Origin of the sequence: Streptomyces sp. NPDC051569 (assembly GCF_044454085.1) — a bacterium.
Classification (GTDB): Bacteria; Actinomycetota; Actinomycetes; order Streptomycetales; family Streptomycetaceae; genus Streptomyces.
The window spans coordinates 111,698-169,368 of sequence record NZ_JBITDJ010000008.1 but is presented as its reverse complement, the minus strand read 5'-3'; the positions used below and the strand labels follow the sequence as shown (position 1 = coordinate 169,368).

At 71.4% G+C, this 57,671-nt stretch carries 43 protein-coding genes (2 of these 43 running past the window's edge); 17 read left to right on the top strand and 26 right to left on the bottom strand.

The annotated features are described in order from the left end of the window. Positions 1-116, bottom strand: partial view of a diguanylate cyclase CdgB gene (gene cdgB / locus ACIBAE_RS15495; protein ID WP_399285287.1) — the start only. 1,627 nt of this gene lie to the left of the window's left edge; only the first 116 of its 1,743 coding nucleotides appear in the window; the start codon lies at positions 114-116; the stop codon falls past the left edge of the window. 362 nt (positions 117-478) lie between these two features. Here cdgB and ACIBAE_RS15490 point away from each other — a divergent pair, with 362 nt between their 5' ends. Further along, a complete protein-coding gene (locus ACIBAE_RS15490) occupies positions 479-1,045 on the top strand; it encodes a flavin reductase family protein (RefSeq protein ID WP_399285286.1) in 567 nt (188 codons plus the stop codon). Positions 1,046-1,231: 186 nt separating this feature from the next. Here the strand turns inward: ACIBAE_RS15490 and arfB are convergent, their stop codons facing one another. Continuing rightward, positions 1,232-1,663 (bottom strand): alternative ribosome rescue aminoacyl-tRNA hydrolase ArfB, encoded by a 432-nt coding sequence (gene arfB / locus ACIBAE_RS15485; RefSeq protein WP_399285285.1) that lies wholly within the window; start codon positions 1,661-1,663, stop codon positions 1,232-1,234. Positions 1,664-1,854: 191 nt separating this feature from the next. Between arfB and ACIBAE_RS15480 the strand changes: the two genes are divergently transcribed. Further along, on the top strand, positions 1,855-2,430 hold the full coding sequence (locus ACIBAE_RS15480; protein ID WP_399285283.1) for a TerD family protein: 576 nt from the start codon (positions 1,855-1,857) through the stop codon (positions 2,428-2,430). A gap of 88 nt (positions 2,431-2,518) precedes the next feature. On the opposite strand, the gene ACIBAE_RS15475 is transcribed toward ACIBAE_RS15480, so the two are convergent. After that, a complete protein-coding gene (locus ACIBAE_RS15475; RefSeq protein WP_399285282.1) occupies positions 2,519-3,907 on the bottom strand; it encodes a M1 family metallopeptidase in 1,389 nt (462 codons plus the stop codon). Positions 3,908-4,095: 188 nt separating this feature from the next. Between ACIBAE_RS15475 and ACIBAE_RS15470 the strand changes: the two genes are divergently transcribed. Continuing rightward, positions 4,096-4,593 (top strand): hypothetical protein, encoded by a 498-nt coding sequence (locus tag ACIBAE_RS15470; RefSeq protein ID WP_399285281.1) that lies wholly within the window; start codon positions 4,096-4,098, stop codon positions 4,591-4,593. A 362-nt stretch (positions 4,594-4,955) separates the two neighbouring features. Here ACIBAE_RS15470 and ACIBAE_RS15465 read toward each other — a convergent pair whose 3' ends face one another. Beyond that, positions 4,956-5,627, bottom strand: coding sequence for a pentapeptide repeat-containing protein (locus tag ACIBAE_RS15465; RefSeq protein ID WP_399285280.1), 672 nt, complete (start codon positions 5,625-5,627; stop codon positions 4,956-4,958). 264 nt (positions 5,628-5,891) lie between these two features. On the opposite strand from ACIBAE_RS15465, the gene ACIBAE_RS15460 reads away from it, so the two are divergent. Next, the gene (locus ACIBAE_RS15460; RefSeq protein ID WP_399285278.1) at positions 5,892-7,439 is read left to right on the top strand and encodes an MFS transporter; all 1,548 of its coding nucleotides are present in this window, start codon (positions 5,892-5,894) and stop codon (positions 7,437-7,439) included. 4 nt (positions 7,440-7,443) lie between these two features. Here the strand turns inward: ACIBAE_RS15460 and ACIBAE_RS15455 are convergent, their stop codons facing one another. After that, positions 7,444-7,926 carry a GNAT family N-acetyltransferase gene (locus tag ACIBAE_RS15455; RefSeq protein ID WP_399285276.1) on the bottom strand — a complete coding sequence of 161 codons (483 nt, stop codon included), beginning with the start codon at positions 7,924-7,926 and terminating at the stop codon, positions 7,444-7,446. Positions 7,927-8,170: 244 nt separating this feature from the next. Between ACIBAE_RS15455 and ACIBAE_RS15450 the strand changes: the two genes are divergently transcribed. After that, positions 8,171-9,574, top strand: a complete 1,404-nt coding sequence (locus ACIBAE_RS15450) for an NAD(P)/FAD-dependent oxidoreductase (protein WP_399285274.1) — start codon at positions 8,171-8,173, stop codon at positions 9,572-9,574. Between the two features lie 100 nt (positions 9,575-9,674). Next, positions 9,675-13,211 (top strand): S8 family serine peptidase, encoded by a 3,537-nt coding sequence (locus ACIBAE_RS15445; protein ID WP_399285272.1) that lies wholly within the window; start codon positions 9,675-9,677, stop codon positions 13,209-13,211. 160 nt (positions 13,212-13,371) lie between these two features. Here ACIBAE_RS15445 and ACIBAE_RS15440 read toward each other — a convergent pair whose 3' ends face one another. Next, a complete protein-coding gene (locus ACIBAE_RS15440; RefSeq protein ID WP_399285271.1) occupies positions 13,372-13,971 on the bottom strand; it encodes a hypothetical protein in 600 nt (199 codons plus the stop codon). A gap of 206 nt (positions 13,972-14,177) precedes the next feature. On the opposite strand from ACIBAE_RS15440, the gene ACIBAE_RS15435 reads away from it, so the two are divergent. Then, positions 14,178-15,590 carry a sensor histidine kinase gene (locus ACIBAE_RS15435; RefSeq protein WP_399285269.1) on the top strand — a complete coding sequence of 471 codons (1,413 nt, stop codon included), beginning with the start codon at positions 14,178-14,180 and terminating at the stop codon, positions 15,588-15,590. Then, positions 15,583-16,215, top strand: a complete 633-nt coding sequence (locus tag ACIBAE_RS15430; RefSeq protein WP_399285267.1) for a response regulator — start codon at positions 15,583-15,585, stop codon at positions 16,213-16,215. The genes ACIBAE_RS15435 and ACIBAE_RS15430 overlap by 8 nt, the downstream gene beginning before the upstream one ends. A 14-nt stretch (positions 16,216-16,229) precedes the next feature. On the opposite strand, the gene ACIBAE_RS15425 is transcribed toward ACIBAE_RS15430, so the two are convergent. Beyond that, positions 16,230-17,939: a sensor histidine kinase gene (locus tag ACIBAE_RS15425; RefSeq protein WP_399285266.1), complete on the bottom strand. Its 1,710-nt coding sequence runs from the start codon at positions 17,937-17,939 to the stop codon at positions 16,230-16,232. Beyond that, entirely contained in the window at positions 17,932-18,633 is a 702-nt protein-coding gene (locus ACIBAE_RS15420; RefSeq protein WP_399285365.1) for a response regulator transcription factor, read from the bottom strand. The genes ACIBAE_RS15425 and ACIBAE_RS15420 overlap by 8 nt, the downstream gene beginning before the upstream one ends. A 227-nt stretch (positions 18,634-18,860) precedes the next feature. Between ACIBAE_RS15420 and ACIBAE_RS15415 the strand changes: the two genes are divergently transcribed. The 6 genes from ACIBAE_RS15415 (at position 18,861) to ACIBAE_RS15390 (ending at position 25,627) form a co-directional block, all read left to right on the top strand. Further along, positions 18,861-19,529, top strand: a complete 669-nt coding sequence (locus tag ACIBAE_RS15415) for a hypothetical protein (protein ID WP_399285265.1) — start codon at positions 18,861-18,863, stop codon at positions 19,527-19,529. Between the two features lie 136 nt (positions 19,530-19,665). After that, complete coding sequence (locus ACIBAE_RS15410) at positions 19,666-21,069, top strand: peptidoglycan-binding protein (protein WP_399285264.1); 1,404 nt, start codon at positions 19,666-19,668, stop codon at positions 21,067-21,069. 101 nt (positions 21,070-21,170) lie between these two features. Further along, on the top strand, positions 21,171-21,905 hold the full coding sequence (locus ACIBAE_RS15405; protein ID WP_399285364.1) for an ABC transporter ATP-binding protein: 735 nt from the start codon (positions 21,171-21,173) through the stop codon (positions 21,903-21,905). 38 nt (positions 21,906-21,943) lie between these two features. Continuing rightward, positions 21,944-23,155: an ABC transporter permease gene (locus ACIBAE_RS15400; RefSeq protein WP_399285262.1), complete on the top strand. Its 1,212-nt coding sequence runs from the start codon at positions 21,944-21,946 to the stop codon at positions 23,153-23,155. Beyond that, positions 23,152-23,853 (top strand): hypothetical protein, encoded by a 702-nt coding sequence (locus ACIBAE_RS15395; protein WP_399285261.1) that lies wholly within the window; start codon positions 23,152-23,154, stop codon positions 23,851-23,853. Before ACIBAE_RS15400 ends, ACIBAE_RS15395 begins: the two co-directional genes overlap by 4 nt. Before the next feature lie 367 nt (positions 23,854-24,220). After that, the gene (locus ACIBAE_RS15390; RefSeq protein ID WP_399285260.1) at positions 24,221-25,627 is read left to right on the top strand and encodes a helix-turn-helix domain-containing protein; all 1,407 of its coding nucleotides are present in this window, start codon (positions 24,221-24,223) and stop codon (positions 25,625-25,627) included. A 210-nt stretch (positions 25,628-25,837) separates the two neighbouring features. Here ACIBAE_RS15390 and ACIBAE_RS15385 read toward each other — a convergent pair whose 3' ends face one another. From ACIBAE_RS15385 to ACIBAE_RS15330, 12 genes are all read right to left on the bottom strand, one after another. Then, the gene (locus ACIBAE_RS15385; RefSeq protein ID WP_399285259.1) at positions 25,838-26,623 is read right to left on the bottom strand and encodes a class I SAM-dependent methyltransferase; all 786 of its coding nucleotides are present in this window, start codon (positions 26,621-26,623) and stop codon (positions 25,838-25,840) included. A 182-nt stretch (positions 26,624-26,805) separates the two neighbouring features. Then, positions 26,806-27,018: an MbtH family protein gene (locus tag ACIBAE_RS15380; RefSeq protein WP_399285258.1), complete on the bottom strand. Its 213-nt coding sequence runs from the start codon at positions 27,016-27,018 to the stop codon at positions 26,806-26,808. 165 nt (positions 27,019-27,183) lie between these two features. Next, complete coding sequence (locus tag ACIBAE_RS15375; protein WP_399285257.1) at positions 27,184-28,284, bottom strand: GntG family PLP-dependent aldolase; 1,101 nt, start codon at positions 28,282-28,284, stop codon at positions 27,184-27,186. Further along, positions 28,277-29,788, bottom strand: coding sequence for an argininosuccinate lyase (gene argH / locus ACIBAE_RS15370; RefSeq protein WP_399285255.1), 1,512 nt, complete (start codon positions 29,786-29,788; stop codon positions 28,277-28,279). Before argH ends, ACIBAE_RS15375 begins: the two co-directional genes overlap by 8 nt. Further along, complete coding sequence (locus tag ACIBAE_RS15365) at positions 29,785-31,029, bottom strand: ATP-grasp domain-containing protein (protein WP_399285253.1); 1,245 nt, start codon at positions 31,027-31,029, stop codon at positions 29,785-29,787. The genes argH and ACIBAE_RS15365 overlap by 4 nt, the downstream gene beginning before the upstream one ends. Beyond that, entirely contained in the window at positions 31,026-32,087 is a 1,062-nt protein-coding gene (locus ACIBAE_RS15360) for a pyridoxal-phosphate dependent enzyme (RefSeq protein ID WP_399285252.1), read from the bottom strand. The genes ACIBAE_RS15365 and ACIBAE_RS15360 overlap by 4 nt, the downstream gene beginning before the upstream one ends. Next, positions 32,062-33,066: a GHMP kinase gene (locus ACIBAE_RS15355; RefSeq protein ID WP_399285251.1), complete on the bottom strand. Its 1,005-nt coding sequence runs from the start codon at positions 33,064-33,066 to the stop codon at positions 32,062-32,064. The genes ACIBAE_RS15360 and ACIBAE_RS15355 overlap by 26 nt, the downstream gene beginning before the upstream one ends. Beyond that, complete coding sequence (locus tag ACIBAE_RS15350) at positions 33,067-40,383, bottom strand: amino acid adenylation domain-containing protein (protein WP_399285250.1); 7,317 nt, start codon at positions 40,381-40,383, stop codon at positions 33,067-33,069. Then, positions 40,380-45,416, bottom strand: coding sequence for an amino acid adenylation domain-containing protein (locus ACIBAE_RS15345; protein WP_399285248.1), 5,037 nt, complete (start codon positions 45,414-45,416; stop codon positions 40,380-40,382). Before ACIBAE_RS15345 ends, ACIBAE_RS15350 begins: the two co-directional genes overlap by 4 nt. Before the next feature lie 199 nt (positions 45,417-45,615). Further along, positions 45,616-47,148, bottom strand: a complete 1,533-nt coding sequence (locus ACIBAE_RS15340) for an MFS transporter (protein WP_399285247.1) — start codon at positions 47,146-47,148, stop codon at positions 45,616-45,618. A gap of 492 nt (positions 47,149-47,640) precedes the next feature. Beyond that, positions 47,641-48,177: a hypothetical protein gene (locus ACIBAE_RS15335; RefSeq protein ID WP_399285245.1), complete on the bottom strand. Its 537-nt coding sequence runs from the start codon at positions 48,175-48,177 to the stop codon at positions 47,641-47,643. 169 nt (positions 48,178-48,346) lie between these two features. Further along, positions 48,347-49,321 carry a LuxR C-terminal-related transcriptional regulator gene (locus tag ACIBAE_RS15330; RefSeq protein WP_399285243.1) on the bottom strand — a complete coding sequence of 325 codons (975 nt, stop codon included), beginning with the start codon at positions 49,319-49,321 and terminating at the stop codon, positions 48,347-48,349. Between the two features lie 199 nt (positions 49,322-49,520). Between ACIBAE_RS15330 and ACIBAE_RS15325 the strand changes: the two genes are divergently transcribed. Further along, positions 49,521-49,712, top strand: coding sequence for a hypothetical protein (locus ACIBAE_RS15325; protein WP_399285242.1), 192 nt, complete (start codon positions 49,521-49,523; stop codon positions 49,710-49,712). 78 nt (positions 49,713-49,790) lie between these two features. Further along, the gene (locus ACIBAE_RS15320) at positions 49,791-50,006 is read left to right on the top strand and encodes a response regulator transcription factor (RefSeq protein ID WP_399285241.1); all 216 of its coding nucleotides are present in this window, start codon (positions 49,791-49,793) and stop codon (positions 50,004-50,006) included. Positions 50,007-50,452: 446 nt separating this feature from the next. On the opposite strand, the gene gap is transcribed toward ACIBAE_RS15320, so the two are convergent. From gap to ACIBAE_RS15305, 3 genes are all read right to left on the bottom strand, one after another. Beyond that, complete coding sequence (gap, locus tag ACIBAE_RS15315) at positions 50,453-51,451, bottom strand: type I glyceraldehyde-3-phosphate dehydrogenase (protein ID WP_399285240.1); 999 nt, start codon at positions 51,449-51,451, stop codon at positions 50,453-50,455. 163 nt (positions 51,452-51,614) lie between these two features. Beyond that, complete coding sequence (locus tag ACIBAE_RS15310) at positions 51,615-52,571, bottom strand: GlxA family transcriptional regulator (RefSeq protein WP_399285238.1); 957 nt, start codon at positions 52,569-52,571, stop codon at positions 51,615-51,617. A gap of 158 nt (positions 52,572-52,729) precedes the next feature. Further along, positions 52,730-53,599, bottom strand: coding sequence for a helix-turn-helix transcriptional regulator (locus ACIBAE_RS15305; RefSeq protein WP_399285236.1), 870 nt, complete (start codon positions 53,597-53,599; stop codon positions 52,730-52,732). A 145-nt stretch (positions 53,600-53,744) separates the two neighbouring features. Between ACIBAE_RS15305 and ACIBAE_RS15300 the strand changes: the two genes are divergently transcribed. Continuing rightward, complete coding sequence (locus ACIBAE_RS15300) at positions 53,745-54,608, top strand: NAD-dependent epimerase/dehydratase family protein (RefSeq protein ID WP_399285234.1); 864 nt, start codon at positions 53,745-53,747, stop codon at positions 54,606-54,608. A 344-nt stretch (positions 54,609-54,952) separates the two neighbouring features. Here ACIBAE_RS15300 and ACIBAE_RS15295 read toward each other — a convergent pair whose 3' ends face one another. The 3 genes in view from ACIBAE_RS15295 to ACIBAE_RS15285 are tightly spaced (at most 46 nt apart) and all read right to left on the bottom strand, a layout consistent with a single transcriptional unit that may run on beyond the window. Next, on the bottom strand, positions 54,953-55,939 hold the full coding sequence (locus ACIBAE_RS15295; RefSeq protein WP_399285232.1) for an aldo/keto reductase: 987 nt from the start codon (positions 55,937-55,939) through the stop codon (positions 54,953-54,955). A 46-nt stretch (positions 55,940-55,985) separates the two neighbouring features. Next, complete coding sequence (locus ACIBAE_RS15290) at positions 55,986-56,756, bottom strand: thioesterase II family protein (protein WP_399285230.1); 771 nt, start codon at positions 56,754-56,756, stop codon at positions 55,986-55,988. Positions 56,757-56,763: 7 nt separating this feature from the next. After that, on the bottom strand, positions 56,764-57,671 hold the 3' portion of the coding sequence (locus tag ACIBAE_RS15285; RefSeq protein ID WP_399285228.1) for a cytochrome P450. The gene runs 322 nt beyond the window's last position; only the last 908 of its 1,230 coding nucleotides appear in the window; its start codon lies beyond the right edge, outside the window; the stop codon is at positions 56,764-56,766.

Here is a 57,671-nt window from a genome sequence, read left to right as displayed (position 1 = left end):
TCGGCGACGGTCTGCAAGGTGTCCGCCAGGCTTCTGGCCGTGTTGAGTTCGGCGACGGCGTCATGCAGCTGTCGCAGGGTCGCAAGACGGACATACGGCTCCGACTCGGTCTCCATCGCTCGCTCTCCCCGAGACCTCGACAGCAACTCCAGGATTCTCATCGGCTCTCGTGTGGCACTGTCCCCGCCACTGAATCACAGCGAGCTGTCTGCCCGGTACACAGGGTCAACAAATACTGCACACTGTGAGTCAAGTCACATGAGCTGATGAACGGGACAGAGCGCCTGATGAGGGCCACTCCATACCTTTCAGGGACGCACATTTTGACTGCTCCTGGGGGCGCTCACCGGCGTGTTGCTGATAGGGCGACGCGCTGACCTGCGGAGTGCGCCCCGGGCCGGAACGAGGCAGGTCCTAGGACCAGCCTGGTCCCCTGGCCCGATGCGGTGGGCCGGCGGCCGGGGTTAGCGTCTCTCCCGTGCCCCAGACGACTTCCGCGACCCGTCCCCAGGCCATCCCCCATCCTGAGGGGGTGAGCGATGATGAGTTCCGCGCCGCCCTGTCCCGACTGGCCGCGGGTGTCGTGCTGGTGACAGCGCACGAGCCCGCCTTCAGCGCGGACGGCCCGCGCGGCGAGGACGCCGGCATGACCGCGACCGCCTTCCTGTCGGTCTCGCTGGACCCGCCCCTGGTGCTGGTCAGCGTGCGCAACGGCTCCCGGATGGACGACCTGCTCGCCGAGCAGCCGCTGTGGGCGGCCTCGCTGCTGACGGAGCGCCAGCGGCACATCGCGGGCCGGTTCTCCATGAAGGGCCGGATGAGCGACCGGCTGCTCTTCGAGGACATCCCGTCCCGGCGGGGAGAGGTGAGCGGCGCACTGCTGGTCGAGGGGTCGCTGGCGGCGCTGGAGTGCCGTACGGAACAGCGGGTCGAGGCGGGCGATCACACGCTGGTCATCGGCCGGGTGCTGGCGGCGGAACTGCCGAGCGGGGAGGACGGGCCACTGACGTACTTCAAGGGGAAGTACCGGAAGCTGGGGGCCTGAGCGGTCCTGGGCCTGGCGGGCCGGGCCCGGCGATTCCGGGGCCCGGCGGTCCTGGGGGCCCGGTCCGGAATGCCTGGCGGTCCCCGGTCCGTCGCGGCGTACGACCCGTCGCGGCGTACGGCCCGGTCGTGGCGTACGACCCGTCGCGGCGTACGGCCCGGTCGCGGCGTACGGCCCGGTCGTGCCCTACGACCAGTCGCGGCCCGTGCGGCCGCGCTTCGTCTCGCCGCGCTGCTTCTTCTCGCGCAGCCTGCGCTCGTTGATGCCGCGCGGGACCTTCGACTTACGGCGGGCACGCGGCGGTGGTGCCGTCGCCTCGGCGAGCAGGGACGCGAGCCGGACCAGCGCCGTCTCCCGGTTGCGCCACTGAGAGCGGTGCTCCGACGCGCGTACGGCGATCACCCCGCCCACCAGCCGGGTCGCCAGCCGCTCCAGCGCCCGCTCCTTCCACACCGGTGGAAGGGCCTCCGTCTTCGCGACGTCGAACCGGAGTTCCACCTGCGAGTCGCTGGTGTTGACGTGCTGGCCGCCGGGCCCGGACGACCTGGAGAAACGCCACATCAGTTCGGCCTCCGGCAGGGAGACCGAACCGCGGATGACATACGGGGGTCCGGACATGTCCCTATGATCTCGCGTCCGCGCCGCCACCGTCACCCGCTTTTCCGCGCCGCCGGGCCCGCCGTGATCCCGCAATCGGGTAAAGAAAGTAAAGCCGAACGGAACTACCCGGACCTCTGCCCGCGTTATGCCGGGTGACGGTAGCTTCGGGACGGTTCGAAGCCCGCACACGACAACGAAAGGGACATCCCATGGCTGTAAGCCTGTCCAAGGGTGGCAACGTTTCGCTCACCAAGGAGGCGCCGGGTCTGACCGCCGTGACCGTCGGCCTCGGCTGGGACGTCCGCACCACCACCGGCACCGACTTCGACCTGGACGCGTCCGCCATCGCGGTGACCGCGGTCGGAAAGGTCGTCTCCGACAGCCACTTCGTCTTCTTCAACAACAAGTCGACGCCGGATCAGACGATCGTCCACACCGGCGACAACCGCACCGGCCAGGGCGAGGGCGACGACGAGGCGATCAACGTCAACCTGGCGGGCCTGCCGGCCGACGTCGACAAGATCGTCTTCCCGGTCTCCATCTACGACGCCGAGACCCGCAGCCAGAACTTCGGCCAGGTGCGCAACGCGTACATCCGCATCGTCAACCAGGCCGGCGGCACCGAGATCGCCCGCTACGACCTGAGCGAGGACGCCGCCACCGAGACCGCCATGGTCTTCGGCGAGCTGTACCGCAACGGCGCGGACTGGAAGTTCCGCGCGGTCGGCCAGGGTTACGCCTCGGGCCTGGTGGGCATCGCCACCGACTTCGGCGTCAACCTCTGACACCGAAGGAAGCGATGAACCGGGTGGGCGTCAGCCCTGGCTGACGCCCACCCGCACCGTCCCCTCCCCACACAGCGTGCCTTCGCGGTCAGTCGCGCGCCGGCCTGCCGTCGCCGTACAGCCAGGTGTCCCACACCCCGCCGAGATCACAGCCCGCCTCCTGCTCCGCGTACGCCGTGAAGTCGCCCGTGCTCGCGTTGCCATGACGGTGCGTCCGTGCCCAGCCCCGGAGGATGCGGCGGAAGGTCCCGTCGCCGACGGTCTCCCGTACCCGGTGCAGGACCATCGCGCCGCGCCCGTACACCGGCGGCCGTGAGATGTCGGCCGCCGTGGGGGGCTCGGCCGGAGGGAACGCCCAGTTCCTGTCGTCGCCGTACGCCTCGTCGAAGCTCCGCCGGACCGGCACCCCCCGCGTGTCCGCCTGCCAGAGCCACTCCGCGTACTGGGCGAAGCCCTCGCTCAGCCACATGTCCTGCCAGGAGGCGGGCGTCACCGAATTGCCGAACCACTGGTGGGCCAGCTCGTGGACCAGTGTCCCGGCATCGACAGGACCGGGGAGGAAGGGCCTGGTCTGGGTCTCCAGGGCATACCCGGAGTCGTTCCGGCGGCCGATGATCACACCGGTGGAGGAGAAGGGGTACGGCCCGAAGGTCTTCTCCGCCCACGTCATGATCCCGGGAAGCGCGGCGAGCAGCTCCGCGCTGTCCCCGGCCACGGACGGATCGACCGCCGTGTACGAGGCCGTGTGCCCCTCGCCGCCCGGCGTCTCTTCCGTGTCGTACGGCCCGATGGCGACCGTGGCGAGGTAACTGGCCATCGGCTCCGCGCAGTGCCAGACGAACGTGGTCCTGCCGCCCCGTGTGCGCGAGCCGCGCGGCTCGCCGTTGGAGACGGCCTTCAGCCCGGCGGGCACGGTGATCCGGACGTCGTACGCCGCCTTGTCACTCGGATGGTGGTTCCCCGGGAACCACGCCATCGACCCGGCCGGCTCGCCGAGCGCGACCGCCCGCTCCCCTCCGCCGGGCCTCAGCCACCCCTCCTCCGACGCGTCGGGGTCGGTGACCGGCCGGGGCGTGCCGGAGTAGCGGACGACGGTACGGAAGACGTCGTCCCGGCCGAGGCCGGTGCGGGGGCGCAGCGTGAGTTCCGTGCCGGCCCGGCGGGTGGTGGCCGGCGCGCCGTCCACGGTCACGGAGTCGACCGTCATCCCCGCGAGGTCGAGGTTGAACGCGCTGAGGTCCCGTGTGGCGCGGGCGGTGATCTCGGCGGTGCCCGTGAGCCGCCCGGTGGCGGGAGTGTAGTCGAGGGTCAGCCCGTAGTGCTGGACGTCGTAACCGCCGTTGCCGAGCCCGGGGAAGTACGGGTCCCCCACCCCCACGGCCCCCGGCCGGCCGCGCACCCCGCCATCGGCGGCGCACCCGCCGAGGACGAGCAGGGCGAAGGCTGTCGCGGCGGCCAGGGAGGAGCGGTGGTTCACCCGACGATCGTAGGTCCCGGTGCCGGAGCGTGCCGGTACCGAGGCAGGGGCCCAGGCGGGCGCGCCCAGGCGGGTGCCGAGGCAGACACCCAGGCAGACACCCAGGCAGGCGCCCAGGCGGGCGCGCCGAGGCCGGGGCCGGAAGACCGCGGCTCGCCCGGGGGCGCCGTCGTGACACCATCGAGTCCGTGCTCGACATCGGCTACTCCCTCTCCCGGCGCTTTCCCGACCCCCCGCAGACCGACTACCGCCTCGCGGACGTCCGGGCGCTGCGTCATGACCTCTTCTGCGGGGACGTCTACCTCGCGGACACCAGCGCGGACCGCGAGGTGTCCACCTCCTGGGGGTGGGTGCCGGTGCTCGACTTCGCGTGGGCGCTGTGCGACATCGTCGAGCAGATCGACCGCGACCCGCGCGGCAGCCGCTCCTCCAAGCCGCAGTTCGCCGAGCTGGACTTCACCGAGTCGGCGGACCGGATGCTCTTCCAGCGGCGCTTCGGCTGGGTGGACGTGGAGGCGGACTGGATGCCCGGCGACGAGCCGCCGATCACCTTCAGCCACCGGCTGCTGCGCCGTGAGTCCCGCGACTTCCTGCACGATCTGATCGCCGACCTCGCCGACATGCACGAGGGTCTGACCGACAATCCGATCGTCTGGGACCTCCAGTCCCGCTTCCCTCGCGTCTGACCAGGGACGATGTAGGGCCCACGCAGCTCCCCCACGCCCTGGTCACAGGGTCCACCCACCGGATTCCGCATCGGCAGGCGTACAACGCGCGGCGCCGGGCACACGAGGTTGTGCCGGGACACGGCCGGGAAGCGGGCGACCGCTTCCTCCCCCCACCGAGGCTGTGTCTTTGGAGCTCCACGAAGGCCCCGACCCATCCCCCCAGGTCGGGGCCTTCGGAATGCCCGGCCCCCGTCACCGGCCCTCACCCGGCCACCTCACCGCATCACGCCCGGCATCCCGCCCGCGCCAGGACCCGCCCCGGCCCGGCACCGCCCGTCCCGGCACCGCCCGTCCCGCCCGTCCCGCCCGGCCGTCCCGGCTCAGTCCTCCACCCGCACGCCGATCTGCGCCGCGAACGCCGGTGCCAGCTGGAGCAGCTGGGCCGAATTGATCACCGCGCCCGCCAGCCGGTCGAGGCCGCGTGCGATGTCCAGCTCGGCGACCGACCGCAGATCGACGTCCTTCATCCGCGCGCCGCTGAGGTCCGCCCGCCTGAGCGCGCAGTCCCGGAACTCGACCCGCTCCAGCTCCGCTCCCCCGAAGTCCGCTTCCGACAGGACGCAGCCCTCGAACACCACGTCCTTCAGCCGGGCCGTGCGCAGATTCAGATAATCGATCTTCCCGCCCCGGAACAGCACCCGCTCCAGCACCGCCCCGTGCATCTGCGCCCCGCCGAGCCGGGCGTCGACCACCTCCACATCGCGCAGCGACACGCCCGCCAGATCCGTACCCACACCGCGCACGCCGCTGAGCACGCAGTCGATGAACCGCGCGCGTCCCAGCACCGTCCCGTCCAGCCCGACCCCCCGGAGCGCGCAGTCGATGAACCGCGCGCCCCGCCCCACCTGCCCGGCCAGGTCGACGTTCTCGAACTCCAGCCCGTCGTAGTCACCGTCCGGCTCCAGGCCGCCGCCGTACGGACTCAGCGGCGGCAGGCGCACCTCGGCGCGCCTCGCCGCGGAAACCCCGCTCTTCGTCGTCTTCCGTGCCATGTCCCCATGGTGGCCTACGCCACTGACAACACGCCCATGCCACGGCTCACTCATGTCACCGAGGCGCCACGCTCCGGGAAAGGCCGTCCCGGAGCACGGGAGAGGCCGTCCTGGAGCAGGGGAGCGACCGTGGGCGATCGGTCGTGACGCGGAGACCGCGAGGGGCGAAGAAGTCCGATTCATGGTGTTCTGTGCACAGACGTGGCGCAGCACCCGCCCCGTCACCACCGCCCCGGCAGAGATCCACTGCGAAGGAAGATCTCGATGAGCGATCCGGCGACCCCCGGCCCCCAGAGCGGCGCCCCGTCCGGCACCCCCGGTCCACCGGCCGACGCCCCCGACCCCCACCGCTGGTGGGCCCTGGCCGTCATCGCGACGGCACAGCTCATGGTCGTGCTCGACGCCACCATCGTGAACATCGCCCTGCCCTCGGCCCAGCGCGAACTCCACCTCACCAACGGCAACCGGCAGTGGGTGATCACCGCCTACACCCTGGCCTTCGGCGGCCTCCTGCTGCTCGGCGGTCGCATCGCCGACCTCGTCGGCCGTAAACGCACCTTCATCATCGGGCTCATCGGCTTCGCCGGGGCCTCCGCGATCGGCGGCGCGTCCGGCAGCCCCGAGATGCTCTTCGCCGCCCGCGCGCTCCAGGGCATCTTCGCCGCCCTGCTCGCACCGTCGGCGCTCTCCCTGCTCACCACCACCTTCACCAGCGGCAACGAGCGTGCCAAGGCCTTCGGTATCTTCAGCGCCATCGCGGGCGGCGGATCCGCCATCGGCCTGCTCCTGGGCGGCATCCTCACCGAGTACCTCTCCTGGCGCTGGTGCCTCTACGTCAACGTCCCCATCGCCGCGCTCGCCGTCATCGGCGCGTTCGCCCTGCTCAGCGACCGGGCCGGCACCAGGGGCGCGCACCTGGACATCCCCGGGGTCATCCTCGGCTGCGGCGGCCTCGTCGCCATCGTGTACGGGTTCAGCCAGGCCGAATCCGACGGCTGGACGTCCGTCCTGGTCCTGACCGTGCTCAGCGCCGGTGTCGCGCTCCTCGCCGCCTTCACCTGGTGGCAGACCCGCTCCCCGGGCCCGCTGCTGCCCCTGCACATCGTCCGCGAGCGCAACCGGGGCGGCTCCATCATCGTCATGGGCCTGACGACCATCGGCCTGTTCGGCGCGTTCCTGTTCATGACGTTCTTCCTGCAGAACATCCTGGGCTACTCCCCGCTCAGGACCGGCCTGGCCTTCCTGCCGCTGTCCGCCGCGATCGTCATCGGGTCGACGCAGATCTCCGCCCGGCTGCTGCCCCACGTAGCGCCGCGCTGGCTGCTGGTCCCCGGGCTGCTGCTCAGTACGGGCGGGCTCTACTCGCTGACCTTCCTCGACACCCACTCCAACTACCCGGAGCACATCCTGCCGGGCACCCTGCTGCTCGGTTTCGGCCTCGGGCTCACCTTCATGCCCGCCATCGCGACGGGCACCTCAGGAGTCGCCCCGGCGGACGCCGGCGTCACCTCCGCGACGGTCAACACCGCTCAGCAGGTCGGCGGTTCCATCGGCACGTCCCTGCTGAACACGATCGCGACGACCACCACGGCCACCTACCTGACCAGCCACCTCGCCGCCGCGGCCCGTACGGGCACCCTCACGGCGGCGAAGAAGCACTCCATCGTGGACACCGGTACGGTCCACGGCTTCACGGTGGCCATCAGCTGGGCGGCCATCATCCTGCTGGCCGCGGCGGTCATCGCCTTCTTCATGGTCACCGCCAAGTCCCCCGGCAAAGGCGCGGGCGGAGCGGCGGCGGCCGCCGCCTGACCGGCTACCGCCCGGCCGGTGCCCCGAGCGTCCCCAGCGCCCCGTCCGTCAGCCGGAACACCGTCCACTCGTCCTGGGCCACGGCACCCAGCGCCCGGTAGAACGCGATCGACGGCTCGTTCCAGTCCAGTACGGACCACTCAAGGCGCTCGTAGCCGCGCTCCACGCAGATCCGCGCCAGCTCCGTCAGCAGTGCCTTGCCGTACCCGCCGCCGCGCCGTTCCGGACGGACGTACAGGTCCTCCAGATAAATGCCGTGGACCCCACGCCAGGTGGAGAAATTCAAGAACCACAGCGCGAAGCCCACCACCTCGCCGTCGTCCGTCTCCGCGACATGCGCGAACGCGGCGGGCCGCTCGCCGAACAGCGCCTCACGCAGTTGCTCCTCGGTCGCGCGCGCCTCGTGCGGGGCCTTCTCGTAGGCGGCCAGCTCCCGGACCATGGCGTGGATCACCGGGACATCAGCAGCCGTAGCGTTGCGAATCATGACCGCAGCCTGCCTCTTTCCCGCCCGGCGTGCCAACAGCGACCGGGCGAGGTCCCCCCGGGATGTCGATCACGCCCCGGATCCCGTGTGACCGTGCGGGCACCGGACCTGTGCGCCGCCTCCGCCGCTCGCCCGTTCCCCCTCGTCCGGGGCCGCACGCTGTGCGAACCCCGCGCCAAACCCAGCGTCAAACCCCACGCCAAACCCTGGACAGCTGTGCGAACGGCGGTGTACGAACACCCTCATGAGCAGCACGGACAACGGCGGCATCTCCTTCTGGTACGCGCGGGACGGCATCCCCACCCCACGGGAGCCCCTCCCCGGTGACACGACAGCCGACGTCTGCGTCGTCGGCGGCGGCTACACCGGCCTCTGGACCGCCTACTACCTCAAAAAAGCCGTCCCCTTCCTCAACATCACCGTCCTGGAAGGCGAGTTCTGTGGTTACGGAGCCTCAGGACGCAACGGCGGCTGGCTCTACAACGGCATCGCGGGCCGCGACCGCTACGCCCGGCTGCACGGCCACGACGCCGCCGTACGCCTCCAGCAGGCCATGAACGACACGGTCGCCGAAGTCATCCGCGCCGCCGAAGAGGAGAAGATCGACGCCGACATCCACCGGGGCGGGGTCCTGGAAGTCGCCCGCTCCCCCGCCCAACTCGCCCGTCTGCGGGCGTTCCACGCCGTGGAAACGGCCTTCGGCGAAACCGGCCGCACCCTCCATGGCGCCCGCGAGACCGCCGAGCGTATCCGCGTCTCCGGAGCCGTCGGCTCCACCTGGACCCCGCACGGCGCCCGGCTCCACCCCGCCAAACTCGTCACGGGCCTCGCCGCCGCCGTCGAGGCGCTCGGCGTCACCATCCACGAGTCGACGCCCGTCACCGAGATCAAGCCCAAACACGCCGTCACCCCGTACGGCACCGTCCGCGCGCCGTACATCCTGCGCTGCACCGAGGGCTACACCGCGGCCCTCAAGGGCGCCCGCCGGACCTGGCTCCCCATGAACTCCTCGATGATCGCCACCGAGCCGCTTCCCGCCCACGTCTGGGACACCATCGGCTGGGAGGGCCGGGAAACCCTCGGCGACATGGCCCACACCTATATGTACGCCCAGCGCACCGCCGACGACCGGATCGCGCTCGGCGGCCGGGGCTACCCGTACCGCTACGGCTCGAAGGCCGCGCACCTCGGAGACACCGCCCGCACCGAGGCGGCCACCGTCGAAGCCCTGCGCGAGATCCTCGTCCGCTTCTTCCCCACGGCCGCGGACGCCCGCGTCGACCACGCCTGGTCGGGCGTCCTCGGCGTCCCGCGCGACTGGTGCGCCACCGTGACCCTGGACCGCACCACCGGGCTCGGCTGGGCCGGCGGATACGTCGGCTCCGGCGTCGCCACCAGCAACCTCGCCGCCCGGACCCTGCGCGACCTGATCCAGCAGGACTCCGGTCAGGCGGGACCCACCGAACTGACCACGCTGCCCTGGGTCAACCACAAGGTCCGCAAGTGGGAACCGGAGCCGTTCCGCTGGCTGGGTGTGCACGGCATGTACGCCGCCTACCGCACCGCCGACCAGCGGGAAGCCCGGGCGCTGACCACCGCGACCCACCCCGTGGCCCGTACCGCCGACCGCATATCCGGCCGCCACTGACGAATGTCCGCCATCGGACATCCGCACCTATCGGCGTGCAACCTTATGCCCCGGTCCCTGGTCATTCGGTGCGGAACACAGGGACCATGTGGGGGGAACGTTGCACACAAGCAGAACCAGGGCGGGGGCCGCCGTACTGGCCGCCGCGCTCGGCGCCGGGCTGATGACGGGGGCCGCCTCGGCGGCCTCACCGCTCGCCGCGGCCGACGCGCGGGCCACGGTGCCGGAAGCCCTCGGAGGCGGCGCCGTCGTCACCCTGATCACCGGCGACCGGGTCCATCTGAACGCCCGGGGCCGGGTCACCCGGATCGCCCACGGCAAGGGCCGCGAGCACATACGCGTCGTCACCCAGACGGTGGGCGGCAGCACCTACGTCATACCGGACGACGCGTGGAATCTCATCGTCCGGGGCACGCTCGACCGCCGGCTGTTCAACGTCACCGAGCTGGTCACGTCCGGCTACGACGACGCGCACCGCGCCTCCCTGCCGCTGATCGTCTCGTACGCCGGTATGTCGGCGGCCCGGGCCAGGTCGGCTGTCACCGCCACTCCCGCCTCGGTACGGCGCACCCTGCCGACCATCGACGGAGCCGCGCTCGACGCGCCCAAGCACGCCGCGACGGACATCTGGGCCGCCCTGACCGAGCCCGCCGCGACCGGGCGGTCCGCCGGCGCCACCGCGCGCACCACCGCTCCCGGCATCGCCCATGTGTGGCTCGACGGCCGCCGCAAGGCCGCCCTCGACACGAGCGTTCCGCAGATCGGCGCGCCGGCCGCGTGGGAGGCCGGGTACACCGGCAAGGGCGTGAAGATCGCCGTCCTGGACACGGGCGTCGACAGCTCCCACCCGGACCTCACCGGCCGGATCGTGGCGCAGAAGAACTTCTCGGAGGCGAGGGACACGGTCGACCGGGTCGGCCACGGCACGCATGTCGCCTCGATCGCGGCCGGGTCCGGCGCGAAGTCGGGTGGCAGGTACAAGGGTGTGGCGCCGGGCGCCACGATCATCTCCGCCAAGGTGCTCGACGACGACGGCTGGGGCGAGGACTCCGGGATCATCGCGGCCATGCAGTGGGCCGCCGACCAGGGGGCGAAGGTCGCCAACCTGAGCCTGGGCGGCCCGGACAGCCCCGGTGACGACCCGGTCGAGCAGGCGGTGAACTCGATCTCCCGGTGGACGGGCATGCTCTTCGTCGTCGCCGCCGGGAACGAGGGCCCCGGGAAGGGGACCATCGGTTCGCCGGGCAGCGCCGCCGCGGCACTCACCGTCGGCGCGGTCGACCGGAAGGACAAGATCGCGCCGTTCTCCAGCCGGGGCCCGGCGGCTGACGGCTCGCTCAAGCCGGACCTCACGGCCCCCGGCGTGGACATCGTCGCGGCGAAGGCGGCCCGTGGGGTCATCGGGAGCCCGGCCGCCAGCGGTTACGTCTCCCTGTCAGGTACGTCGATGGCCACCCCGCACGTCGCGGGCGCGGCGGCGATCCTCGCCCAGGAGCACCCGGACTGGACCGGCGCCCGGATCAAGCAGGCGCTCACCGCGTCCGCCAAGCCGACCGCCGGGCTCGACGCGTACGCCCAGGGCACGGGCCGTACCGATGTCGCCCGCGCCGTCAGGCAGACCGTCGTCACCGAGCAGACCTCGGTGGGCTTCGGTCTGCAGAAGTGGCCGCACGCCGACGACAAGGTCATCAGCCGGACCGTCACCTACCGCAACACCGGCGCGGCGCCGGTCACGCTGGACCTGTCGCTGACGGCTACCGGCCCGAAGGGCGGGGCCGCCCCGGCCGGCATGTTCGCCGTCGCCGTACCCGCGACCCCCGATCCCGGAACTCCTGACCCCGGCACCCCCGACCCCGAGATTCCCGAGCCCGGCACCCCTGAGCCCGGCACCCCTGAGCCCGGGACTCCCGACCCCGGAACCCCTGACCCCGAGATCCCCGAGCCCGGGAACCCTGAGCCCGAGACCTCGGAGCCCGGGAGCGCCGACTCCCGTATCGCCGGCTCCCGCATCACCGTCCCGGCCGGCGGGACCACCGAGGTCACCCTGACCGCCGACACCCGCCTCGGCACCCTGGACGGCGTCTTCAGCGGGGCGCTCGTCGCCTCTTCCGAGGACGGCCAGGTCGTGCGTACGTCCTTCGCCGCCGAGCGCGAGGTGGAGTCGTACGACCTGACGCTCAAGCACCTCGACACCCAGGGCAAGGGGACCGAGCCGGTCTTCAGCACGGTCTACGCGGCCGGCACCGGCCGGGTGCTGTACCCCGACGTCCCGCCCAGCGGGACGGTCAGCCTCCGGCTGCCCAAGGGTGAGTACTTCCTCAGCGCGGACCTGTATGTGAGGAAGTCGGGAGGCGGCTCGGGATTCAGCACGCTGGTGCAGCCGAAGCTGCTGCTGACGGCGAAGTCCACGGTGACCTTCGACGCCCGTAAGGCCAAGCCGGTCAAGATCACCGCACCGGCGTCGGCCAAGCTCCGCGAGGCGAGCCTCGTCTACCACGCGGACGGCCCGCTCGGCGGATACACGGGGGGATACGCCGTTTCCTCCGGCATGAGCATCGATGTCGCCCAGGTCGGCCCCGCCACCACCGCCAAGAAATTCGAGGCGTACACGGGCGGCCTGTGGGTCAAGGGCTCCACCCACTACAACCTGCTCTACAAGCGGACCGGCTCCCTGTGGACCGGCTTCACCCACAAAACGGCCGCCGGTGAGCTGGCCCGGGTCAACGTGCGGGTCGGCGCATCCGTCAAGAAGAAGCGGGCGTCGGTCCTCCCGGTGTGGGAGTCGGCGACCGCGAGCCTGGACTCCGAGACGCCGGTCTTCGCCGTCCCCGGCGGCGCGACGGAGTACGTGACCACGCCCGCCGGAGTGAAGTGGCGCTTCGGGGCGAGCCAGTACAGCGCTTCCGGGTACGAGGAGTGGTACGGCATCGGCGGCGCGGCCGCCTACCAGGCGAAGAAGACGTACAGCCGCACCCTGAACACCGGTGTCTTCGGACCGAAGGTCTCCGGCATGGACAGCGGCGTCCACTCGTGGGCCGACGCGGCCCTCATGTGTGTGTCGATGTTCACCGACGGCTCCGGCGGCCTCGGTGCCTCCCAGGTCAGCAAGGCCCGCACCGTGGTCACCGTCGGCGGCAAGAAGGTCTACGACCAGCCCGCCGCGCCCTGCGACGTCGTCGAATCGCTCGGTCTCGGCACCAAGAAGGTCGCGATCAGCACGGACGTCTCCCGCAGCACCGCGGTCGCGGCGGTGAGCACCCGGGTCACCTCGGCCTGGACGGTCACCACCGCACTCGCCGACAACGGCAGATTCGTGACCATGCCGCTGTCGACCGTGACCTTCCACCCGAAGCTCACGACCGCCGGCACCGCCAAGAAGGGCGGCAAGCTCACCGTGCCGCTCGCCATCCAGGGCCCGGCGGCCGGCAAGGGCCTGCGGGCCCTCGCCGTGCAGGTCTCGTACGACGGTGGCAAGACGTGGAAGAAGACCACGGTCGCCAAGGACAAGGCCGGCAAGCGGAGTCTGACGCTCACCCACCCGAAGAGCGCGACCTCGGTGTCCTTCAGGACCAGCCTCACGGACACCAAGGGCAACACGTTCGCCTCGACCGTCATCAAGGCGTATCTGCTGAAGTGACGGAGTCCGGGCCCCGGCCCGGACGGAAACGGCCGCGCCCGAGCCCCCCGGCCCGGGCATGAACAGCCACGCCCGGGCCCCCCGGCTCGGGCGTGGCCGGCCACGGAAGCGCCGGTCGAACGCCGGGGTTTCCGCAGCAGGCCTAGCTTCTGATGCTCCGTCAGTCCACCGTGACATCGGTGGGTGCGGGCCGCCCGGAACCGCCCGGCAGGGCGTCGGCCGACACCGCCCCTGCCGCCTCTCCCGCGCCTGCCGCCTCTGCCGCACGCAGGTGGCGCACCTTGGCCAGCAGGACGCCGGTGCGAGCCAGCACCATGGCCAGCGACATGAAGACGAAGGCGTTCGCGTAGACGTCCTGGCCGCTCAGCTCGTGCTCCACGCTGAAGCGCACGATTCCCTCGGCGAACCAGTGCTCGGTGCCGTAGGCGAAGAGGACGCGGGCGCCGGAGAGCACGATCCAGACCAGCGCGTACCCGACACCGCCGACCGTGCGGAACTCCCCGTCCTCGTCCCGGTAGGCGGGCAGGAGACCGCCGGCGAGCAGCCCGCAGACCACGCCCACGCCGACACCGGCGAGTTGGAGCGACAGGTCGTTGCCCGCTGTCGGGAAGGAGCGCACGAAGAGCGCGAGGACGACGGCGACCGCGAGCACGGAGCGCAGCATCCGCATCGTGGTGATACGCCGGCGTCCGAGGTCGGTCGCCAGGACGATGGTCAAAATCGTCGCGCCGGCGATCAGCGCGGTCAAAAACGGGCTCATGACAGGCTCCAGACCTTCCGCGGTTTTCCCTCGTTCCTCGCGGCGCTCTCGCCGCTCCGTACCGCTGTGAAAACGCTATGCCGGACCCAACCCCGGGGGTACGACCGAACGTTGGGATCGGTGTCCACCGATCGGTGGACACCGAGGACCGCGTGGTAGGACTTCGATGGTGCGTGGTCGTCCACGGTGGGAGGGAGCAGGGGCACGTGGTGCGGGAGAACGCGGTACGGGAGGACACAGCGCGGGCCGACACGGCAGGGCCTGACACGGCACGGCCTGACTCAGCGCGGACCGGAGCGGAGTACGGCCCCGCGACCGGGAGCCGCTGGTTCGGCCTGTGGGACGGCTACTTCGCGGTCTCCTACCTCGTCACGACGGCCCTGCTGTTCACCTCCGCCGGGGGCCGGACCGCGAGCGCGGTCGCGATCGGCGCGCTCACCCTGATCGTCGTCTGGTACGCGAGCCTCGGCCGGGGCGTGATGCTCCGCGACACCCGTGGGCACGGGCGCGCGAACATCGTCTTCTCGGCCGGACTCCTGGTGCTCTTCACCGTGGCGGCGGCGTCCGACCTGGTCAGCGCGTTCGCGCTGTTCGCCGTGGTCCCGATGCTGATGATGAGCCTGCCCTCACCGGCGTCCGTCGTGCTCGCCACACTCGCCAACCTCCTGCCGGTGACGGTGCTGTGGATCCGCGACGGCGCGCTCACGCCCGGTGTCCTCACCGTCCTGCCCACGTCGCTGCTCGGCATCGCGCTGTCGGTGCTTCTCGGGTCGTGGATCAAGCGGGTGGTGGGCCAGAGCAAGGACCGCGCCCAGCTGATCGACGAACTGCGCCGCAGCCGCGAGAGTGTGGCCCGGCTGTCCCGTGAGGCGGGTGTCTCCGCCGAGCGCGAGCGGCTGGCCCGGGAGATCCACGACACCCTGGCACAGGGCCTGACCAGCATCATCAGTCTGCTCCAGGCCGCCGAACCCGAGGTCGAGGACGCCCCGGACCTCGCGCGCAGGCACCTCGGTCTGGCCGGCCGCGTGGCCAGGGAGAGCCTGGCGGAGGCGCGTGACTTCGTCGCCGCGCTCACGCCGCCGGGGCTGCGGGAGAGTTCCCTGGTGCAGGCGATCCGCCGGCTGGCGGAGGGCCTGGCCGCGGAGACCGGGCTGACCGTACGGTGTTCCGTCGAAGGCGCGGAGAGACCGCTGCCGGTGCAGGTCGGTGTCGTACTGCTGCGATCCGCGCAGGAGGCGATCGCGAACGTACGCAAGCACGCCACGCGGGCCTCCGAGGTGGACGTGACCGTGGCGTACGACGCGCCCGGCGAGAGCGGCGAGAGCGGCGAGAGCGGCGAGAGCGGCGAGAGCGGCGAGAACACGGTCCGGCTCGTGATCCGCGACAACGGCGAGGGATTCACCCCGGACGACGAGGGAGCCGCCCGGGACGGGGAGCGGGAGGGATTCGGACTGCGCGGAATGCGGGCCCGCCTGGCGGAGATCAGCGGCGTCGCGGCGGTCCACAGCGCTCCCGGAGAGGGCACCACCATCGAGGTGACGGTGCCCCTGGGAATGTCCTCGGGGACGTCCCCGGGAATGTCCCCGGGGCAGGGCGGCGGGGAGACGGCCGATGGATGAGGCGAAGACGATCGAGGTCCTGCTGGCCGACGATCATCCGGTGGTACGGGAGGGCCTGTGCGCGATCCTGGAGTCGGCCGGTGGCATCCGGGTCGTCGGCCAGGCCGGTTCCGGCGAGGAGGCGGTCAGCCAGGCCGCCGCGCTCCGGCCGGACCTCGTCCTGCTCGACCTGCGGATGGGTGAGATGGACGGGGTCACGGCGACCGGGCACATCCTGCGCCGGTCACCGGGGACCAGGGTCGTCATCGTCACCACGTACGAGGACGACGCCGACATCCTGCGCGCCGTGGAGGCGGGCGCGGCGGGGTATCTGCTGAAGGGCACCTCACGCGCGGAGCTGATCGACGCGGTGCACGCGGCGGTCCGTGGCGAGACCGTCCTGACGCCCTCACTGGCCGGCAAGCTGTTCCGGGCGCGCGGGCCCGTGCCGTCGCCGCTGTCCGGGCGGGAGTGCGACGTGCTGCGGCTGGTCGGCCGGGGGCTGACCAACGCGGACATCGGCAAGGAGCTGTTCATCAGCGAGGCGACGGTGAAGACCCATCTGCTGCGCACGTTCAGGAAGCTCGACGTGTCGGACCGTACGGCCGCCGTGATCACGGCCATGGAGCGCGGATTGCTCTCCTGACGGCGCCGGAGCCGTCAGGCGGGGGGCGGACCGGGCGCCGGCAGGCGGAGGTGGAAGGCCGTGCCGGTGCCGGGCGGTGTGTCGGCGATGGTCAGGGTGCCGTGGTGGTGCCGAGCGATGTCACGGGCGATGGCGAGGCCGAGTCCGCTGCCGCCCGCGTCGCGCGTGCGTGCCTCGTCGAGCCGGGTGAAGCGGTCGAAGACGCGCTCGCGGTCGGCCGGGGCGATGCCGGAGCCGTCGTTGTGCACCTCGACGAGGATCTCGTCACCGGCCGGGGTGATGGTGGCCGGGGTGATGGTGATGGTGACGGTGACCCGTTCGCGGGCGTGCCGGAACGCGTTGTCGAGCAGGTTGCGCAGCAACCGGTGCAGATGCAGGGCGTTGCCCCGGACCGGGACGTACGAGGGTGCGTCGACGACGACCTGGAGGCCCGGCGGCCCGGGCCGCGCCAGCTCCTCGGCCGTACCGGCGAGATCGACCAGGGAGCCGCGCTGCGCCGGGACGTCGGGGCGGCTGAGGAAGAGCAGGTCGTCGGTGAGGTCCTGGAGGCGGCGGGCGGCGCGCAGGGCGTTCTCGGTGCTGCTCGGCCAGTCCGTACGGCCCGGGTGGGTGAGGGAGATCTCCAGCTGGGCACGGAGGGCGGTGACCGGGCTGCGCAGTTCGTGGGCGGCGTCGGCGACGAACCGGCGCTGCTCGCGGTCGGAGCGTTCCAGGCGTTCCAGGGTCTCGTTCGTGGTGGTGGCCAGCCGGAAGATCTCGTCCCGGGCACGCGGGACGGGCACCCGGTGCCGGAGCCGCCCGGCGCCGCTCTCGGCGAGGGCGGCGAGTTCGGCCCGGATCGCCTCGACGGGGCGCAGGGCGCGGCGCGTCGAGGCGTACGCGGTGACCGCCACGAGCAGCGCGGCCAGCGGGACGCCCACCGCCAGGGCCGGGTCGACGGCGCCTACGGCGGCCTCGGCCTGGTCGGGCAGGACGAGCACGTAGACGGTGTACCGGCCGCCGTCCGTACCGAACATGGTCGTCTCACCGGGCGGGATGTCGATGAGGACGCCGGTCGCTTCGAAGGAGCGGTGGGCGAGCCGCTCCGCCCGCGCGGGCACGGACGGCGGTCGCTCGGCCGGTGCGGAAGCGGACGGGTACGGGGCCTGAGACATGGACGGAGACATGGACGGGTACGGGGGCCGGGAGACGGACGGCCCCGGGCTCGCGGCTCCGGGCCGCCCGTTGGCCCCGGGCGCGTCCGCCGCGCCGCCGGGCGCCGCCGAGCGGTCGGGGAGCAGTCCGGGCTTGTCCGGGCTCGCGATGCCGTCCGGCCGGGGCCACCCGTCGAGGGGAGCGCCGATGCGGATGGTCCGGGTCGTGGTCCAGCCCGCCGTGGCCGTGGCGGGGGCCGGGGGAAGCTGGGCGGCGGGTACGGACAGATACTCCAGCCCGCCGCCGAAGGTACCGCCGCCGGAGGTAGCGCCGCCGGAGGTACCTCCGGCCTTGGGCGCGACGACGAAGTACGGCCATTCCAGCTGTCCGGTGACGAGCGCCGTCTGCTTGCCGAGGACCAGCGCCCGGGCCACCGCGTGCGCCTGCACCACGGACGTGGCGCGGGCCGCGTCCAGCTGGTCCGCGTACAGGTGCTGCCGCAGCCACCAGGCACCGCCGCCCGCGGCGAGGAGCGCGACGAGTCCCGCGAGCAGCGCCGTGCGCAGCCCCATGGGCAGCCGGTCAAGCATGGGCGGCCACATCGTCGACCAGCCGGTATCCGGCGCCGTGCACGGTCTGGATGCTGCGCCGCCGGAACGGGGTGTCTATCTTGCGCCGCAGGTTGCTGATGTACACCTCGATGATCGCGGTCCCGCCGTCGTAGGCGTGGTCCCAGACCTCGTCCACGATGTCCTGTTTGGCCACCACCCGCCCGCGTCCCCGGGCGAGCACGGCGAGGACGGCGAACTCCCGGGCCGTCAGGGCCAGCTCGGTGTCGCCGCGCCCGCAGCGGTAGGCGCCCAGGTCCAGCCAGAGATCTCCCACGCGCACCTGCCTGCCCCCGGCCGCCGAGGTGTCCTCGGTGGCACTCCGGCGTACGAGGGCGCGCAGCCGGGCCAGCAGGACGACGTACGAGAAGGGCTTGGTGAGGTAGTCGTCCGCCCCGGTGTCCAGGCCCTCGGCCTCGTCGTACTCGCCGTCCTTCGCCGTGAGCATGAGCACCGGGGTGGTCACGCCCGCGCGGCGCAGTTCGGCGCAGACGCGGTAGCCGTGCACGCCGGGCAGCATGATGTCGAGGATGATCGCCCGGTGCTCGCCGGTGAGGCCGCGCTGGAGACCGGTGAGCCCGTCGGTGATGTGCTCGACGGCGTACCCCTCCGCCTCCAGGCCCTGGCGCAGGGCGGCGCCGATCTGGGGGTCGTCCTCGATCACCAGCACGTTCAGTGGCTCGGCTCCGTTCATGCCTCAAGGATTACCTGACGCGCCGGGTCCGGCCCACAGGGCCTTCGGCCTCTTCAGGCCCGCCGAAGATCCTTAAGGTCTCGCCAAGGTTTTTGAGGTCCCTCAAGCTTCTTGGGTTCTCCGAAGCTTCTTGAGCTTCCCTTCGGCCCGTCGTCAGCAGGGTGTGGCTGAGCGCCGCACCGGCGGCGACCACGATGGGAGCGATGTCCATGACCCCCAGCAGACTCATCCGCGGCAGGCTCATCGGCTTCACCGTCGCCGCCACGTCCTCCGTGCTGCTTGTCGCCGGATGCCGGAGCGGCGGCGAGGACAGCGCGGCCTCGTCCGGCGACGGCTCGCGGATCGCCTCGCTGGAGAGCCCCGGGACGCCCGCGCAACCGTCCGGCGAAGCCGGTACGGCGCCCGGGAAAGGACCGAAGAAGGCGCCCCTGACGGACGAGCAGCGCACGGCGGCGGTCAACAGCTGCCGGACGAAGAAGGCTCAAGAGGCCGGCATCGAGACCAAGGTGAGCGCCGTCGACAGTCACGACGCCGGTTACGTCGTTCCCACGCACGACCTGGGGCCCATGGGCGAGAACATGGACGGCACCTTCGAGGGTTCCCCCCTGGTCAAGAAGTGGTGGGGCGAGATCGTCGTACCGTGCTTCAAGGATGTCGAGGGTCCGGAGATCCCGGGCGACGACGGCAGGACCGAGCTGCTCGCGGAGATGAAGAAGCAGTACGAGTGCATGAACAAGGCCGGTCTGGAGGATCTGCACGAGCCGACCCTCGACAACACCACCATCTTCACCCCCGACGGCACCTCCAAGTACATCGGCGGCAAGGCGGTCGACCCGCACACCATGAGCATCCTCAGAAAATGCGGCTTCGAAGGCTGATCTTCTTAAGGTCTTCCCAAGGTTCTTGAGGTCCCTCAAGCTCCTTGAGGTCTCCGCAGCTTCTTGAGCTTCCCTTCGGCCCGCCGTCCGCAGAGTGTGCCCGTGCGCCGCACCGGCGGCGACGGAGAGGGCAACGGTGGAAGCGGGAGCGGAGATCAGGCACGAGGACTCGGGGGAAGCCCTCCTCGAAGCCGACGGCGTACGGGGCGGCCGCCGTGGCCGACGCGGCCGACGGGGGCGGCGCACCACCGCGATGGTGCTGGGCGCGGTCTCCGTGGTGGCCGTCGCCTGCGGCGCCGCGTACACGTGGACGCGCGACGGGAACGCGGCCGCCCCGGCGCGAACGGGCCCCTCGGCGCCCGGGACGGCCGAGGTGGTACGGACCGACCTGAGCGAGTCCAGAACACTGCCGGGCATGCTCGGCTACGGCCAGACACGCACTCTGGCGGGCCACCGCGCGGGCACGGTCACCTGGCTGCCGAAGGTGGGCAGCACGGTGACGCGTGGCGGACAACTGGTGCGCGTCGACGACCGGCCGGTCACCGTCTTCTACGGCTCCCTGCCCCTGTACCGCACGCTGGGCGCACCGGAACAGCCCGCCGGACCGTCCTCCGCCGGACCGTCCTCCGCCGGACCCGGCGAAGCCGACCCGGGCACGGTCGGCACGGGCGGGGCGGGCGGCACGGGCGGCACGGAATCGGCCGGTACGGGTTCGGCAGGTACAGGTTCGGGTGGCACGGGCGCCGGGAGCGGCGGTGGCGCCGTGGCCGGGCCCGGCACCACGGGTCCCGACGTGCGGCTGCTGGAGGAGAATCTGCACGCCCTGGGCTACCGCGAATTCGGGCAGCCGGACGACCAGCTCACCGACTACACGATCGCCGCCGTCAAGCACTGGCAGAGGGACCAGGGCAGCAAGATCCCGACGGGCCGGGTCGGGCCGGGAGACGTCGAGGTGCTGACGGGCGAGGCACGGGTCGCGAGCGTCGCGGCACGCCTCGGTGACGCCGCCGAGACCGACCTGGTGACCGTGACGGGCACCACCCGCGTCGTGAGCGTGCCGGTGCCGGTGACCGACGCCCATCTCCTCACCAAGGGCACGACGGTGACCATCACCCTGCCGGGCGGCACCACGGCCAAGGGGAAGATCGAGCACGTGGGCACGGTGGTCACCACCGGCGGCGAGGGTTCCGCCGGTGCTCCGGGCGGCGATCCCAACAATCCGAGCCTGCCGGTGACCGTCAGCCTCGCCGACCCGGCCGCGGCGCCCGGCCTGGACGGGGCACCGGCTTCGGTGAGCTTCACGAGCCAGGCCAGGAAGGGTGTTCTGGCCGTCCCGGTGGGTGCCCTGGTGGCGCTGCGCGAGGGCGGTTACGCACTTCAGCTCCCCGCGTCGCGGACCACGGCGGCCGGTGGCGGCGAACGCTCCGGTACCGGCGCGACCCGGCTGGTGGCGGTCAAGACCGGCATGTTCGCGCTGGGGCTGGTGGAGGTCTCAGGACCGGACATCAAGCAGGGCATGAAGGTGGTGACCACCGAGTGAAGCGTGCCTCCGCGTACTCCTCCGCCTCTACGCCGTCCTCCGCCTCCACGCCGTCCTCCGCCTCCACGTACTCCTCCGCCTCCCCCGGCGCCGTCCTCGAACTGGACCGCGTAGGCAAGAGCTACCCCGGTGGGGTCCACGCCCTGCGGGACGTCTCGCTGACCATCACCGAGGGCGAGCTGCTCGCCATCGTCGGCCCGTCCGGATCGGGCAAGTCCACCCTCCTGCACATCATGGGCCTGCTGGACCGGCCCACCGGGGGATCGGTCCTGATCCACGGCCAGGACAGTGTCCGGCTCTCCGACCGCGAACTGTCCGCACTGCGCGGGCGGGCCCTCGGCTTCGTCTTCCAGCAGTTCCACCTCATGGACGGCATGAGCGCCACGGACAACGTGGCGACCGGCCTGATGTACGCGGGGGTCCCCGCCCGGCGGCGCCGGGCACTGGCCCGTGAGGCGCTGGCCCGGGTCGGTCTGGCCGACCGCGCGGGGCACCTGCCCCATCAGCTCTCCGGCGGCCAGAAGCAGCGCGTCGCCATCGCACGCGCCCTGGTCAACCGGCCCGCGCTGGTGCTGGCCGACGAGCCGACCGGCGCGCTGGACAGCCGCAACGGCGAGGCCGTCATGGAGCTGATGCGCGAACTGCACGCCCAGGGCACCACCACGGCGATCATCACGCACGACCGGGAACTGGCCGACAGCCTGCCTCGCCAGGTGGAGATCCTGGACGGCCGGGTCCGCCGCGACTCCGCGCGTCCGGACGGGCCGCACGGGGACGGTCCGTCCGGCGACGACAGCTCGACCGGGCCGACGGCGACGACTGGCGGCCTCGTATGAAAGACACCTCACCGGCCCTGCGGCCGGCCCGTCTCTCCGTGAGCGATGTCCTCGGTCTCGGTGTGGTGCGTCTGCGCTCCAGCCCGCTGCGGGCGATGCTCTCCGCGCTCGGCATCTGCATCGGGGTGGCCACGATGATCGTGGTCGTCGGCATCCCGGCTTCCAGCCAGAAGGCGCTGGCCGACGAGCTGGCCAAGCTCGGCACCAACATGCTCAAGGTCCAGAAGTCCGAGAGCGGCGGCTCCGTGACACCGCTCCCCGAACAGGCCGACGCCATGGTCGCCCGGATCGGCCCGGTCTCCAGCACGGCCGCGATCGGCAGAATGCCCGATGTCTCCATCCGCAGAACGGCCGAGGTGGATCCCGGCGACACCTCCGGCGTCTCGGTCGTCGCGGTCCGCGGCGACCTGGCGGGAACCTTCCAGGCACAGGCCTGGGCGGGCCGCCTGCCCGTGCGGTACGGGAATCTGCCGAGCGTCGTCCTCGGCCCGGTCGCGGCGCGCAACCTCGGCATCACCGGCCTCGCGCCCCAGGACCCCACCGGGGCCTCGGGGAGCGGACCGTCCCAGCTGGGCATCGGACCGCAACTCCTCATCGGGGACAAGTGGTTCACCGTCACGGGCATCCTGCGCCCGATGCCGCTGCTGCCCGAACTCGATTCGGCCGCGCTGGTCGGCTGGGAGGCGGCCAAGGAGCAGCTCGTCTTCTCGGGCCATCCCGACACGGTCTATCTGCGCGCCGACGAGCAGGCGCTGGAGGACGTCCGTGCCATCGCCCCGGCGACCGTCAATCCGGCGGATCCCACGAGCGTGACGGTCTCGCGGCCCTCCGACGCCCTCGCCGCCAAGCGGCTGACGGAGACGGCCTTCTCGTCGCTCTTCCTCGGACTCGCCGGTGTGGCCCTCCTCGTCGGCGGAGTGGGCGTGGCCAACACCATGATCATTTCGGTGCTGGAGCGCCGTACGGAGATCGGCCTGCGGCGCGCGCTGGGCGCGGGCCGGGGCCACATCCGCATCCAGTTCCTCACCGAGTCCGTGGTGCTGTGCCTGGTCGGCGGCGCCGCCGGTGTCGTCCTGGGCGCGGCCGGGGTCGCCGGCTGGGCCCTCGTCCAGGGCTGGCCCGCCGTACTGCCCGTCCCCGCCGTACTGGGCGGCCTCGGAGCGGCGGTACTCGTCGGCGCCGGGGCCGGACTGTACCCGGCGTCGCGCGCTGCCGCGCTCACGCCGACGCAGGCGCTGGCAGGCGCTTGAGCACCCTGTTCACCCTCACCCGACCGATCGGAAAGGTCCACATGACCCGCAACAAGATCATCGGCTTCGCCGTCGCCACGTCGACCGCGGTGCTCGTCGTCGCCTTCCAGGGCGGCGCCGGCCAGGCGTCCGCCACCGACGCCGAACTCGTCGCCTCGCTGCGGAAGGCCGGCGAGGCCGACAGGACAGCCGCGCCGTCCTCCGACAACACGCCCGCGCAGGTGTACGAGAAGGGATCGAAGGAGGCGGCGAAGGCCTGGGACCAGTACGCCGCGCAGGTCAACAGCTGCCGGACGAAGAAGGCCCAGAAGGCCGGCATCGCGACCGAGGTGAGCGCCGCCGACAGTCACGACGGCGGGTATGTCGTCCCCGTTCAGGACCTGGGTCCCATGACCGAGAAGCTGGACGGCTCGATCGAGGGCTCCCCCCTCGTCAAGAAGTGGTGGAGCGACATCGTCGCCCCCTGCTTCAAGGAGGCCGAGGCACCCCAGGTGGAGGGTGACACGGACGTGGCCGGGCAGGTCGCGGCGGCGAAGAAGCAGTACGACTGCCTGAACGCGGCCGGCCTGGAGCACCTGCACGAGCCGACCCTCGACAACATCGCCCTCTTCACGCCCGAGGGCACCTCCACGTACTTCGACTCCGCCGTCGACCCGCACAGCAGGAGCATCCTCACCACGTGCGGCCTCAGCGGCTGACCGGCGAACCGCCGGCATGAGGGAAGCCGGATCGGAGGGTGCGCGATCCGGCTTTCCGCTGAACCGTGTCCCGTGCCGCGCTGTGCCGTGCCGCGCCGTTCCGTGCCGTGTCGTGTCGTGTCGTGTCGTGTCGTGCTGTGCCGTCCCGTGCCGTGCTGTCCCGTGCCGTGTCGCGGCCGCCGCCCTCGGTTGCGGCGCGCGTCCGTGACCGGAACCGCCGTCACTGACCGGAACCACCGTCACTCGGATACGTGACTTACTTGTCATTATTCTGTCAGGGAGGATGGCGACACCAGTCACATAGCGCCCCTTGCGCACGGTTCACCGTAGAACCCAAGGCGTCCGGCGGGCCGACCCGAGGATTGCCATGAGCAGTGATCACGTATCCGCAGAGTTCGGTCGCCTCCTCAGGTCATACCGTCTGCGGGCCCGTCTCACCCAGCCCCACCTGGCCGACCTCACCATGCTGAGCGTGCGCGGCATACGCAATCTGGAGCTGGGAAAGGTCCGCTCGCCCCGGCGGGACACCGTCCGGCTGCTGGCCGACGGCCTGGGACTGGCCGCCGGGGACCGTGAGACGCTCCTCAAGGCGGCCGCGCCTCCCGCCGCCGGGACTCCGGGCAGTTCGGCCGGCTTCGAGTTCTCACCGCCCTGGGGGAATTGGAGCACACTGATCGGCAGGGAGGGCGAACTCGCCCTGCTGACCGAGTGGTCGCGTCCGCCAGGCCGCCGCCTGGTGACGGTGACCGGCGTATCCGGGGTGGGCAAGAGCCGGCTGGCCACCGAGGCCGCGCGCCGGCACCGGCCCGGTACCGCTGGTGCGACCTACTGGCTGCCGGCTGCCGACGGCTCCGCCGGACCGTCCGGCGCGCGGCTGACCGACCGCGACCGTACGACCGCCGTGCCCGCTTCACCCGCCGAGACCGTCGAAATACTGGTCGAAGCGATCCAGGACAGGGACGTCCTGCTCGTGCTGGACGACCCCGGGACCATGGGACTGGGCGCCCCGCACATCGCGTCGCTGATCGACCGCTGCCCCGGCCTGCGCGTGCTCGCGACGGCGCCGGGGCCGTTCGGTCTCCCGGGCGAACAGGTGCTGCCGCTCGCGCCGCTGGCGCTCCCCCCGGAGGCGGCCGAGACCGACCCGGATCTCCTCGGGGACAGCGCCGCGGTCCGCCTGCTGCTCACCCGGATCCGCTGCCTACGGCCGGAATTCCGGCTCAGCCCGGCCGAAGCGCCTGTCGTGGCCCGGTTGTGCCGCCGGCTGGACGGACTGCCCCGGGCTCTGGAGTACGCCGGCGGCTGGTGCCTGGTGCGATCGCTGGAACACCTGCTCGCCGACGTCGACCGGAACCCTTTCCAGCTCGGTCCGCCGCCCATGACGACGGGGAGGACACGGCACCCCTCGGCCCTGCTGCGCCGGTCCGTCCGCGCGCTGGATCCGCGCGCGGAGCGCTTCCTGGCCTCCGTCGCCCGGCTGGGGGGCAGTTGGTCGATCGCGGAGGTGGCCTGGGCTGTGGGCGTCCCGGAGGACGAGGCCGCGTCGGCCGTCTTCACGCTGATCACCTACGGACTGCTGAGGGATTGCGACGGCGGTGTGGAGCGCCGCTTCTCGGCCCTGCACCAGGTCCGGCAGCTGTACGCGGATGCCGTGCGGCCACCGCAGAGCCCGGCCGCCGCCGTAGCCCGGCGCCCGCCGGGCGCCGGGCGTGATCGCGTGACCGGACACGGTCCGGCACCGAAGCTGGTCAAGGCCGCCCGGCAGGGCAGGTAACGGCGCCCCCGCCGCCCCTGCTGAACCCCTGCCGGGAGCGGCCCCGCACAACCTGCCGGAAAGGGCTCCGCCGAACCCTGCCGACAGCCCTGCCGGTGGTGGCACTGCCGGTGGTGGCACTGCCGGTGGTGGCACTGCCGGTGGTGGCCCTGCCGACGGTGGCACTGCCGGCAGGGCGGGGCACCGCGACCGCTGCGGGAGCCGGTCCGCTCAGGCGCGCGACCCGGTCGCGGCCGCGCCGGTGTCACCCGTCAGCCGCAGCACGACGCCGTACCCCGAGCCCTCCTCCTCCACGTCCACCAGCGACCAGCCGGTGCCCGCGATCATCTCCTCCAGCTCGGCCGGCGAGACGAACAGGTAGTCGAACCAGTCGGTGGCGAGCCACCCGTGCCGCAGCCGCAGCCGCATCTGGCCGCTCAGCCGGTCCTGCCGCCGGTTCCGCTCCAGGTAGTCGGCGTGCCTCGGGTCGCTGAGCCGGTACGGGTCCACCCCGGTACCGATCACGGTCGCTCCCGGCCTCGCGACCCGGGCGAGCCGGCTGAGCAGGCGCGGCCCTTCCTCCCGGCTCTCCAGGAGGCCGAGATTCTTGCCGAGCAGCAGGAAGGAGTCGAAGCGCTCGTCGTCGCCGAGGTCGTCGACCGTTCCCAGGACGACCGACTTCAGGCCGCGCTCGGCGCACACCTCGACGGCGCCTTCGGAGACGTCCAGCCCGACGACATCGGCGCCGTTCTCCTGCAGCGTCAGCGCGAACCGCCCGGCTCCGACTCCCACGTCCAGGGTCCGGCCGGTGACCTTGCTGTACGCCCACTGGTCGAGGCCCGGCCAGTCCTGGGGGCCCGCGAAGAACCCCGCGGCGTCGTAGACGCTGATGTAGCCGTCGTCGCGCTCGCAGAGTTCGTAGAACCGTCCCTCCGGTACACCGGCCCTGTGGCAGTCGCGGAGCAGTTCGCCCCACGCGTCCCCGGTGTAGGTGGTGCTCGCCTGCACGGTGGTCATCGGGTCCTTCCCGTTGGTTGAGTCGCCTCGCCCGGCAGATGCCGGGCGAGTCCGGCCGGTACCCGGCCGGAGCGCCGCTCGCCCCCGTGCGCCGCTTGGCAGGTCTATGACATGCCAGGAGGCGCGTTCCGGGAGCGTCCGAGGGGGCACCCGGCGTGCCGGGTGCCCCCTCGGAAGGGGTCTCAGGCCGGCTGGCCCTGGCTCTCCATCGCCCGGCGCAGGCTCAGCGGCCGCATGTCGGTCCACGCCTCCCCGATGTGGTCCAGGCAGGCCTCCTTCGAACCCCGCACACCGGCCTCGCGCCAGCCCGCCGGGACCTCACGGTCGGCCGCCCACACCGAGTACTGCTCCTCGTCGTTGACCACGACGGTCCACTGTCCGCTGTCCTGCTCCATGTCCTTCTCCGTTCGTTCGCTGCCGGGGACGCCGCTCCGGCGTCCCCGGGACATCAGGGGGATGGGTATGAGGGCTCTACGCGTGCTCGGCACCCAGGAAGTGCTCGGTGCCCAGGAAGTACTCGGTGCTCAGGGGCTGCTCGGCGCTCAGGGACTGCTCGGCACTCAGGCTGACGCCGTGACGGCCACGGCACCGGCCGGTTCGAGAATGGCGCGGAAGACCGACAGCGCCCGGTCGATGTCGTCGGTGCTCACGCCCGCGTGCGTCACGGCCCGGATCCGGCCGCGGCCGAGTTCCGCGAGGTGCACGCCGGCGGCCTGGGCGCGGGCCATGAACTCCGCGTTGCCCACCGTGTCCGGACTGATCCGGAAGAACGCCATGTTGGTCTCGACCGGTTCCACGGTGACTCCGGGAAGGGCGAGCAGACCGGCGGCGAGCCGCTTCGCCGTGTCGTGGTCGTCGGCGAGCCTGCCGGTCATCTCCCGCAGGGCGACGAGACCGGCGGCGGCCACCACGCCCACCTGGCGCATACCGCCACCCAGCATCTTGCGGGTCCGCCGTACTCCGGTGATGAATTCGGCGGTGCCGACGACCATCGAACCCACCGGCGCGGCCAGCCCCTTGGACAGGCAGAACTGCACGGAGTCCGCGTATCCGGCGACGACGCTCGCCGGCACCCCGCCCACCAGCGCCGCGTTGAAGATCCGGGCGCCGTCCAGGTGGACGGGAATGCCGCGCGAGCGCGCCAGGGCCGCGACCTCGGCGAGGTACTCCAGCGGCAGGACGCGTCCGCCGCAGCGGTTCTGCGGATTCTCCAGGCAGAGCAGCGACGGCAGCGCGAACTGCGGGTCGTCGGGGTCCTCCGGGAAAGCGGCCTCGATGTCGGCGATCGCCATCCGCCCGTCGGCGGCGTTCGCCACCGGTTCGAGGATGACTCCGCCGCAGAAGGACGCTCCCCCGGCCTCGTACACGTAGATGTCCGACTCGGCCCCGACGATCGCCTTCGTGCCGCGCGGACAGTGCGTCAGCAGGGACGCGAGGTTGCCCATCGTCCCGCTCGGCATGAAGCAGCCGTCCTCCTTGCCGAGGAGCCGCGCGGCGAGGAGTTCGAGCTCTCGTACGGTCGGGTCCTCCCCGTACGTGTCGTCACCCAGCGTCGCCGTCGACATGGCCGCGAGCATCTCGGGCGTGGGCAGGGTGAAGGTGTCGCTGCGCAGCTCGACGACCGGCGCGGAACCGGTGCCGGATACCGGGGTGTCAGACATGGAGTGCTGTCTCCTCGATGGGCGTGACGGGATTCGTCGGGGCGGGACGGCGCACCTGGGCGACCGCCTGGGCGAGCCGGTCGTCGGCCGCCTGCCAGTCGGCGGTCCTCCGGCGCAGTTCGCGGCGGTAGGCGAGCCAGTCACCGGCCAGCGGCTCGAATGCGCGGTCGAACGACGTCGGTCCTGGACCGCCGCCGAATTCGGCGGCCCGCCGGACGGCGGCCGGCCGGAGGTCGGGCGGGACCTCGCCGTCGGCGTCCGGCTGGTCGGGCAGAGCCGCCCGGAGCGAGTCGGCTCCGCCCTCCAGGACGGTCCGTACGGCCTCACCGACCTGGTGATGAGCGCGCCGGAAGGGGACGCCGCGGCGGACCAGCCACTCCGCCGTGGCGGTGGCGTCGGTCAGCCCCTCGACGGCGCGGGCCTCCATCGCCTCGGGGACCGGCCGGGCTCCCTGGTAGGCGAGGCGAAGGATCTTCACCGCGTCCGTCGTGGTGTCGAGCGCGGTGATGACGTGGGACATGGCTTCGGTCCCCACCGCGATCGAGTTGGTGAAGGGCGCGCCCCGCATCGCGGCGGCGGCGGCCGTGAACGCGCCGAGCGCGGCGGCCGATTTGCCCTGGACGTGTTCCAGGACGAACGCGTTGCGCTTCTGCGGCATCATCGAGCTCGACCCGACGAGCCCGTCCGGGATGGTCACCAGGCCGAATTCGGCGCTGGACCACATCAGCAGGTCGAGCGCCGCCCGGTTGAGCGTGGTGCCGAGGATCGACGACATGGCCAGCAGCCGCAGCGCGGTGTCGCGTGAGGCGATGGCGTCGACCGAGTTGCGGACCGGTTCGGTGAATCCGAGCAGGCCGGCGGTCCGCTCCGGATCGATCGGGACCGTCGTACCGCCGATGGAGCCGGCCCCGAGCGGGCAGTGGTCGAGGGCGGTGCCCGCGTGGCGCAGCGCTTCGGCGTCGCGCTTGAGCGCGCCGGCCAGCCCGAGCAGGTAGTGGCCGTACGTGATGGGGACGGCCGCCTGGAAGTGCGTGTACGCCGGCATCAGGGTGGCGCTGTACCGGCGGGCCCGGTTGGTGAGCACGACGCCGAGGAGGCTGAGCTCCTCGGACAGCCGCTGGTACGGGACGCGCAGCGCCAGCTGGAGGCAGGTGGCGTTGAGGTCGTTGCGGGACCGCCCGGTCTGCAGGACCCCGCCGATCCCCTCGCCCAGCGACTCGATCAGGTAGTTCTCGTAGGCGAGGTACAGGCCCCGGGGGGTGGGGCGGTCCTCCAGCGGCGCGAAGTCCCGCGCCCGCAGCTCCAGAATGGCGGAGAGCAGTTCCGCGGCCGTTCGCTCGCCGGTGACGCCCTGTTCCGCCAGCATCACCACATGGGCGAGGTCGACGAGCGTGATCCGGCTCAGCTCGTCCTTCCAGGCGGGCCTGGGGTTGTCCCGGTGCTCCAGCAGCATCCGCCGGATCTGCGGAGAGGCCGCGGTGCGCAGCCGTCCTGAGTCGGTCATGCCACGGGCTCCTTCACCGCGCGGAGCACCGGCCGGACGAGGCGGGCGCCTTCGGTGGCCGCCGCCGCCGCGTCCGCCACGGCGCCGGCGTGCGCCAGCACATGGCCGATCCGGTCGCGGAAGTCACCGGCGACGGTGAGGGCAGCTCCGGGCGAGCGGTAGGGCTCGACCTCGATCACGCCCGGGACGGCGCGGGCGTCGGCGACGCCCCGCAGCTCGGTCAGTTCGCCGTCACCGGGGGCGAGGACGAAGCGGATGGCCGCGGCTCCGGCCCGGGTGGCACGGACCGGGGCGGACACCCCGGACGCCCGGCCGGAGAAGGCCTTGACGGTCTCGTGGATCAGGTCGATCCCGGTGGCCTCCTGGACGAGGCGGGGTATCCACCCGCCGGCGAGCCGGGGGTTGACCTCGATGAGCACCGGTTCGTCGCCGTCCATGCGCAGTTCCACGTGGGCCGGGCCCAGGACGAGACCGAGCCCGCGGACGGCGGCGAGCGCCGTGGACGCGATCCGTTCGTACGCGGACGGCGCGAGCGGTGCCGGGAAGTCGTGGCCGGTCTCGACGAACGAGGGCAGCTCCCCCAGGTACTTGCGGGTGACACCGATGACCGTGTCGCTCAGGACCTCGACCGAGTACTCGGCCCCCCGGACGAACTCCTCCACCAGCAGGCGGCGGGGGATCGGGCGACCGCGCTCGTTCGTCTCCCTGGCGAGCAGCGCGGCGGCCCGTTCGGTGACCTCCGCCGCGTCCGCGCACAGGTGGACGCCCAGGCTGCCGCTGCCGGTGACCGGCTTGAGCACCACCGGGAAGCCCAGTCCGAGCGCCGCGTCCGTCGCGTCGCGGACGGTGGCGGCGACCGCGAAGCGGGGGACCCGTACCCCGCCCTCGGCCAGCAGTCTGCGCTGCACGCCCTTGTCCTGGATGGACCTGATGGCGCCGGGTGAGTGGGCGGGCAGGCCCAGTTCGACGCCGGCGGTGCTCGCGGTCTCGACGAAGTAGTCGGAGCTGGTGGTGATGCCGGCGATCCGCCGGGTGGCGCCGAGCCGTCGGCAGGCGGCGATGACCTCCTGCGGGCTGTCCGTGTCGGTCCGTACGACTTCGGCGCCGCCCACCGAGGTGTACCGGCCCGGATCGGCGGCCAGCAGGACGGGGCGCAGCCCCAGGTCCCGGGCGGCGGCCGGGAAGAGCCGCCCGGTGCCGGTGGTGTTGCTCTCGACCAGGACGAGCAGTTCGGCGGTCATGAGGTGGGTCCATCCGTGAGGCGAACGACGTCGTCGTGGGTGCGCCGGTTCCAGGCGTACCGGGACCAGGCGCCTTCGGCCTGGGCGGGGTGGTCCAGCGTGCGGGGCGCGGGGGAGGCCTCGGAGAGGAGCAGGTCGTTGCGCCGCATCCAGGCGTCGTTGTAGACGGTGCTGGTGTAGCGGTGCCCCTCGTCCGGGTAGAGCGCCACGACCCGCTGGTCCGGGTTCTGTTCGGCGTACCAGCTCGCCACGTGGTGGGCGGCGCCGCTGGTCGGCCCCTGGTAGACGGCGTGCCGGGCGTGCAGCTGCCGGGTGGCCAGGAAGGCGGAGGGCGCGTCCAGCCAGTGCACCTCGTCGAAGAGGGTGTGGTCCAGCACGCGCGGGATGAGCCCGTTGCCGAGCCCGCGCAGCTGCCGCGGTCCGGCGGGCGCGCCGAACAGCACGCTGCCGATGGTGTCCACGCCGATCAGCCGCAGCTTGGGGTTGACGGCCCGCAGGAAGGAGCCGATGCCGGAGGACGAGCCGCCCGATCCGACCGGGCAGACGAGGGCGTCGATGGTGCCGAGGCTCTCCATCAGGAGTTCGGCGACGGCGCCGTACGACACGGGGTTGAGCGGATTGTCGTACTGGCCGGGGGTGAAGTAGGTGCCCAGCTTCTCCTGGATACGGGCGACCCGTTCGAGGCGGGCCTGCTGGACCCCCTTGGCGCGCAGCTCCGGGCCGGACACGATGTGCACCCGGGCGCCGAGAGCCTCCAGCCGGCGGCGCAGCGGGGCGTCGATGGCGGGGTCGCCGACGAGGACCAGCGGATTCCCCCGCAGGCGGCACACCATGGCGAGGCCGAGTCCGAACGTTCCCGAGGTCGTCTCCACCACGGTGGTGTCCGGCTGGAGTTCCCCGCTGTCGGCGGCGCTTCTCAGGATGAACTGCGCGGGCAGCAGCTTCATCAGGTGGAAGGCGGCGCCGTACAGGTTCTTGTCTGTCTGGATGATCCTGGGCAGAGCGTGGCTGTCGACCACGCTCTTGAACGGATTACGACTCGCGTACGTGAGTGCCATGGCTGTCGCTCCCGGCGGTGTAGCGCCAATTGTCGGTGAATCGCAGTTGGTTGAGGCGTCGCGTCGCGAGGGCGACCTGGCTTTCCAGCTGTGCCTGACGGGAGTCGAAGAGCAGACCCGCGACCGTGCCGCTGTGCGCGACCTGGATCCCCAGGGCCCCGCTCTCCTCGGCCGTCTGCAGGAGCCGGTCGAAGTGGGGGACCGGCAGGATCCGCTGGTTGATACGCGCGCTGGCGGTGGCGATCCTGCCGAGGTCGGCGGTGTCGCCCCGGCCGACCGCGCGCCGCAGCAGACCCCGCAGCGACCGGAAGTACTCGATCTCCCAGGGGGTGTAGCGGGCCGCCGGCCAGGACAGCGTGTCGATCTCGGCGTCGGCGTAGGAGAAGCCGACCACCTCCATCGGGAGCACGGGGCGGTGGAAGTCCTCGATCACCTCTCCCTCGCGCTGGGCGAAGAGGACCAGGCGGTCGAAGATGAGCGGGTCGGTGGCCACTTCGGCGCCGACGGCGATCCGGGCGATCCGCTCCGGCGCGAGATGGCGGCCGGTCGCCGAGAGTACGGCGAGGATCGCGGCGGTCACGTCGCTGGTGGAGGAGCCGAGCCCGCGGCCGACCGCGACGTCGCCCCGCAGCTCCAGGACGCCGCCGTACGTGTCCAGGCCGAGCGCGGCGAGCGTGTCGCGCGCCGCGCTGAGCGACTTGGTCTTCCACGTGGGGGTGACCCGGAGTTCCGGCTCCCAGCTGCTCAGGCGCACCGTGGCCTCGCTGGCGAACAGCGAGCAGGGAAGGGTGACCAGGCCCCTGCGCAGCCGGCCGCCGTCCTCGAACAGCCCCTGGAGCAGCTCGCCGTGATGGCTGGGAGCCGTGCCGGTGCCGACGAGCACGTCGCCCGCGACGCCGCCCGGCACCGGCTCGGTCAGCACCTGGCCGTCCCTGTCCTGCGACATCAGTACGGCGTGATTGTGCGTGCCGACATCCACCTATGCCTCCTCGGTCGTGTCTGTCATGGGGCAAATCTCGTGCAGGACCGTGCGGATCTCGTCCGCCACCGTCGCGGAATGCGGCGGGTAGACCACGTCGTGGTGGTTGCCGGGCAGCGGGATCTCGTGGACCGCGCCCGTGGTCCGGGCCTGCCACGCCGTCGCGTCGACCACCGGGGCGTCGAGCGTCGGATGCTCTTCCGACACGGTCAGCAGGTGGATGTTCGCGGTGATCGCGGCATCGGTCCGGTAGTGGGCGGCGGCCGTCTGGTGGGCGCGGGCGACGGCCAGCATCCGGCGGACCGCCGTCGACTCGGTGCGCTGGGGCAGTTTGTCGTTCTCGTGGGAGCTGCGGACCAGGGCGGAGATGATCTGCTCGTCGTCGAGCCGCTGGACCTCGTCCTCGGAGAGCCCGGCCTCGGCACCGAAGCGCACCAGGACGTCCTTCTCGGAGGGTTCGGCGCGGGTCCCGAAGGCCTCGGCGTCGATCACGCCGAGGAAGGCGACCTCCTCGCCCGCGGCCTCCAGCCGTACGGCCATCTCGAAGGCGACGTTGCCGCCGAAGGACCAGCCGGCGAGCAGGTAGGGGCCCTTCGGGGCGACCGACCTGATCTCCTCGACGTACCGCGCCGCGATGTCCTCGATGCTGCTCAGCGGGGCCGCGTCGGTGTTGTAGCCGACGGCCTCCAGCCCGTACACCGGCCGGTCCGTGCCGAGCCTGCGGGCCAGGTCGATGTAGCAGCAGACGTCGCCGCCGTGCGGGTGGACGAGGAAGAGCGGCGCGCTGTCCGCCGGGCCGCCGGGCCGTTCCGGGCCCTGTCCGCCGGGGTGTTCCGCGCGCTGCCCGCCGGGGTCCGCCATCGGGACGAGCAGATGCTCGACCACGGAGGAGGCGGACGGCAGCGCCGCGCAGAGCCCTTCGACGGTCGCGTTCCGGAACAGCGTGTTCAGGGGCACCTCCACGCCGAACTCCCGGCGGACGGCCTCGACCAGCTCGAACGCCTTGAGGGAGTGGCCGCCGAGGGCGAAGAAGTCGTCGCGCACGCCGACCGGCGCGTGGCCGAGAATCCGCTCCCACAGCGCCGCCATGCGCAGTTCGAGGAGGTCACGCGGCGCGACGCCGTTCCCCCCGGCCGTGGCGTCCGGCTCCGGGAGCCTGCGGTGGTCGACCTTGCCGTTCGGGGTCAGCGGCAGGGCGTCCAGACCGACGAGGACGGACGGTACGAGGTGGGCGGGCAGCTGATCGAGCAGATGAGCGCGCAGGCCCGCCTCGTCCTTGCCGTCCCGCCAGACCACGTAGCCGGCCAGGCGCCGGTCCATGTCCCGGCCGACGACGGCCACCGCGGCGCGGGCGACGGCCGGGTGCCGCTGGATCGCGGCCTCGACCTCACCGGGCTCGATGCGGTGCCCGCGGATCTTGACCTGGCTGTCGGCCCGTCCGGCGAACTCCAGCACTCCGTCGGCGCGCCGCCGGGCGAGGTCCCCGGTGCGGTACATCCGCTCCCCGGTGCCGAACGGGTCGGGGAGGAAGCGTTCGGCGGTGAGCGCGGGACGTCCGCCGTAACCGCGTACGACCCCCGCACCGGCCAGGTACAGCTCACCGACCGCGCCGATCGGCGCGAGCCGCAGGGAGTCGTCGAGCACGTAGGCACGGGTGTTGGCGAGCGGGGTCCCGATCGGGACCGGGCCTGCCGGCAGGTCGGGGTCGAGCCGGTGGGCGGTGGACCAGATGGTCGTCTCGGTGGGCCCGTAGACGTTCCACAGCTCGTCCACCTTGCCGACGAGGTCGAGCGCCAGCTGCCGGGACAGCGCCTCGCCGCCGCAAACGGCGCGCAGGGCGGCGCCCTGCCAGCCGCTCATCAGCAGCAGGTGCCACGTGGCGGGGGTCGCCTGGAGGAGGGTGGTGCCCGAGTCGCGCAGGGTCGCGGCGAGCCTGGCACCGTCCGAGGCGGTCTCCCGGTCCACGACGACGACCGTGGCGCCGCGCGTCAGCGGCACGAGCAGTTCGAGCACCGCGATGTCGAAGCCGATCGTGGTCACCGCGCAGACGGTGTCGCGCCGGTCGATACGGAGCCGGTCCGCCAGGTCCGCGGTGAAGTTGGCCAGGCCGTGGTGCGGGACCATGACGGCCTTGGGCTGCCCGGTGGAGCCCGACGTGTAGATGAGGTAGGCCAGGCCGCCGGGGTGGACGGCGGGGGCGGGGTGCCCGTCCGCCGGAGCGTCGGCGCCGGGATCACCGAGGTCGATCAGGCGGACGTCCGGCCCGGTCTCGAAGGACTCGGCGAGGTCCTTGCGGGAGAGCAGGAGCCGCGCGCCGCTGTCGGCGAGCATGTAGGCGACGCGGTCGGACGGGTAGCCCGGGTCGAGCGGCAGGTAGGCCGCTCCGGCCTTGAGGGTGGCGAGCACCGCCACGACGGCCTCGGGCGAGCGGTCCAGCAGGACCGCCACGGGGGCGTCGGGGCCGGCTCCGGCCGCGCGCAGCCGGGCGGCGAGCCCGGCGGAGCGCTCGGCGAGCCCGGCGTAACTGATGTCCTCGCCGCCGGGCGTGGTGAGGGCGACCGCGTCCGGGGTGCGGGCGGCCTGCTCGTCGATCAGCTCGTGCAGGCAGCGGTCGGGGATCGGGGCGGCGGTGTCGTTCCACACCGAGCGCAGCTTCTCCTCCTCGCCGGGCGTGAGGACGCTGATCCGTGACAGCCGGCGCCGCGCGTCGGCGGCGACCTGGTCGAGCAGTCGCTGGTAGTGCTGGGCCAGCCGTTCGGTGGTCTCGCGGTCGAAGAGGTCCGTGGCGAAGGTGAACATCCCCTCGACGCGGTCCCCGTAGTTCACCAGGATCACGTCCAGGTCGAAGCGGACGCTGTCGGTGTGCAGCTCGACCGGTGTGGTCGTGACGCCCGGGATGTCGAGCGCGCCCGACTGGGCGTCCACCAGGGTGAACATGATCTGGAAGAGCGGGTTGCGGCTGAGGTCGCGCTCGGGCTGGAGCGCCTCCACCAGCAGGTCGAAGGGGAGTTCCTGGTGCTGGTAGGCCTCCAGGGAGGTCGCCCGGACCCGGGCCAGCAGCTCGGCGAAGGTCGGGTCGCCCGACAGGTCCGTCCGCATCAGCAGGGTGTTGACGAAGAATCCGACGAGGGATTCCGTCTCCCGCCGGGTACGCCCGGCGATGGGCGTGCCGACGGTGACGTCCGTGCTCGCCGCGTGCCGGGCGACGGTGGCGTTGAACGCGGCCAGCAGCACCATGAACAGGGTGACGCTGTGGTCCTGCGCGAGCTGCCCGAGCCGCTCGGTGAGTGCGGCCGGCAGGCTGAACCGCACCTGGGCGCCGTCACCGGAGCGTACGGCCGGGCGGGGCCGGTCGGTGGGCAGCTCGGTGGCGGTGGCACCGTCCAGCCGGCCACGCCAGTAGTCGAGCTGCCCAGCCAGGTTCTCGCTGGTCAGGTGCTCGCGGCTCCAGGCCGCGTAGTCCCCGTACTGGATCGGCAGCGGCGCCAGCTCCGGCTTTCGGCCGGCCACCAGCGCGGTGTAGAGGGAGGTGAGTTCCGTCCACAGCACGGACATGGACACGCCGTCCACGGCGATGTGATGGACGATCAGGATCAGCAGGTGCGCTTCGCCGGGCAGTTGGACGAGCCGGGCCCGCAGCCAGGGGGCCTCGGTCAGGTCGAAGGGCCGTCCGGCGTCCTCGGCCGCGAGCCGGTCGGCCAGGGCGCGCGCCTCGTCGGCGGTGTGCTCGCGCAGGTCGGTGACGACCGGGGTGAACACCGAGCCCGGTTCGACGTGCTGGAGCGGTGCGTCGCCCTCGCCGAGCAGTACGCGTGAGCGCAGGACCTGGTGGCGGTCGACGATCGCGGTGAGCGACGCGGTCAGGGCGGCGGTGTCCAGCGGGCCGTGCAGCATGACCGCCGACGGCACGTTGTACTCGGCGGTTCCCGGGTTCAGCCGCTCCAGGAACCACATCCTGCGCTGGCTCGCCGACAGCGGCCGGTCTCCGGAGCCGTCTGCGGTGAGCGCCTGGCCGGTGCCGGGTGCCAGCTGGTCCAGTGCCCGCGCCATGGTGTGGATGGTGGGGTTGTCGAAGAGAAGGACCAGCGGGAGATCGAGGTCCAGCGCGGTCCGCAGCCGGGCGATCGCCTTCGTCGCGAGCAGCGAATGACCACCCAGCGTGAAGAAACTCGTGTGGATATCCGGGTCCTGAACCCCCAGAACATCAGCCCACACACCCGCGACCAGCAACTCCGTCTCCGTACCCGCCGGCGTATACGAACCCGCCGACTCAACCGCACGCGGAACCGGCAGACGACGCACATCCGTCTTCCCGTTCGCATTCGTCGGAATCACATCCACCGGAGTAAAACTCGCCGGAATCAGATACGGCGGAAGACGCAACGCCAGATCCGCCAGAACCTCCTCCACCACCCGCCCGAACTCCACCTCCGACACCGACGACTTCAGATAAGCCGCCAAACGCTGATCACCCGGCGCCGGCTCCCACTTCGTCACCACCGCATCATCAACATCCGGATGCGCACACAACGCATGCTCGATCTCACCCGGCTCGATCCGAATACCACGCACCTTGATCTGATGATCCACCCGACCCAGGAACGTCACCGCACCATCAGCACGCCGAATCCCCTGATCACCCGTCCGATACAACCGCTCACCCGACACAAAAGGACTCGGCACGAAAACAGCCGCCGTCTTCCGCGCATCACCCCAATAACCACGCGCCAGACCCACACCCGCAAGATACAGATCCCCCGGCACACCCACCGGAACAGGATTCATGTACCGATCCAGCACAAACAACTGATTATTCGTGATCGGCAAACCGATCGGAACACTCCCCGCCGACCCCTCCGACGCCACACACGTATGCACCGTCGAATCGATCGACACCTCCGTCGCACCCCACTGATTGTGCAACCGGGCCCCGACACCAACAAACCGATCATAAAAACGCCCGACCAGATCCGGCCGCAACGCCTCACCACTCGAAATCACATGACGCAACCCCGACAACCGCTCACGCAACGCCGGAGTAACCTCGTCCAAGAACAACGCCAACATACTCGGCACGAAATGCAACGCCACCGCACCACCATCAGCAGCAGCACGCACAATCGCCCGCGGATCCCGATGCAGACCAGGACCCAACAACACCACCCGACCACCGACCATCAACGGCCAGAACAACTCCACAGCCGAATCATCAAAACTCAGAATCGTCTTGTGAAGCACCGCATCACCAGGCTCCAGCCCATGATGCTCCTGCATCCACCACATCCGGTTCACCCAACCCCGATGCGTACTCGCCACAGCCTTCGGAACACCCGTCGACCCCGACGTGAAATACAACGACACCAAATGATCCGGCAACACCCTCACCGAAGGACCCGACTCCGCGACATCCCCCAGCAACCCCACACCACAATCAACCACCCCCACACCACTGCCCACAAAATGAACAGCCCGCTCCGCATCCGTACACACCAGCGGAACACCACCACCCGACAACACACTCACCGCACGCCCCGCAGGAACATCAGGATCCAGCGGCACAAACGCACCACCAGCCTTCAAAATCCCCAACAACGCCACCACCATCTCCACCGACCGGTCCAACCACAGACCCACCGGCACATCCGGCCCCACACCCAGACCAACCAACCGCACAGCCAACGCATTCGCCCGCCCCACCAACTCGGCGAACGTCACACACTCACCACCAACACCCACCACAGCAACCGCATCCGGAGAAACCACCGCACGAGCATCAACCAACTCATGCAAACAACCCCCCGGAAAATCACCCACCGTCCCATTCCACCCCTCCGTCACCAACCCCAACTCCACACCCGACAACATGCCGACGGCCGACAGCCGGCTCTCGGGGTTCTCGGCGGCGTTCCGGAGGAAGCGCTGGAAATGGTCGACGAATCGCTCGATCGACGCGTTCTCGAACAGGTCGGTCGCGTAGATGAGGAAGCCGTCCACTCCCCCACCACGCCGGGTGAGCGAGAAGTTCACGTCGAACCGTGACTTCGTCACCACCGTGCGGACGGGTTCGGCCACCAGGCCGGGCAGGCTCAGCGTGGCGGTCTCCTCGTCGCCGAGGGTGAACATGATCTGGAAGAGCGGGTTGCGGCTGAGGTCGCGCTCGGGCCGGAGCTCCTGGAGCAGTGCCTCGAAGGGGAGTTCCTGGTGCTGGTAGGCCTCCAGGGAGGTCGCCCGGACCCGGGCGAGCAGCTCGGTGAAGGTCGGGTCGCCCGACAGGTCCGTCCGTATCAGCAGGGTGTTGACGAAATACCCGATCAGGGGTTCCGTCTCCCGCCGGGTGCGCCCGGCGATGGGCGTGCCGATGGCGATGTCCTCGCTGCCCGTGTGCCGGGCGAGGGTGGCGTTGAACGCGGCCAGCAGCACCATGAACAGGGTGACGCCGTGCCGCTGGGCCAGTTCCTCAAGACGGCGGACGGCCTCGGCGGGGAGGGAGAACGGTACGTAAGCGCCGTCGCCGGAGCGTACGGCCGGGCGGGTCCGGTCGGAGGGCAGCTCGGTGCCGGTGACGCCGTCCAGCCGGCCGCGCCAGTAGTCCAGCTGCCCGGCCAGGCTCTCGCCGTTCAGGTGCTCACGGCTCCAGGCCGCGTAGTCCCCGTACTGGATCGGCAGCGGCGCCAGCTCCGGCTCCCGGCCGTCCACCAGCGCGGTGTAGGCGGCCGACAGCTCCGCCCACAGCAGCGGCATGGACCAGCCGTCCACGGCGATGTGGTGGACGACGACGAGCAGCAGGTGGTCGTCCGCTGCGAGCCGGAAGACCCCTGCCCGCAGCGGGGAGTCGTCCGCCAGGTCGAAGGGCTCCTGAATGGCGGCCTCGGCGAGGGCGAGGGCGCGGTCGTGCCGCTCCCCCGCCGGGTGACCCGTGAGGTCGGTGACCGGGACCGGGACCGGCCCGGCGGACCTGAGGCGCGGTACGGGCACCCCGTCGTGTTCGGCGAAGACGGTACGCAGCACCTCGTGCCGTCCGACGACCACCGAGAAGCCGCCACGCAGCGCGTCGAGGTCGAGCCGGCCGCGCAGCCGGACCAGTTCGTACGAGTTGTAGCCGTTCAGGAGCCGTTCGAGGAGCCACATGCGCTCCTGCGAGAAGGAGGCGACCGGCTCGGCGGCCTCCCGCCGGGGGATGTCCTCGCTCCCGCCGCCGGCCAGCCGCAGCCGGGCCGCCCGTATCCGCTCCCGGGCCTGGGCGAGACGGTCGGGGACGGCGCGACCGGCCGAATCGTCGGCGGGCCTGGGCCGGTTCCCGCTGTCGACGGTGGTCATGACATCTCCTTCTGGCCGTTCAGGAGCTGCTCGGCCGGGTCGTCGCCGGCTTCTTCCAGATCGCGCAGCAGGACCGCTTCGACCGCCTCCGCCATGGTGTGGATGGTGGGGTTGTCGAAGAGGAGGACCAGCGGGAGATCGAGGTCCAGCGCGGTCCGCAGCCGGGCGATCGCCTTCGTCGCGAGCAGCGAATGACCACCCAGCGTGAAGAAACTCGTGTGGATATCCGGGTCCTGAACCCCCAGAACATCAGCCCACACACCCGCGACCAGCAACTCCGTCTCCGTACCCGCCGGCGTATACGAACCCGCCGACTCAACCGCACGCGGAACCGGCAGACGACGCACATCCGTCTTCCCGTTCGCATTCGTCGGAATCACATCCACCGGAGTAAAACTCGCCGGAATCAGATACGGCGGAAGACGCAACGCCAGATCCGCCAGAACCTCCTCCACCACCCGCCCGAACTCCACCTCCGACACCGACGACTTCAGATAAGCCGCCAAACGCTGATCACCCGGCGCCGGCTCCCACTTCGTCACCACCGCATCATCAACATCCGGATGCGCACACAACGCATGCTCGATCTCACCCGGCTCGATCCGAATACCACGCACCTTGATCTGATGATCCACCCGACCCAGGAACGTCACCGCACCATCAGCACGCCGAATCCCCTGATCACCCGTCCGATACAACCGCTCACCCGACACAAAAGGACTCGGCACGAAAACAGCCGCCGTCTTCCGCGCATCACCCCAATAACCACGCGCCAGACCCACACCCGCAAGATACAGATCCCCCGGCACACCCACCGGAACAGGATTCATGTACCGATCCAGCACAAACAACTGATTATTCGTGATCGGCAAACCGATCGGAACACTCCCCGCCGACCCCTCCGACGCCACACACGTATGCACCGTCGAATCGATCGACACCTCCGTCGCACCCCACTGATTGTGCAACCGGGCCCCGACACCAACAAACCGATCATAAAAACGCCCGACCAGATCCGGCCGCAACGCCTCACCACTCGAAATCACATGACGCAACCCCGACAACCGCTCACGCAACGCCGGAGTAACCTCGTCCAAGAACAACGCCAACATACTCGGCACGAAATGCAACGCCACCGCACCACCATCAGCAGCAGCACGCACAATCGCCCGCGGATCCCGATGCAGACCAGGACCCAACAACACCACCCGACCACCGACCATCAACGGCCAGAACAACTCCACAGCCGAATCATCAAAACTCAGAATCGTCTTGTGAAGCACCGCATCACCAGGCTCCAGCCCATGATGCTCCTGCATCCACCACATCCGGTTCACCCAACCCCGATGCGTACTCGCCACAGCCTTCGGAACACCCGTCGACCCCGACGTGAAATACAACGACACCAAATGATCCGGCAACACCCTCACCGAAGGACCCGACTCCGCGACATCCCCCAGCAACCCCACACCACAATCAACCACCCCCACACCACTGCCCACAAAATGAACAGCCCGCTCCGCATCCGTACACACCAGCGGAACACCACCACCCGACAACACACTCACCGCACGCCCCGCAGGAACATCAGGATCCAGCGGCACAAACGCACCACCAGCCTTCAAAATCCCCAACAACGCCACCACCATCTCCACCGACCGGTCCAACCACAGACCCACCGGCACATCCGGCCCCACACCCAGACCAACCAACCGCACAGCCAACGCATTCGCCCGCCCCACCAACTCGGCGAACGTCACACACTCACCACCAACACCCACCACAGCAACCGCATCCGGAGAAACCACCGCACGAGCATCAACCAACTCATGCAAACAACCCCCCGGAAAATCACCCACCGTCCCATTCCACCCCTCCGTCACCAACCCCAACTCCACACCCGACAACATGCCGATGCGGTCCATGGGAACGGTGGGGTCGCCGAGGGCGGCGTCCAGGAGCTTGACGTAGTGGTCGACCATGCGGCGCATGGTCTCCTCGTCGAACAGCGCGGTGGAGTACTCCCAGATGAGGGTGATCCGCTCACCGTCGGGGTGGTCCTCCCGGCCGGTGCGCTGCTGGGCGCGCGGAATGACCACGATGTTGAGGTCCATCTTGGCCGTGCCGTTGTGGCGTTCCAGGACGGTGCCCTCGATACCGCCGAAGTCCAGGTCCGGCACCGCGGCGTTGTGGAAGCTGAACATCACCTGAAACAGCGGGTTGCGGGACTGGTCCCGGGGCGGCGCGACCGCCTTGACCAGCCGGTCGAGCGGGACGTCCTGCCAGTCGGAGCTGGTGACGACGATGTCGTGGACGCGCTTCCTGAGCTCGTCGAAGTCCGGTGAACCCGACATGTCGACGCGCAGCGGCAGGGTGTTGACGACCATGCCCAGCATGCGCTCGGTCTCGGCGAGCCGGCGGTTGGCCGCGCCCGTACCGACCACGACGTCGGTCACACCGGCGTAGCGGCCCAGCAGCGCGGTGAAGCCGGACAGCATGCTGGCGAACAGCGTCACGCCCGCCTCGTGGCTGGTCTCCCGCAGCCGGCGGGAGAGCGTGGCCGGCAGGTCGATCCGGACCGCCGCCCCCTCGAACGACTGGTTCCGGGGCCTCGGCCGGTCGGTCGGGAGGTCGAGGGTGAGCGGCGCGCCCTCCAGCGTGGTCGTCCAGTGGTCCAGGTGCCGGGTGAGGACCTCGTCCCGCATCCAGTCCCGCTGCCAGGCCGCGAAGTCGACGTACTGGACGGCGGGTTCGGGCAGCGGCGACGGGCGGCCGGCGGCCAGCTCGGGGTAGATCGCCCGTACCTCGTCGAGGAGCATGGCGAAGGACCAGCCGTCGTGAACGAAGTGGTGCTCGACCTGGACGAGGGTGTGGTCGTCGGCCGCGTACCGGATCAGCAGCCACCGCAGCAGCGGCGGGTCGGTCAGGTCGAACGGCTTCCCGATCGTCTCCCGTACGGCCTCGTCGGTCCTGCGCTCCCGCTCCTGGCCGGTGACGTCCGTCAGGTCGAGCAGCGGCACCTCCACCGGCATCGGCGGGCGCGGCTCCTGCACGGGGACGCCGTCGACCGTGGTGAAGGCGGTGCGCAGGACCTCGTGCCGCCGGACGATCTCGGTGAACGTGGCGTCCAGGGCCGCGACGTCCAGCGTTCCGCGCAGCCGGATGGTGGCCTGCGCGTTGTACGCGAGGTTGCCGGGGGACAGCTCCTCCAGGAACCAGATGCGCTCCTGCGGGAAGGACAGCGGCAGCGGCTGGTCGCGGCGGGCCCTGCCGACCGGCGGAAGGGCCGGGGCGGTGCCGCCCGGCCGGTCCAGCGCCGCCGCCATCGCGGCGACGGTGGGCCGCTCGTAGATCCGCGAGATCGGCAGCTCGGCGCCGAAGTCGGCGCGGATCTGCGCCGCGAGCCGTCCGGCGAGCAGCGAGTGGCCGCCGAGGACGAAGAAGTCGTCGTCGACACCGACCTCGGTGAGGCCGAGGAGTTCCGCGACGGTCTTCGCGAGGCGCCGCTCGGTGGGCGTACGCGCGGCGCCCTCGTCCGCGCGCATGCCCAGGGAGGCGCGGTCGGGTGCCGGGAGCGCGGCGCGGTCCAGCTTGCCGTTGGGGGTGAGCGGAAGCCGCTCGATCATGACGATCGTGGGCACCATGTAGTGCGGCAGCCGGGCGCCGGCGAACTCGCGCAGTTCGCGGGGCTCCGTGCCGGGCGCCACGGCGTAGGCGAGCAGCCGGTCCTCGTCGCCGACCTGCCCGACCACGACCGCCACGTCGTGGACACCGGGGTGTTCACGCAGCACCCCGGCCGCCTCGTCGGGCTCGATCCGGAAACCGTTCAGCTTGACCTGCTGGTCGATCCGGCCCAGGAAGTCCAGCTCACCGTCCTCGGTGAGACGCACCAGGTCCCCGGTGCGGTAGACGCGTTCGCCGGGCACCTCCGGGTCGGGGGCGAAGCGGTCGGCCGTCAGACCGGGCCGGCCGATGTAGCCGCGGGCGACCCCGGCCCCGCCGATGACGAGCTCGCCCGGTTCGCCCTGGGGCACCGGGCGCAGGGTCTCGTCGAGCACCTGGAGGCGGACGCCCTGGACGGCGTGGCCGATGACGGGCTTGCCGCCGCCGGGGCGGGTCTCGGCGAGCGAGGCCCATACGGTGGCCTCCGTCGGGCCGTACGCGTTGATCATCCGGCGTCCGGTGCCCCAGCGCTCCACCAGCCGGGCGGGAAGCGCCTCGCCGGCGCAGACGATCAGCTCCAGGTCGGGCAGCTCGGTCTCCGGCACCATGCCGAGCACGCTCGGCGGCAGGGTGAGATGGGTGATCCGGGCGGCACGGAGGAACTCGCCGAGTCCGGGCCCGTACAGCACGTCGCGCCGGGGCGGCTGCACCAGGGTGGCCCCGGAGCACAGGGCCATCGCCAGTTCGAAGACGGAGGCGTCGAAGCTGGGGGAGGCGAACTGCAGGACCCTCTTGCCCGGCTCCAGACCGAAGGTCGCGACCTGCGCCTCGGCGAGGTTGGCCAGCCCGCGCTGGGTGAGGGTGACGCCCTTCGGCCGTCCGGTGGAGCCCGACGTGTAGATGACGTAGGCGGCGGAGCCGGCCGTGGGCCGGAGCACCGGAGCCGTGCCGGGGGCCGCGTCAGGGGCCCCGGCCGCGTCATCGGCCGGGTCCACGACCGGTATGCCCGTCCCGGCGAGCCGGCCGGCCTCGCGGGGGTCGGCCACCAGGAGCCGCGTACCGGAGTCCTCGATCATGTATTCGAGCCGGTCCTGCGGGTAGGACGGGTCCAGGGGCAGCCAGGCGGCACCGGAGCGGATGACCGCGACCACGGCGACCGCCAGCTGGAGCGACGACTCCAGGAACACACCGACGGTGGTGTCGGGCGCCGCGCCGGCGGCGCTCAGGCGCGCGGCGAGCCGCTGGGACGCGGCGTCCAGTTCGGCGTAGGTCAGCCGCTGATCGCCCAGCTCGACCGCCGTACTGCCGGGAGTCGCGGTGAACTGACGGAGCAACATGTCGAGAAAGAGTCCAGAATCTGCTGTGGACACGAAGGTCTCCATGAGGGCTGTGACAGCTGGGCGGTGTCAGGACGGGTGATCGGTCCGAACCGGCTTGAGTGGTGCGACCCGGCGGGCGGTCGCGGCGCGGCCCCGGCGGAACCGGCCGGAGGCCGGGACCGCGACGTTCCGCCACGGGGGCGGCGGACAGGAGGGCCGGACGGGGGGATCGTCTTCGTACAGAGAAAAGCTAGCTCCCGGGCCCGGGCGGAACAGGCACTGCGGGAGGCACTTCCTGCGGTACTTCCGCCCCGGGCGGTACTTCCGGCCCGGCCGGTACTTCCGCCCCGGGCGGTACTTCCGCCCCGGCCGCCCCGGCGCCCGCTTCCCCCGCGGCCCCCTCCCCCGCGGCCCCCTCCCCCACGGTCCCCTCCCCCGCCGCCCCGTCCCCGTCCGGCTGCCGCAAGGACAGCACCGGGGAGGGCAGCAGCCAGAGGAACGCGGTGAGCCCGCCGGCCACGGCGATCCACAGCGTGGGGCGCAGACCGAACACCGTGGCGACGGCTCCGGCGAGCAGCGAAGCGACGGGCCTGGTACCGAGGCTGACGGCCTGGTAGGCGCCGAAGACCCTGGACCGGAGCGCGTCGGGCACGGAGGTCGTGAGGATGGTGGCCAGGGCGACGTCGAGCCACATGACGCCCAGCCCGGACAGGAACTCCGCGAGCAGGAGCATCCCGAGGACGACCGGCGCGGGTCCGGTCGCGGCCGGGATGAGCAGCAGGGGGGCCGGGAGCAGGACGCAGCCGAGCAGGAAGGTACGGCCCACACCCACCCGCCGGGCCAGGGGCGTCGCACAGGCGGCGCCCAGCAGCGCGCCGCAGGCGCCCGCGCCGAGGACCACCCCGAGGACGCCGGGACGGATGTGCAGGGCGGTGCTGGAGTAGAGGACGAAGAGCGTGGAGACCATGCCCGTGAAGAAGTTGACCGTGGCGGTCGCGGCGAGGGCCGCCCGGATGACGCCCGACCGCGCGATGAAGGTGACAGCGGTTTTGAGCTGGCCGGCGGCCCTGGGCTCCGGAGCGGCTTCGGCCGGGGAGATCCGGGAGAGGCAGAAGGCCGAGGCCAGGTAGGACAGGGCGTCCGCGAACAGGGCCACCGGCGCCGAGAGCAACTGCACCAGGATCCCGCCGAGGCTCGGTCCGAGCATCTTGGACATGGCCCGGCTGCCGCTGGTCAGCGCGTTCCCCTCGACGTAACGCCCGGGCGGGACCAGCGCTTTGAAGACCGGCGGGTTGCAGACCTCGAAGAGGACCGAGAAGGTACCGGCGAGGAACGCCACGACATAGAGGTGGACGAGCGTCAGGGCATCGAACACATAGGCGATCGGGATGGTGGTGAGCAGGGCGAAGCGGCCGAGATCCGCCACGATCATGACCCTGCGCCGGTGTGCGCGCCGGTCCGCCCAGAGACCGGCGTGGAGTGCGAAGAGCAGGTTGGGCAGCCAGGTCGCGGCACCCAGGTAACCCATCTGGGCGGCGTCGGCGTGCACCACGGTGACCCCGATGAGGGGGATCGCGAGGGAGGAGATCTGTTCCCCGAGCCGGGAGATCGTCTGCCCCGCCCAGTAGTGCCGGAAGGCGGTGGCCCGGAGCAGCGGTGGCAGCAGGCGACCGCCCCTCCCCGGGGGCGGAGCCGATTCCTTCGCGAGCGCGTGGGGCTTCTCCGGCGTCTCCGCGCCGTCCGGGATACGGGGCACGGTGCCGTCAGCGGCGGACGAGGTCATGCGGGGGTCCTTCCGAGCGTTCCGGCCTTCGCCCAGCCGGTCAGCTGCGGCGCGTGGAACGGACGGCACCCGCGGTCTGCCACTCACCAGGACGGTGCCCACGGACGGTGCGTGCGGAAGGCACGAGCGGACGGAGGTGGACCCGGGCTCGGCCACCCCGGCCACGGACGCGAGCACGGGCACAGGCACAGGCAGGCGCGGAAGAGCAGAGGTCCCGCCTGGCGCTCACGCGGACTCCGCTTGCCGTGGCGAGTGGCCCGACGCGCGCGGTACGTCCGGAACCGACCTTTCGGTACGGGACTGTTCCACTCCCGCGCGGACGCCTCAAGTCACCGGTTCACGTGACCGCGTGACCGCGCGGCCCGGCTCCCGGGGCGCGTGCCGGGCGGCACCAGCCGGTCCGGGCACCGGTGGCTGACGAGCGGCGGAGGTGACGGGCACCGGTGGGTGGTGGCGAGCGGCGGTGGGTGGCGGCGAGCGGCAGCGCCGCCGTCACCACCCCCCGCCCGGCCCGGGTCCCCGGCGCGCGTACGTGTCCAGCCCCGGTGTCGGAAGGGCCCTCGCCGCGCGCCCTGACGCCGGCGTCGGCGCCAGATAGGTGAGGGCGAACCGTGACGTGTCCGCCAGTTCGGCCTGCCTGGTCCACCCCGGCGGGATGTAGAGGACTTCACTGGGGAGCAGCCGGCACCGGAAGGACCGGGGATCGGGGCCGCCGGGCGCGGAGACCTGCCAGTTCCCGGCTCCCGCCAGCTGGTGGATCAGTACATGGCCGAAGGTCGTGCCCGAGGTCGCGTCGGCGCATGACTCGTGCAGGGCGGTCCGGGCCCACAAACCGGTCAACCGGGTGATGTGTGCCGCCAGCAGACCGAAGGCCGCGATGCGGTCCCGGGCGGAGAACGCCGGATGCTCGGAGCCGGGCCATAACATCCCGGGCCCCCGGTCCAGATGGACCGAGAGGAAATACGCCAGTTCCTGGAGGTAGAGCGCGGCGGAATCGCCGGCCGCACCCTCCTCATTCGCCATGTCCATGCCCGCCCCCGTTTCGTTCCGCTCACTTCCCCCGTGCCCGCGCACCGGCCTACGAAAAGTGCGTTCACAGCGTCCGTGACGAATGGCAGGAAGGGTATCGCCCGGTACACGGCAAGACCCCCTAGGAATCGGGAAGGATCCCGGGCCGGAACGCCTCAGCCGACTCCGTTCAGCTTTCCGGCATGGCCACCGCGTCGCGCTCCAGCATGCCCCGGGTGACGGCGGCCACCCCGGCCTGGAACCGGCTGCTGGCACCGAGTTCCTGCATGATGTCGGCGATGTGCCGCCGAGCCGTCCGCAGGGACATTCCGAGGCGGCGGGCGATGGCCTCGTCCTTGAGCCCCGCGGCGAGGAGCCGGATGATCGTCTCGTGGATCTCCCGGGCCACGATCTCCAGATCCTGGCCGACCGCGTCGGAGAAGGGTGTGGCCATGTCCCAGGTCTGATCGAAGATCTCGCACAAATAGGCCACGACGGACGGCTCACGGATGACGACCGCACCCCAGCTGCCGTCCGGTACCGGTATGAAGGCGATTTCACGGTCGAAGGCGATCAGCCGGCCGAACAGCTCGTGCCGGGTCCTGTACTGCGCACCGAGGGCCGACGCGGTGGCCACATAGGTCTGGCTGGGGCCGTTGAAGCGGGCGGTGTGGTGGTACAGGGTGCGGATCTCGATACCCCGCTCCAGCATCTCCTGGTCCCGGATCAGGGCTTCCTGCATCGCCTCCGGGACCCGGGAACCGCCGCCGGGCTGACAGGTGAGCACTTCCCTGCGGACGCGCTGGGCCTCCCGGTCGAGAGCCCGGCGCACATCATGGACACTCTCCAGGACCTCTATCGATTCGCCGGGCGGGCGACTCCGCAGGTAATGAGGGACAAACCGATCCAACTGCTCGCGAATTAAATCGATGTTCTCGCGCTGCTTGCGGATCTCTTCCTCGATGGGGGCGGCGAGCTGGGACGCGGCGGTCTCGGGCGCCACGGCGAAGGCGACGGCGGGATCTCCCGGACTGGGGTGCAGCAGACGCGCCCGGAACAGACGCTCCAGGCTCAGCCGCGCCTCATCCCGGCCGATACCGATCGCGTCGGCGATGACGTCGGGATCCGACGAGCGGCATTCGAGGACCCATACGTAGACAGACATGTCTGTCTCGCCCAGATTCAGACGAGCCTCCTCAATCCACTTCCGCCCCACTTTATGCCCATTTCCCCGTCAGTCGCTTTACTGTCAGGCATTTTGATGAGGTGCCCTCCTCCTGGCGAGCAGGTTATTTCGCAGGTCAGTGTAGGAGGTATGACAAAGCCGCCCGCCCGAGGGCGGTCGTCGCGAGAACGGAGAACTCATGAGACTTTCCGCTTCCAGCGTTCAGCTCGTTCTGTCCCTGTCCTTTTCCGCAGCCCTTCTTGTCCCCGCCTACTCCCAGGCCGTGTCCTCCACGGGCGGCGGAGAGGGCCGGACGGTGGCCACGGCTCAGGTGCACAGCGTCACGCCCTCCCCCGACGGCGGGGACGACGACACCTCCTGGGGCGGCTGACCCGGCCCCTGTCCTCCGTATCTCCCACCGCCGCGCCTTCCGGGAGCCCCGCCCGCCGTCCACGGATCGGAGTACGAGATGCAGAAAGCACCCCCCTCGACTGCCCTGACACCGCGTGAGCAGGAGGTGCTCGCCCTGCTCGCCGAAGGCGACACCTACCGGATGATCGCGCACCGGATGGGAGTGAGCCCGCACACGGTCGACACCTATCTGCGGCGGCTGCGCAGGAAGACCGGAGCCGCCAACAGGACCCAGCTCGCCTTCGTCGCCTTCAAGCTGGGCCACAAGGGCTGACGCTCTTCGCCCCCGAGGACAGCTCCGGACGCTTCGGCACGGCGGTCGCCCCGCACCGGGGGGCATCCTCACCACGTGCGGCGTCAGCGGCCGCCGGGCGGCCCCGCGCGGTACGGCGGTGTCCGGTACGGCGGTGTCCGGATGGAGCGGTCGTGAGGCGGCGGCTCAGCGACGTCCGCCTCACCGTAGAGGTCGCGCCGACGAGGTGGCACAGGTTCGGGCCGTCGGCTACCCGCCGCTTCACGCGGGCCGGTTCGTCCCGGATGACGGTGCGTCCCGGATGACGGTGCGTCCCGGATGACGGTGCGCGCCGGCTGTTCCGCGGGGGCCCGCGCGGCCGGAACCGGCGACGCGGGGCCCGCGCGGGGCCGACGCGCTGACGCTCTCGTGGCGCCGATGTCCGGTGCCGGATATCCGCAAAAGGGGCGCCGCGCGCCCCTGACCGGTCAGCCGGTGGCGAGGAGCTTGAGCGTATCGACCACGCGGTTCGAGAAGCCCCACTCGTTGTCGTACCAGGCGACCACCTTGACGTGCCGGCCGTCGACGCGGGTGAGGGCCGAGTCGAAGATCGACGAGGCCGGATTGCCCGTGATGTCGGATGACACGAGCGGGTCGTCCGAGTACTCCAGTACGCCGGCGAGCGGCCCTTCCGCCGCTGCGCGGTAGGCCGCCAGCACGTCGTCGCGCGTCACGTCGCGGGCGACGGTCGTGTTGAGTTCGACGATCGATCCCACCGGAACCGGCACGCGGATCGAGTCGCCCGACAGCTTGCCGTCGAGGTTCGGCAGGACGAGGCCGATCGCCTTGGCGGCGCCTGTCGTGGTCGGCACGATGTTGACAGCGGCGGCGCGGGCGCGGCGGGCGTCGCGGTGCGGACCGTCCTGGAGGTTCTGCTCCTGTGTGTAGGCGTGCACCGTCGTCATGAAACCGTGCTCGATGCCGGCGAGATCGTCGAGCACCGCGGCCAGCGGCGCGAGCGCGTTGGTCGTGCACGAGGCGTTCGAGACGATCGTGTGCGCTGCCGGGTCGTACGCGTCGGAGTTGACCCCGAACGCGAGGGTGACATCGGCGCCGTCCGCCGGCGCGCTGATGAGTACCCTTTTCGCGCCCGCGTCGAGGTGTGCGCGGGCGGCCGTGGCCGACGTGAAGCGGCCGGTCGCCTCCAGCACGATGTCGACGCCGAGGTCGGCCCACGGCAGCCGCGCCGGGTCGCGCTCCGCGAGCACGGTGATGCGACGGCCGTCGACGACCAGGGCCTCCCCGTCGACGGTCACCGGGCGGCCGAGCCGGCCCGCCGTCGTGTCGTAGGCGAGCAGCCGTGCGAGGGTGGCGGGCTCCGTGAGGTCGTTGACGGCGACGACCTCCAGCCCGCTGTCGCGTTCGAGCAGTGCGCGCAGCACATTGCGTCCGATGCGGCCGAATCCGTTGATGGCGATGCGAGTCATGAGTGATGTCCCTTGTTCGGTTCCGCCCTCAGGTTCTCGCGCGGCGTCCGCCGGTGACAGCGGCGTGATCGCCACGGTCCGCAAGGATCACGCCACGTGCTGGCGGGCTACTCCCCCCGGCCTACTCCCCCCGGCCTAGGCACCCCGGGTTACTCGCCCCGGGTTACTCGCCCCGGGCGAAGGTGCGCCGGTACTCGCTCGGCGTGGTGCCGAGGATGCGCTGGAAGTGCTGCCGCAGATTCGCGCCGGTGCCGAGGCCGACGTCGGCGGCGATCTGCTCGATGCCCCGCTGCGAACGTTCGAGCAGCTCACGGGCGACGTCGATGCGGGCGCGCATGACCCACTGCATCGGCGTGTACCCCGCGTCCTCGACGAAGCGTCGCGAGAACGTGCGCGGCGACACCGCCGCGTGCCGGGCGAGCACGTCCAGGGTGAGGGGCTCACCGAGCCGGTGCAGCGCCCACTCCCGGGTGGCGGCGAACCGCTCGCCGAGCGGTTCGGGCACGCTGCGCGGCACGTACTGCGCCTGACCGCCGCTGCGGTAGGGCGCCGCCACCAGGCGCCGGGCCGCGTGGTTCGACGCGGACACCCCGAGATCGCCGCGCAGGATGTGCAGGCACAGGTCGATGCCCGAGGCGGCGCCGGCCGACGTCAGCACGCTGCCCTCGTCGACGAACAGAACGTTCTCGTCGACCTGAACGAGCGGACGCTTCGCCGCGAGTGCCCGCGTGTAATGCCAGTGCGTCGTGGCGCGCTTGCCGTCGAGCAGGCCCGTGGCGGCGAGCGCGAAGGCGCCCGTCGAGATGGCGGCGAGCCGCGCGCCCCGGTCGTGAGCGGCGATCAGCGCGTCGATCACGGCCCGGGGCGGGTCGTCGCGGTCCGGGAACCGGTAGCCGGGCACGAAGACGATGTCGGCCCACTCAAGCTCGTGGAGGCCGTGGGCGACGTAGTACGACAGGCCGTCGCCGCCGGTCACCAGACCGGGTGCCGCGCCGCACACCCGCACTTCGTACGGCATGCTCGCGCGGGTCGTGAACACCTGCGCGGGGATACCGACATCGAGAGGCTTCGCACCCTCGAGCACGAGGACGGCGATGTGACGCCGGGGTGGGGCTGGCACGGGGAAAAGGCTACGCGGGGTGCGAGGGTCGCGTCAGCCCCCGCCGGGCGCGCGCGGAGGCCCGCTCCGGTGCGACGCCGCACCGAACCCGCCGCACCGCAGCACCGCCGCACCGCCGCACCGCAGCACGAGCGGCCCGGCGACGGCGGGATCCTTCCTCAGCGTTCAACCTGGTTCGGTTCGGGCTCGGGCCGGGACAAGTCCTGCAGGCCCACCACCCGCAGCAGTTCCAGCCGCTGCTGGGCGACGCTGCCGGGGCGGGCGGTGAAGACGATCAGCCGCTGCCCGTGGTCGGGGCTCAGCATCACTTCGCAGTCCAGCTCGATCTCACCGACCAGCGGATGCACGATCGTCTTGGTGTCGCTGCGGCGGACCGCGACATCGTGCGCCGCCCACAGCTCCGTGAACTCCGCCGAGGCGGCCAGCAACCGCCGCACCAGCATCGCCGCGCGGGCGTCGTCCGGCCTGGCGGCGACCACCGAGCGCAGCTGCGCCGCATGCGTCCGCCCCAGCCGGTCGTGATCGTCCGCAACGAACCGCACCCGAGCGTCCGGCACGGTGAACCAGCGCCAGAACATATTGCGTTCGAGGCCGGGTGAGACGCTGATGTCGCCGATCAGCGCCATCGACATCGCGTTCTGCGCGAGCACGTCCCCGATGTCCGAGGTCACATGCGCCGGGGTGTCGTGCAGCCGGTCCAGGATCAGCAGCAGCCCCGGCCGTACGTGCCGGCTGCCGCTGGAGGCACGCGGCGGGGCCTGCCCGGCAAGGTGGTACAGGTGGTCCCGCTCGTCGCCGGTCAACCGCAGCGCCCGGGCCAGCGCGCCCAGCATCTGCGCGGACGGGTGCGGGCCGCGCGACTGCTCCAGCCGGGTGTAGTAGTCCACGGACATCCCCGTCAGCTGTGCGACCTCCTCCCGTCGCAGTCCGGGGGTGCGCCGCCGGGCCCTGTCCGGCAGGCCCACGTCGGCCGGTGCGAGGCGGCTCCGCGAGCGGCGGAGGAAGTCGGCGAGCTGGGCGCGGTCCATGTCTCCAGCATCCGTCTCCCGCGGCGACTCTTCCAGGGATCGCCGGTCCCTGGATAAGCGGGTCTCTCCCGTCGCCACGGGCGCCGTGCCCACAGTGGAGTCACGACCCAGCGAGAGCACGACCCAGCGAGAGAAGGACGCGACGATGAACACCATTCTGGTGACCGGGGCCACCGGCCAGGTCGGAAAGCGCTTCGTCCCCCGGCTGCTGCAGTGGGCCGCCGACGAGGAGACGGTGCGGGTGCTGGTGCGGGACGAGGCGCGCGGCGAGCACTTCGCCGCACTCGGCGCCGACGTGGTCGTCGGCGACCTGCGTGAGGAGGCCGACCGGGCCAAGGCGCTCGACGGCGCGAGCGCGGTCGTCAATGTCGCCGCCGCTTTCCGCGATGTGCCGGACGCGGAGGCCTGGGCGGTGAACCGTGACGCCGCCGTCGCCCTCGGTCGCCAGGCCCTGGCCACGGGCGTCAGCCGCTTTGTGCAGACCAGCACCAACCTGGTCTACGGAGCGGGCCGCGGCCGTCCCGCCCAGGAGCGGGACGAACCGCGCCCGAGCGACGACCGAGGCGTCTACCCGGCCTCCAAGGCCCAGGCCGACGCCGCACTCGAAGAACTGCGCGACTCCCGGGGCCTGCCGCTGGTGACGGTCCGGCTGGCCTTCGTCTACGGCGAGGGCGACCCGCACCTGGGCCAGGCCGTACGCTTCGCCGCCGGTTGGGCCGCCCACCAGCGGATGCCGATGGTGCACCATGCGGACGCGGCCCAGGCGCTCTTCCGGGCGCTGCGCGCGCCCGGAGTCGAAGGCCGGATCTTCCACGCGTCCGACGACGCCCCGGTCACCGCCTTCGACCTGTACCGGCTCGCCGGCGTCCCGCTGCCCGACGGTGCCGCCGACCGACAGGACCCCGACCCGTGGCGCGGCGTCACCGACAACCTCCCGCTACGCGAGGAGCTGGGCTGGCGTCCGATCTACCCGTCGGTGTGGACCGCGCGCGACGCCGGGGCGCTGTAGTCGTCGTCCGGGCGGCGGATCCGGACGTGTTCCGGCGAATCCACCCGTTCGGAGCCGCGCGGGCGCCGCCGGTGGGAGGACGATGGCGGCGTCGGGGTGCGGGCCGGCCGTTCGCAGAAGAAAAGGCCCAGGTCAGAGGGCGCCAGCGGCACCCCGGCCCGCTCGGCCTGGTGCTCGATGTACGGCCGGGTCGGTGGAAACTCGCAGACGGCGATCAGGGAGAACACGCCGTCCGCGAGCGGGGCGAAGAAGTGGCCGGGCCGCGTCGCGGGAGCGGCGCACGAAGCCGATGACCGGTCCCGGATCTTCCCGGGCCGGTCACCGGCGTGGTCGGACGGCGGGTGTCAGTTCGCGGAGTCGAGCTTCGCCCGCTGTCCCGTCGTCAGTTCCAGGTCCACCGCGGCCAGGCTGTCGTCCAGCTGGGCGACCGAAGACGCGCCGACCAGCGGGAGGATCGGGATCTCGCCACCCATCAGCCAGGACAGGACCACCTGGTTGACGGTCGCGCCGGCCTCCTCGGCCACCTCGCGTACGGCGGTCAGGCGGGCCGGAGTGCCCGCGTGTTCGAAGCCCGGGCCCAGCGGCTTGTCGTCACGGACGTACGCGCCGGAGAGCAGGGGGGAGTAGGCGATCTGGGTGAGTGCGGGGTTCGCCCGCACGTAGCTCAGGAGATCGCCGCTGACGAGACCCTGGTTACCGTCGGGGGAACGCAGGCTCGGGGTGTCGGTGCGCTGGCGCAGGTAGCTGTGGTGGTGTTGCAGGACCTCGTAGCCGGGCAGTCCCGCCGCCGCGGCCAGTGTCCGGGCGCGTTCCACTCGCCATGCCCAGTGGTTGCTCGCGCCCAGCAGCCCGGCGATGCCGTCGTTGACGACCTCGCCGAATGCCTCGACGGTCTCCTCCAGCGGTGTCTTCTCGTCCATGACGTGCGCGTAGAGCAGGTGGATGCGCTCGACGCCGAGCCGCTCCCGGCTGCGCTCGGCGGATTCGCGGATCACTTTGGCGGAAAGTCCCTCGATGTCGAGGCTGAATCCGTTGGTGGGGGCGTTCGGCCGGGCGCCGAGCTTGGTGGCGATGGTGATTTCGTCACCGATCCCCCGGCTGCGGATCCAGCGGCCGAGCAGTTCCTCACTTTCGCCGCCCTGTGTCCCATTGACCCAGAACGCGTAGTTGTTGGACGTGTCGATGAAGGTTCCGCCGGCCTCGACAAAGCGGTCGAGAATCGCGAAGGACGTCGCCTCGTCGGTCACCGTTCCGAAGAGCATCGAACCGAGGCTCACCACACTCACCTCACGGCGGGTGCTGGGGTCGCTGCCAATGACGCGGTATTTCATGGTGAGTCCTATCCAGAAGGTGGTGGCCGTGCGGAAAGCGGAATGATTACGTCCGAATAAACTGCGTCCGGGCATCGGGAGTGGACGTGGTGATGCTATCCACGATGGCATCGAGATGCCGGACCAGATAGAAATGACCGCCGTCGAACACACGGAGCCGGAATCGCTCCGTCGTGTGGTCGGCCCACGCCTCGGCCTGGGCGCTGTTCACCCGGGGGTCGACGTCGCCGATGAACGCGGTGATGGGGCAGTCGAGACGAGAGGCCCCCTGGTAGCGGTACGTCTCCGTGGCGACGTAGTCGCTCCGTACCGCCGGAAGGATGGCCGCCAGCAGCTCGGGGTGGTCCAGCATCCGCGTGTCCGTACCGCCCAGCAGCCTGATGTCGGCGATGAGTTCCTCGTCGGTCGCGAGGTGCACGGAACCCGGCGCGGGGACCGACGGGGCGCGGCGCCCGGACACGAACAGGGCCGACGCCTCGGCTCCGTTCGCGCGCAGCCGGCAGGCCACCTCGAAGGCGAGCGTCGCGCCCATGCTGTGCCCGAAGAGGGCGAACGGCTCCCGGGTCCAGTCGGCCAGCTCGGCGGCGATGCGGTCGGCCAGCTCGGTCATGCTCTCGACGCACGGTTCGTTGAACCGCTCCTGGCGGCCCGGGTACTGGACGGCGAGCATCTCGGTCCCGGGCGCGAGGAGGGCCGAGAACGGGAAGTAGTAGGAGGCGTTGCCGCCGGCGTGCGGAAAGCAGAAGAGCCGCGGGGCTCCGGGGGCCGCGGTGTGGAAGCGGCGCAGCCAGGGAGTGTTCGGTGGAGTCACGAGCATCGGGGCGTCACCCCGGGCGCCGGACGCCGGCACCGGTGCGGAGCCGGGCCGTGATGGGGACGTGTTTGTAGCCGGACACGAAGTTCGAGGCGAGGCGCTCGGGTTCGCCGGCCGGCCGGAAGTCCTCGAAGCGGGTGAGGAGTTCCTCGAAGAGGATGCGCAGCGTGACCCGGGCGACGCTGTGTCCGACGCAGTAGTGCGGGCCGATGCCGAATGCCACGTGCTTGTTGGGCTTGCGGCGGATGTCGAAGGTCGTGGCGTCGGGGAAGACGGCCTCGTCCCGGTTGGCGGCGCCGAGCCAGACCACCACCGCGTCGCCCGCGGCGACCAGGGTGTTGCGGATCTCGGTGTCGTGTGTCGCGTAGCGCAGGAAGTGGTTCACGGGCGAGGCCCAGCGCAGCGCCTCCTCGACGGCCGTGACATTGACTTCGGGGTGGGCGGCCCAGTCCTCCAGCACTCCGCTGTCGATGAACTCGGCCATGACGTAGTTGGGCGAGTGCGGGGTGGTGACGTTGGCGCCGAGCAGCAGGCTGTAGCAGTTCGCCACGATCTCCCCGGGGTCCATGTGGCGGCCCTCGAACTCGGTGGAAATCAGTACGCTCAGCAGGTCGTCGCCGAGGTCGCCCCGGCGGAAGCGGACCAGGTCCTGGAAGTACGCGAAGAGTTCGCGGTGGGCCGATTCCAGGGTGGCGGCCTTGCCGCCCGGATCCTGGTAGTCCGGGTCGTCGGCGGCGATGCAGACCGTGGTGAGCCTGCTGAGCCAGGGCCAGTCCGCCTGGGGCAAGCCCATCATCGTGCCGGTCACGGACATCGGCATCGCCAGCATCGCCTCGGCGAAGTCGAAGCTTCCGCCGTCGCCGAGCGGCGTGATCAGGTCGAGGATCAGGCGGCGGATCATGTCCTTCTGCCGCTCCA

Coding starts and splice junctions, on each gene's coding strand:
- arfB (WP_399285285.1), bottom strand. CDS start 1,663: ATGTCCGGACCCCCGTATGTCATCCGCGGTTCGGTCTCCCTGCCGGAG.
- ACIBAE_RS15480 (WP_399285283.1), top strand. CDS start 1,855: ATGGCTGTAAGCCTGTCCAAGGGTGGCAACGTTTCGCTCACCAAGGAG.
- ACIBAE_RS15465 (WP_399285280.1), bottom strand. CDS start 5,627: ATGGCACGGAAGACGACGAAGAGCGGGGTTTCCGCGGCGAGGCGCGCC.
- ACIBAE_RS15460 (WP_399285278.1), top strand. CDS start 5,892: ATGAGCGATCCGGCGACCCCCGGCCCCCAGAGCGGCGCCCCGTCCGGC.
- ACIBAE_RS15455 (WP_399285276.1), bottom strand. CDS start 7,926: ATGATTCGCAACGCTACGGCTGCTGATGTCCCGGTGATCCACGCCATG.
- ACIBAE_RS15450 (WP_399285274.1), top strand. CDS start 8,171: ATGAGCAGCACGGACAACGGCGGCATCTCCTTCTGGTACGCGCGGGAC.
- ACIBAE_RS15440 (WP_399285271.1), bottom strand. CDS start 13,971: ATGAGCCCGTTTTTGACCGCGCTGATCGCCGGCGCGACGATTTTGACC.
- ACIBAE_RS15430 (WP_399285267.1), top strand. CDS start 15,583: ATGGATGAGGCGAAGACGATCGAGGTCCTGCTGGCCGACGATCATCCG.
- ACIBAE_RS15425 (WP_399285266.1), bottom strand. CDS start 17,939: ATGCTTGACCGGCTGCCCATGGGGCTGCGCACGGCGCTGCTCGCGGGA.
- ACIBAE_RS15415 (WP_399285265.1), top strand. CDS start 18,861: ATGACCCCCAGCAGACTCATCCGCGGCAGGCTCATCGGCTTCACCGTC.
- ACIBAE_RS15390 (WP_399285260.1), top strand. CDS start 24,221: ATGAGCAGTGATCACGTATCCGCAGAGTTCGGTCGCCTCCTCAGGTCA.
- ACIBAE_RS15385 (WP_399285259.1), bottom strand. CDS start 26,623: ATGACCACCGTGCAGGCGAGCACCACCTACACCGGGGACGCGTGGGGC.
- ACIBAE_RS15380 (WP_399285258.1), bottom strand. CDS start 27,018: ATGGAGCAGGACAGCGGACAGTGGACCGTCGTGGTCAACGACGAGGAG.
- ACIBAE_RS15375 (WP_399285257.1), bottom strand. CDS start 28,284: ATGTCTGACACCCCGGTATCCGGCACCGGTTCCGCGCCGGTCGTCGAG.
- argH (WP_399285255.1), bottom strand. CDS start 29,788: ATGACCGACTCAGGACGGCTGCGCACCGCGGCCTCTCCGCAGATCCGG.
- ACIBAE_RS15365 (WP_399285253.1), bottom strand. CDS start 31,029: ATGACCGCCGAACTGCTCGTCCTGGTCGAGAGCAACACCACCGGCACC.
- ACIBAE_RS15360 (WP_399285252.1), bottom strand. CDS start 32,087: ATGGCACTCACGTACGCGAGTCGTAATCCGTTCAAGAGCGTGGTCGAC.
- ACIBAE_RS15350 (WP_399285250.1), bottom strand. CDS start 40,383: ATGACCACCGTCGACAGCGGGAACCGGCCCAGGCCCGCCGACGATTCG.
- ACIBAE_RS15340 (WP_399285247.1), bottom strand. CDS start 47,148: ATGACCTCGTCCGCCGCTGACGGCACCGTGCCCCGTATCCCGGACGGC.
- ACIBAE_RS15335 (WP_399285245.1), bottom strand. CDS start 48,177: ATGGACATGGCGAATGAGGAGGGTGCGGCCGGCGATTCCGCCGCGCTC.
- ACIBAE_RS15330 (WP_399285243.1), bottom strand. CDS start 49,321: ATGTCTGTCTACGTATGGGTCCTCGAATGCCGCTCGTCGGATCCCGAC.
- ACIBAE_RS15325 (WP_399285242.1), top strand. CDS start 49,521: ATGAGACTTTCCGCTTCCAGCGTTCAGCTCGTTCTGTCCCTGTCCTTT.
- ACIBAE_RS15320 (WP_399285241.1), top strand. CDS start 49,791: ATGCAGAAAGCACCCCCCTCGACTGCCCTGACACCGCGTGAGCAGGAG.
- gap (WP_399285240.1), bottom strand. CDS start 51,451: ATGACTCGCATCGCCATCAACGGATTCGGCCGCATCGGACGCAATGTG.
- ACIBAE_RS15305 (WP_399285236.1), bottom strand. CDS start 53,599: ATGGACCGCGCCCAGCTCGCCGACTTCCTCCGCCGCTCGCGGAGCCGC.
- ACIBAE_RS15300 (WP_399285234.1), top strand. CDS start 53,745: ATGAACACCATTCTGGTGACCGGGGCCACCGGCCAGGTCGGAAAGCGC.
- ACIBAE_RS15295 (WP_399285232.1), bottom strand. CDS start 55,939: ATGAAATACCGCGTCATTGGCAGCGACCCCAGCACCCGCCGTGAGGTG.
- ACIBAE_RS15290 (WP_399285230.1), bottom strand. CDS start 56,756: ATGCTCGTGACTCCACCGAACACTCCCTGGCTGCGCCGCTTCCACACC.